Source organism: Nonomuraea deserti, assembly GCF_004348685.1.
Taxonomy (GTDB): Bacteria; Actinomycetota; Actinomycetes; order Streptosporangiales; family Streptosporangiaceae; genus Nonomuraea; species Nonomuraea deserti.
Genome location: NZ_SMKO01000069.1, coordinates 1 through 43922, shown reverse-complemented (window position 1 = coordinate 43922; position 43922 = coordinate 1). Strand labels below are relative to the sequence as shown.

30 protein-coding genes and 4 pseudogenes are annotated in these 43922 nt (G+C 70.2%); 21 read left to right on the top strand and 13 right to left on the bottom strand.

Annotation, left to right across the window (positions count from 1 at the left end; all coding sequences use genetic code 11):
- Together E1292_RS24530 and E1292_RS24525 are read left to right on the top strand one after the other, a co-directional pair.
- Nucleotides 1-260: pseudogene (locus E1292_RS24530) on the top strand (cyclase family protein); the annotation flags it as partial.
- A gap of 5 nt (nt 261-265) precedes the next feature.
- Nucleotides 266-664, top strand: a complete 399-nt coding sequence (locus E1292_RS24525; protein WP_246090302.1) for a recombinase family protein — start codon at nt 266-268, stop codon at nt 662-664.
- A 6-nt stretch (nt 665-670) separates the two neighbouring features.
- On the opposite strand, the gene E1292_RS24520 is transcribed toward E1292_RS24525, so the two are convergent.
- Nucleotides 671-1072 carry a hypothetical protein gene (locus E1292_RS24520; protein ID WP_132597555.1) on the bottom strand — a complete coding sequence of 134 codons (402 nt, stop codon included), beginning with the start codon at nt 1070-1072 and terminating at the stop codon, nt 671-673.
- A gap of 57 nt (nt 1073-1129) precedes the next feature.
- On the opposite strand from E1292_RS24520, the gene E1292_RS24515 reads away from it, so the two are divergent.
- The 5 genes from E1292_RS24515 to E1292_RS24495 all read left to right on the top strand — a co-directional run bounded on the left by E1292_RS24515 (nt 1130) and on the right by E1292_RS24495 (nt 6250).
- The gene (locus E1292_RS24515; protein ID WP_220447045.1) at nt 1130-1330 is read left to right on the top strand and encodes a hypothetical protein; all 201 of its coding nucleotides are present in this window, start codon (nt 1130-1132) and stop codon (nt 1328-1330) included.
- A gap of 106 nt (nt 1331-1436) precedes the next feature.
- Complete coding sequence (locus E1292_RS54005) at nt 1437-2237, top strand: maleylpyruvate isomerase family mycothiol-dependent enzyme (RefSeq protein ID WP_132597554.1); 801 nt, start codon at nt 1437-1439, stop codon at nt 2235-2237.
- Nucleotides 2204-2881 (top strand): bifunctional DNA primase/polymerase, encoded by a 678-nt coding sequence (locus E1292_RS55860; RefSeq protein ID WP_132597561.1) that lies wholly within the window; start codon nt 2204-2206, stop codon nt 2879-2881. The genes E1292_RS54005 and E1292_RS55860 overlap by 34 nt, the downstream gene beginning before the upstream one ends.
- A 9-nt stretch (nt 2882-2890) precedes the next feature.
- Nucleotides 2891-3364, top strand: coding sequence for a hypothetical protein (locus E1292_RS24500; RefSeq protein ID WP_342775688.1), 474 nt, complete (start codon nt 2891-2893; stop codon nt 3362-3364).
- Nucleotides 3365-3541: 177 nt separating this feature from the next.
- Nucleotides 3542-6250: an ATP-binding protein gene (locus E1292_RS24495; RefSeq protein WP_132597553.1), complete on the top strand. Its 2709-nt coding sequence runs from the start codon at nt 3542-3544 to the stop codon at nt 6248-6250.
- 105 nt (nt 6251-6355) lie between these two features.
- On the opposite strand, the gene E1292_RS24490 is transcribed toward E1292_RS24495, so the two are convergent.
- Entirely contained in the window at nt 6356-7147 is a 792-nt protein-coding gene (locus E1292_RS24490) for a S1 family peptidase (RefSeq protein ID WP_132597552.1), read from the bottom strand.
- 600 nt (nt 7148-7747) lie between these two features.
- Here E1292_RS24490 and E1292_RS24485 point away from each other — a divergent pair.
- Nucleotides 7748-8524: an SDR family NAD(P)-dependent oxidoreductase gene (locus E1292_RS24485; RefSeq protein ID WP_220447043.1), complete on the top strand. Its 777-nt coding sequence runs from the start codon at nt 7748-7750 to the stop codon at nt 8522-8524.
- A 261-nt stretch (nt 8525-8785) separates the two neighbouring features.
- On the opposite strand, the gene E1292_RS24480 is transcribed toward E1292_RS24485, so the two are convergent.
- Both E1292_RS24480 and E1292_RS24475 read right to left on the bottom strand, forming a co-directional pair.
- Nucleotides 8786-9232, bottom strand: coding sequence for an ester cyclase (locus E1292_RS24480; protein WP_132597551.1), 447 nt, complete (start codon nt 9230-9232; stop codon nt 8786-8788).
- Between the two features lie 433 nt (nt 9233-9665).
- Nucleotides 9666-10097, bottom strand: a complete 432-nt coding sequence (locus E1292_RS24475; RefSeq protein ID WP_165974713.1) for a MarR family winged helix-turn-helix transcriptional regulator — start codon at nt 10095-10097, stop codon at nt 9666-9668.
- 75 nt (nt 10098-10172) lie between these two features.
- On the opposite strand from E1292_RS24475, the pseudogene E1292_RS55025 reads away from it, so the two are divergent.
- The 4 genes and pseudogenes from E1292_RS55025 to E1292_RS24465 all read left to right on the top strand — a co-directional run.
- Nucleotides 10173-12419 (top strand): annotated as a pseudogene (locus E1292_RS55025) (DHA2 family efflux MFS transporter permease subunit); the annotation flags it as partial.
- Between the two features lie 280 nt (nt 12420-12699).
- A pseudogene (locus E1292_RS55020) lies at nt 12700-13050 on the top strand (ATP-binding cassette domain-containing protein); the annotation flags it as partial.
- Between the two features lie 147 nt (nt 13051-13197).
- On the top strand, nt 13198-13344 hold the full coding sequence (locus E1292_RS55015) for a hypothetical protein (protein ID WP_281284054.1): 147 nt from the start codon (nt 13198-13200) through the stop codon (nt 13342-13344).
- Between the two features lie 83 nt (nt 13345-13427).
- The gene (locus E1292_RS24465; protein WP_132597549.1) at nt 13428-14003 is read left to right on the top strand and encodes an NADPH-dependent FMN reductase; all 576 of its coding nucleotides are present in this window, start codon (nt 13428-13430) and stop codon (nt 14001-14003) included.
- A 154-nt stretch (nt 14004-14157) separates the two neighbouring features.
- Here the strand turns inward: E1292_RS24465 and E1292_RS24460 are convergent, their stop codons facing one another.
- Nucleotides 14158-15678, bottom strand: a complete 1521-nt coding sequence (locus E1292_RS24460) for a M28 family metallopeptidase (protein ID WP_220447042.1) — start codon at nt 15676-15678, stop codon at nt 14158-14160.
- A 452-nt stretch (nt 15679-16130) separates the two neighbouring features.
- On the opposite strand from E1292_RS24460, the gene E1292_RS24455 reads away from it, so the two are divergent.
- Nucleotides 16131-16499: a hypothetical protein gene (locus E1292_RS24455; protein ID WP_132597548.1), complete on the top strand. Its 369-nt coding sequence runs from the start codon at nt 16131-16133 to the stop codon at nt 16497-16499.
- A gap of 145 nt (nt 16500-16644) precedes the next feature.
- Nucleotides 16645-17034, top strand: coding sequence for a hypothetical protein (locus E1292_RS24450; RefSeq protein ID WP_132597547.1), 390 nt, complete (start codon nt 16645-16647; stop codon nt 17032-17034).
- Between the two features lie 729 nt (nt 17035-17763).
- On the opposite strand, the gene E1292_RS24445 is transcribed toward E1292_RS24450, so the two are convergent.
- The 4 genes from E1292_RS24445 to E1292_RS24430 form a co-directional block, all read right to left on the bottom strand.
- The gene (locus tag E1292_RS24445) at nt 17764-18069 is read right to left on the bottom strand and encodes a hypothetical protein (protein ID WP_132597546.1); all 306 of its coding nucleotides are present in this window, start codon (nt 18067-18069) and stop codon (nt 17764-17766) included.
- Nucleotides 18070-18348: 279 nt separating this feature from the next.
- A complete protein-coding gene (locus tag E1292_RS24440; RefSeq protein WP_132597545.1) occupies nt 18349-19242 on the bottom strand; it encodes an NAD(P)H-binding protein in 894 nt (297 codons plus the stop codon).
- A gap of 98 nt (nt 19243-19340) precedes the next feature.
- The gene (locus E1292_RS24435; protein ID WP_132597544.1) at nt 19341-20783 is read right to left on the bottom strand and encodes an MFS transporter; all 1443 of its coding nucleotides are present in this window, start codon (nt 20781-20783) and stop codon (nt 19341-19343) included.
- Nucleotides 20784-20834: 51 nt separating this feature from the next.
- Complete coding sequence (locus tag E1292_RS24430) at nt 20835-22160, bottom strand: cytochrome P450 (RefSeq protein WP_165974712.1); 1326 nt, start codon at nt 22158-22160, stop codon at nt 20835-20837.
- Between the two features lie 1202 nt (nt 22161-23362).
- Here E1292_RS24430 and E1292_RS24425 point away from each other — a divergent pair.
- From E1292_RS24425 to E1292_RS24410, 4 genes are all read left to right on the top strand, one after another.
- The gene (locus E1292_RS24425; protein ID WP_132597542.1) at nt 23363-25780 is read left to right on the top strand and encodes an AfsR/SARP family transcriptional regulator; all 2418 of its coding nucleotides are present in this window, start codon (nt 23363-23365) and stop codon (nt 25778-25780) included.
- Nucleotides 25781-26201: 421 nt separating this feature from the next.
- Nucleotides 26202-26669, top strand: coding sequence for a DUF4279 domain-containing protein (locus E1292_RS24420; protein WP_132597541.1), 468 nt, complete (start codon nt 26202-26204; stop codon nt 26667-26669).
- Nucleotides 26650-26961 (top strand): hypothetical protein, encoded by a 312-nt coding sequence (locus E1292_RS24415; RefSeq protein WP_132597540.1) that lies wholly within the window; start codon nt 26650-26652, stop codon nt 26959-26961. Before E1292_RS24420 ends, E1292_RS24415 begins: the two co-directional genes overlap by 20 nt.
- Before the next feature lie 65 nt (nt 26962-27026).
- Nucleotides 27027-27542 (top strand): hypothetical protein, encoded by a 516-nt coding sequence (locus E1292_RS24410; RefSeq protein ID WP_220447041.1) that lies wholly within the window; start codon nt 27027-27029, stop codon nt 27540-27542.
- Between the two features lie 278 nt (nt 27543-27820).
- Here E1292_RS24410 and E1292_RS24405 read toward each other — a convergent pair whose 3' ends face one another.
- The gene (locus E1292_RS24405; RefSeq protein WP_132597539.1) at nt 27821-28312 is read right to left on the bottom strand and encodes a hypothetical protein; all 492 of its coding nucleotides are present in this window, start codon (nt 28310-28312) and stop codon (nt 27821-27823) included.
- Nucleotides 28313-28738: 426 nt separating this feature from the next.
- On the opposite strand from E1292_RS24405, the gene E1292_RS24395 reads away from it, so the two are divergent.
- The gene (locus E1292_RS24395) at nt 28739-29665 is read left to right on the top strand and encodes an MBL fold metallo-hydrolase (protein ID WP_220447040.1); all 927 of its coding nucleotides are present in this window, start codon (nt 28739-28741) and stop codon (nt 29663-29665) included.
- 125 nt (nt 29666-29790) lie between these two features.
- Nucleotides 29791-33099, top strand: a complete 3309-nt coding sequence (locus E1292_RS24390) for an AfsR/SARP family transcriptional regulator (RefSeq protein ID WP_165974711.1) — start codon at nt 29791-29793, stop codon at nt 33097-33099.
- A 242-nt stretch (nt 33100-33341) separates the two neighbouring features.
- Here the strand turns inward: E1292_RS24390 and E1292_RS56140 are convergent.
- The 3 genes and pseudogenes from E1292_RS56140 to E1292_RS24380 form a co-directional block, all read right to left on the bottom strand.
- Nucleotides 33342-33448 (bottom strand): annotated as a pseudogene (locus E1292_RS56140) (ISAzo13-like element transposase-related protein); the annotation flags it as partial.
- A 37-nt stretch (nt 33449-33485) separates the two neighbouring features.
- Entirely contained in the window at nt 33486-34643 is a 1158-nt protein-coding gene (locus tag E1292_RS24385; RefSeq protein ID WP_132597537.1) for a beta propeller repeat protein, read from the bottom strand.
- A gap of 300 nt (nt 34644-34943) precedes the next feature.
- A complete protein-coding gene (locus E1292_RS24380; protein ID WP_132597536.1) occupies nt 34944-35627 on the bottom strand; it encodes a hypothetical protein in 684 nt (227 codons plus the stop codon).
- 492 nt (nt 35628-36119) lie between these two features.
- On the opposite strand from E1292_RS24380, the gene E1292_RS55010 reads away from it, so the two are divergent.
- Nucleotides 36120-43922: LamG-like jellyroll fold domain-containing protein (locus E1292_RS55010; protein WP_132597535.1), on the top strand; the 7803-nt coding region annotated here is incomplete at its 3' end.

Below are 43922 nucleotides of genomic sequence, written 5' to 3'. Positions count from 1 at the left end.
GGCTGCACGAACGCGGGGTCGCGCTGATCGGCGCCGACACCCCTCAGGACGTTCAGCCGTCGGGGTACGAAGGCGTGTTGATGCCGGTGCACGCCGTGAGCCTCGTCGCGATGGGTCTGTGGATGCTCGACAACTGCGACCTGGAGGCGTGCGCGGCGACGGCCGCCGAACTCGGCCAGTGGGACTTCCACCTCGCCGTCGCGCCGGTCCGCTTCGCCGGTACGTCCGGCAGCCCGGTCAACCCGATCGCGACCTTCTGACCGCGGTGCACGCCGCCCTGGCCGAGCAGCTGCGCACCGCCGGCATCGGGCTGGAGTTCCTCACCGGCGAGCTGCAGGGCTCCCACGACCCGGCCGGCGTCGTGTTCACCGTGCTGGCTGCGTTGCCCGGGATGGAACGCGAGTACATCCGCGAGCGCACCCTGGAAGGCCACGAATCGGCCCGCAGCCGAGGCAAGGCCATCGGCGGCGCCGCCGTCACCGACGACGCCATGCTTTCCATGGCCCTGCACCTGCGCGAGCAGAACCTCAGCCTGCGCGACATCGCCGCCCGGCTCGTCATCACCAAAGGCAAGAAGAAGGGCCGGCACCCGTCCCCGGCCACAGTCCTACGGATGCTGCGCGAACACGACACCAACGCGGCAGCGGCGCCTGCCATGGGCTGACTCGCCTCACCTGCTGCCCTTCCGCCGATGTGGAGCCGGTTGCAGCGCTGAGCCGAGCGTGCCGCCGGGAATGATCCTCCCGTTCGCGGCCAGTTGCACCGCGGTGGCCGCCGCCTGCAGCATCGCTTCCTGACGCGATGGGCTCAGCCGCTCGTACGGCCGCCAGAAGGACATGCCAGCCCGGAACGGCAGATCCGCGGCGTCCCAGATCTGGTGCAGGAGGGCGGCCGAGTCGGGGCCAGCCCGGGAGTCCACCATGCTGACCTCCACCAACAGCGTACGCAGCAGCCGCAGCCATTCCCCGACGTGCACCGTGCGCGAGGGCAGCATGACGCTCCCAGTGGCGATGCCCTCGACGGTGAGCCGGTCCAGCGCGGCGACGGCGTCCGGGACAGGGCGAGGGGTCATCGACTCGCCGTAGCGGTGGGCCCGGCGAACGTCGTGAAGGTTCTCCAGGCGGCAGCCGTGCTCCGCGCAGCTGGCCATGAGGGGGAGCGCGGGAGCGAGCGCCTGTACTGGCAGGTGCGGGACGGGCTGGCCTACTCGGAGGACGTGCGGTTGGTGGCGCGGCCATGGCGGGAGGCAGGGAGGGCAGAGCTGACGACGCGAGCCGTGGAGGAGCAGCTGGATGCCTATGTCACCGCCCTGATGGACGGGCCGGGCTGAGTCGAGGCACACCGCCGCTGCCTCGATCGCCGCCACGGGAAGTGCCCGGTAATTAGCCGGTAAGTGGCCTGGCCACGCACATGTCCGTAGGCGAGAATCAGGCCGCATGACCCGCATCTTGGAGGTGCAGATGGACGCGTCCGCGTACCTGAACGCTGTTGTCGAGCAGACGAGGACGTTCGCCGATTGGGTGGACGGCAGGGATGCGACGACCCCGGTGCCGACATGCCCGAAATGGACGCTGGCCGATCTGGTCGACCATGTCGGCGCGACGCAACGTATGGTGGCCATGCTCGTGGGTGAGCAGATGACCGAACCGAGCAAGGCATATGCCGGCTACGTTCCGGGTCCGACCGATTCGGCCCAATGGCGCGCCTGGCTCACCGACGCCGCAGCCCAAGCGAAGCGAGCGTTCGACTCGGCCACCGACGACACACACGTGTGGGACCCATCCGGCGCCGCCGCAGGCGTCCCGTTCTGGTCACGCCGCCTGTTCGGCGAAGCTTGCGTCCACCGCGCGGACGCTGCCGCAGCACTCGGCAAACGATACGAACTAGCACCGGAACTCGCCGTTGCAGCCACCGAAGACTGGCTGGACACCATGACCTCCCCCGGCTACTGGGAGAACAGGCCAGGCTTCGCCGAAGCCATGCGTGGCAACGGCCAAACCCTGCACTTCCACGCCACTGACGCCCCCGGGGAATGGCTGGCACGCCGAGAGCCGGACAAGATCGCCCTGGAGCACACGCATACCAAGGCGGACGTCACGGTAGACGGCCCAGCCACCGAACTCCTGCTCGTACTCAGCAGACGCCGCCCGCTGAATGCGGCTACCGAACTGGAAGTGCACGGCGATCGGGCACTGTTCGACCACTGGATCGGACACATGGACTGGGTCACCGACTGACCCGCGCTCGGACGACCTTCCGGTGCTCCACCGGCTCCGGTCCCTCGCGTGCCCTGGTCCGGCAGGTCGACGTGCGTGCCCACGGCGGATTCATCGTGGCGCCGGGTACCCGCACCTCCGACGTCAGCTACACCGCCGTGGGGGAGTGCCGTGAGCCGGCGCTCCTGCCTGGCTGGGTGCCTGCCTGCCTGGCTGCCTGCCTGGCTGGCTGGCTGACGCAGGACCTCACCCGCGCCGGCCACGCGCCCTCGCCGGTCGGCGCAGGCGTCACGCGTCCCACCGCGCCGGTACCGCCCCGCGCCGGTCAAGCCGTCATCCGGGTCGGCGGCGGCCACAGTTCCGCCGAACGGCTGGCTGGCCGAAGCCGGAACGTGCGCCAGCGTCCCGCAGGGCGGCGGCTTCACCGCGAAACTCAACCGAGCGGCTTACACGCCCGGAGGCCTGGTCGCAGGAGGATACCTGTCCGTGCACGACGCCGAGACCCTGCTGGCCACCGCCGCCCACCACGCGCGTACTGGACAAGCCGCCGCGCCGCCGTCCCCAGTCACCAACGACGGACTGCTGCCGGAGTCGGCCGACCTGCGCCGCCACAAGCCGCCACAAGCCGCCACAAGCCGTCACAAGCCGTCACAAGCCGCCACTAGAAGAGAGCACTGTCGACCGCTGGTATCCATGCCATGCCCGTGCAAGCCGAAGCGGCGCCCGGCATGGCACTCGACGCCGCCATGGTCGACGCCGACCCCTACGTCCTGTGCACGCCGGCCGGAGTGGCCGACCTGCGCACCGGTGCCCGCCCCGGACCGGAGCCGGCAAGAACGGCAGATCCGTTCTGCTGGAGGTCATGCTCCAACTACTCGGTGATCATGCCGATGCGGCCCCGCCCCGGTTTCTTGATGGCCAAGGCCTGCAACGAGCACCCCACTGACCTGTCCGAGCTCCACGGTCGCCGTGTCATCGCCTGCTCCGAGCTCAAGCCGGGCGACCGCTTCGACGAGGCGCCCGTCAAGCTACTCACCGGCGGAGACAAGATCAAGGCAAGGCGGATGCGCCACGACTGCTTCGGCTCCGACCCGAGCCACCCACCGCCGGAGCAGTCTGTCCCGAAGGGCGCCGCGTGCACGCCGTAGAGGTGGATTGCAGCAAGTCTTCCCGTCCGTCCCGTCGGCTGGCAGTCTGTTCGCCATGACGGCGGCCCCACCAGGACGATCACTGGTCTGCCTGATCGGGGGAGCGGGAGAAGGACGTCTGTGTCACTGCAAGCACGCGCCAATGGACAGAACGACCCTCCGGCGCAGAAAGCGGCGTTGGGTACGTTGCTGCGCGTCTGGCGCGAGCGGGCGCTGCTGACCCAGCGCCAGCTGGCCGATCTGGCGGGCCTTCACGAGCGGACCGTGCGGCGGCTGGAGGCGGGCACGCTACGACGGCCGCACCTGTCGTCGTTGCGCTTGCTGGCCGGGGCGCTCGACCTGGACGCCGCGGAACTGTCGGCTCTGATCAGAGAGGCGGGTCCTGATCCGCAGCGTCCGCGTGAGACGCCCGTGTGGGTGGTGCCGCGGCAGTTGCCTCCCGACGTGGCGGCGTTCGTGGGCCGCACCCGGGAACTGGCATCCCTGGACGAGGTCCGCAACGAGGGCACGGCGCTGATCACCGCGATCGACGGGATGGGGGGCGTCGGGAAAACCGCCCTGGCGGTGCGCTGGGCGCATCGGGTGGCCGATCGGTTCCCCGATGGGCAGTTGTACATCAACCTCCAGGGGTACGCGCCAGGCCCGCCGCTCCCCGCGACGCAGGCGCTGGCCAGGCTGCTGCGCGGTCTGGGCATCCCGGCCGACCAGGTCCCGGCGGAGGTGGAGGAGGCCACGGGCCTGTACCGCTCCCTGCTGGCCGACAAGCGGGTGCTGGTGCTGCTGGACAACGCCCACAGCGCCGAGCAGATCCGCCCGCTGCTGCCCGGCGGGTCCGAGTGCATGGCGGTGGTGACCAGCCGCGACCGGCTGACCGGGCTGGCCGCCACCCACGGCGTCCACCGGCTGACGCTCGGACTGCTCGACCCCGACGAGGCGGCGGCGCTGCTGAGGCACACCATCGGGCACGAGCGAGGGGCGGCCGAACCCGAGCCGGTGACCGCGCTGGCGCGCATGTGTGGCTACCTGCCACTGGCCATGCGCATCGCCGCGGCCAACCTGGCGGGACGTCCGGACAGGTCCATCGCGCAGTACCTGGCCGAGCTGCAGGACGAGGACCCGTTGGACGCTCTGACGGTCGCTCATGATCCCCACGTCGCAGTCCGGGTCGCCTTCGACCACTCCTACCACCGCCTGGCCCCCGACCGCCAACGGTTGTACCGGCTGCTGGGGCTGGTCCCAGGCCCGGACGTCGGCGTCGCGGGCGCCGCGGCCCTGGCCGGTATCGAGGTCGCCGACGCGCGAGGGGCGCTGGCCGAACTGGTCGAGGCCCACCTGGCGCAGCCGCAGGCCCGCGACCGGTACGGCATGCACGACCTGCTGAAGGCGTACGCACGCGGGCGCGCGTACCTGCACGACGGCGAGGAGGCGTGCGAAGCGGCCCTGGAACGGCTCCTCGACTGGTATGTGGCCGGCGCCGACGCGGCCGCTGCGCTGTTGTTCCCGGAGGCGATGCGGCTGCCCCTCCCGCCAGGGGCCGCCACCCCCGCATCGACGGCGTTCGCCGGCCTGCCGGAGGCCGCGGCGTGGCTGGTGGACGAGCTGCCCAACCTGGTCGCCGCCAGCCGGTACGCCGCCGGCCACGGCCCCCACCCGGCCGCCTGGCGCATGGCCGACGCGCTGCGCGAGTACTTCTGGCAGCGGCGTCCGATGGTGGAATGGCAGCTGATCGCCCAGGCCGGCCTCGACGCCGCCACGACGGCCGGCGACGCGCGCGCCCAGGTCACCGGTCACCTCAGCCTCGGCCAGGCCGAACGGGCCGCCGGTCGCCCTCGCTCGGCCCGGCTGCATCTGGCCGAGGCCCTGACCCTGGCCCGGCAGGTCGGCTGGACCGAGGGCCAGGCCGCCGCCCTGAGCTGCCAGGGGACCGTGGCCCTGCTGTCGGGCGACCTCCGGCAGGCCGCGGACGACCTGACCCAGGCGGTGAGGTTGTACCGCCATAGTGGATGGCTGGGCGGGCAGGCCGACAGCCTGCTGGACCTCAGCCTGGTCGAACGGGAGCTCGGCGAGTTGTACGAGGCCGTCGTCCATCTCCATCAGGCGCTCGACCTGTACCGGCAGACCGGCTCACGTGTCGCGGAGACGATCGTGCTGGGCGCGCTGGGCGAGGTCGACCACGATCGGGGCCGGCTGGAGTCCGCCCACCGGCACCTCACCGACGCGGCGCGGCTCTACCAGGAGCTGGGCGCGCGATTCGGCGAGGCCTACTTCCTGCGCTCCCTCGCCGCGATCAAGTGCGACACCGGCGACATCCAGGAGGCGCTGACCACGGCGCGAGAGGCGCTGCGGCTGGCCGGCGAGATCCGCGACCCCTACACCGAGGCCAGGACCCGCATCGTCCTGGCCAGGGTGCACCTGCGTCTCGGCCATACCCGGGACGCCGCTGACCAGTACGGGCGGGCCCTGGCGCTGGCCCAGCAGACCTGCAGCCCCACGACCGAGGCCGGCGCGCGGCTGGGGCTGGCCGACGTCAGTCTCGCGCTCGACCAGCCCGACCGCGCTCTCGGCAGCGCCCGGGACGCGCTGGGCATCGCCGCCGCGGCCGGCATGCGCATCCTGCAGGGTTACGCCCACATCACGCTGGCCGCCGCCCACCACCGGCTCGGCCACCTCGACCCGGCGCTCAGCCACGCCCAGCAGGCGCTGGACCTGCACCGGCAGAGCGGGTGCAGCCTGGGCGCCGCCCGTGCCCTGCGGGTGCTGGGCTGCGCGCTGCGCGACACCGGCGACCTTCCGGCGGCCGAGCGCCGCTGGCAGGAAGCCCTGGACCGGTTGGCCGACATCGGCAGCCCAGAAGCCGACGAGATCCGCGCACTGCTGAACACCTGAGCCCGCCGCCGTCCTCGCAGCCAGGCGGGCAGGGACTCCGGCGGACATCCCGTCGTCCCTGCCCGCCTCCTCGCACAGGCGGCAACAGAATCCGCAAGGCCGGGATCAGGTGCCCATGGTGACCTTGACCCACGACCAGTAGTGCGCCGCGCTGGTGTAGACCTCGGGCGTGTTCAGGCATCCGGTCTCGCCGCCGCTGCGGCTGGTCACGCCGACCACCTTCCAGCCGGTCGACGTCCGATACAGCAGCGGGCTGCCGGAATCACCGCTGCAGGCGCCGGCGGTGTCGTTCTTGCCCCGCGCCGCGCACAGGTCACCGGGCGTGGCCTGGAACTCGTCGCCCCACCTGCAGTCGGAATACGGCAACAACTTCGTGTCGAGCTGGCGCAGCTCCCGCGGTATCGATGTGGCGTCCCCGTCGACCGTGAAGCCCCAGCCGATCATCCGTACGGGCGCGCCCTCCGGTGCGCGAGCGGGCTGGATCGTCGGCGCATCCACCGACCTCATGAGCCGGATCAGGGCGATGTCGCCCATGCTCTGGGCACCCGTGCCCCAGAGCGGGTGGACGATGAATTCGGCGATGTCGACCGAAGTGCCGCCCAGGTAGTCGTTCGAGCCGATGCTGACCTTGAAGTCGGCCGGCAGCCGGCCCGCGACACAGTGCGCCGCGGTCAGCACCCAGTCCGAGTGGATCAGTGCGCCACCGCATCGGTGCGGCGAGGGCCGCGTACCCTGATCCCGGTACTGAAGCGAGACCGCGAACCGGTATTGCTCGGTGGCCGGATCGCCGCCGATGATCCTTGGATCACGGTCCGCTGACGCGGTCCCCGCCGCCATCAGCGTCAGCGCGATGGTCGCGGCGAGCGCGAGGGCCATGCGCACAAGCCTGCTCGTCATCAGTCTCCCTGTGTCTCGTCCGGCTCGCCCGTCCGGCGCGCCCGGCGACGAAGCTACGCACGACCGGCTTCATCTCGACTTCTGAGAAAAGGTGACCTACACCGCGCGGGCCCCACCCCGCCCCGACGAAAAGGCTGACATATGAAGGCGCCGGGAAATGTGCGCCTGCTCGCCCTTGGTTTTGGGTATTTCGGAACGAAGAAGTCTCGCTACGGTTCTGGTGGCCGTCGAGTTCGGCTCGAATTCAGCGGGACCGCGTATGCGTCGCCGCAGGCCGATGCCGACGAGTTTCCCGGGAAGGCCTGCATTCCTTCCTGCGACCCTGGGCGGTGAGCGGCCCGGCATCGCCTACCGTGCCGCGTGCGGACACCGGCTCGCGCTCGACATCATGAGCGGCGTCGGCCCTCTACGCGCCTGAAGCACCCGACCTGCACCGCATGGAGGCGGATGAGTATGGTTCCCGGATGACGGAAGATGATTTCCGGAGATCGTTGAGTCGTGCCGGGCAGCGAGCGGCGGGGACTTCGAGGAGCAGGCGAGCCGGGCACGGGCGACGCCCATTCGAATGAGCGCCTTCCACGTTGACGAAAGTGAGCAAGGGTGAACGGGTACACAAACGTACTGGACGGCAAGAAGGCGCTGGTCATCGGCGGCGGAGGCGGAGGCATCGGCCGCGAGATCACGCGCGCCTTCGCGGCGGCCGGAGCCGGCCTCGCCATCGCCGATATCGATGCCGGACGTGCGCGGGAGGCGGCGGCAGAGGTCGCGGACAGGGTCAAGGCCGTGGGGCTGACCGTCGACGTGCGGTCCCGGGAGGGCGTGGCGAACCTGGTGTCCTCGGCGGCCGAGCAACTCGGTGGCCTGGACGTGCTGGTGACGGTCGTGGGCGGGCAGGCGGCCTTCGTCCCGGCGGTGCCCTTGCACGAGGCGGCCGACGAGGACTGGGACACCATGTTCGAGCTCAACCTCCGCTACGTGGCCAGAGCGGTCCAGGCCGCCCTGAGGATCTTCCGCACCAACGGGGGCGGGACGATCGTCAGCATCGGCTCGATCACGGGATACCTGGGCAGCCCGCTCCAGGGCGCCTACGGGGCGGCCAAGGCCGGCCTGGCCAGCATCGCCAGAACGGTCGCCGCCGAATACGGCCCTCAGGGGATTCGCATGAACGTCGTGGCATGCGGAGCGATCGCCACACCTGTGGTGGCCGCGCTCGCTGATCCCGACGACGACTACACGATGATTCCCCTCGGGCGGCCGGGGCGTACGGCCGAGGTGGCGGACGCGGTCGTGTTCCTCGCCTCTCCTCTTTCCTCCTACATCACCGGCCAGAGTCTCATCCTCGACGGCGGTCTCGCGGCACGCGGACCGTTCTCCTAGCGCGGCTCACCTCCGCGACCGCAGGGCTCTGCGGTACGGTGAGGCGCCGGCGCATCCAGGCCAGGGTGTCGTCGAGGCGGTCGCCGCCAGAGGGCGGCGACCGCCTCGACGAACTGGACCTGGGAGCCGTGGGCGCGAGGACCATCCGGCGCGCGACGGCGGCGCGGACCGCGTCCAGATCATGGGCGGGACGAGCCGGAAGGCGCCCTTCCCAGCGGCCGTGGCCGCCGGCGGCGGCGGCGACCGGCGCGGCGCGACCACTTACCCTGCCGGGTTCGGGCTGATGCCGAGCTGACCGGTGATGGTGGCGGCGTCGAAGTAGATCCGCTCACAGATGATCTTGTCGCCCTCAGGCCCGTCGAAGAAGAAGAACGCCACCACCGGGCAGCGGAAGCTCCGGCCGGTGGGCGGGATGCCGTACAGCTCGCCCAGGTGGGTGCCGAGCAGGTCGAACTCCGCGATCACCGCGGTGTCGGAATGGTGCAGGCGGACATTGTCGTGACGCTGGTTCGGAAAGGCGGTCCTCGTCCTGTGGTAATAACCCCGCACCTGCTCCTCGCCCTCGAAGACCTCGCCGGTGGGGATGAGCTCGTAACGAGGGTGGGCCATCGTCGTCATGGTGACGTCGAATTCCTGAGCGGCCTCGGACTCGAAATGGGTGCGGACGAGCGTCTCACGCGCTTCGCGCACGGTTGACGACGTGGTCACGATGGGCCTCCCGGCGAACTCGGTGCGGACGCGTCATGATTACGAGGGAGTATTGATTTCGGGGTGGCGCCTGTCAACTCGCTGAAGAAGAGCGGACATGCTGAATGCAATATGTCCGGCAAAAGCCCGGCTGATGCCCCGCATCGTCGCCATTCGGTGGCCGACGACCGCCGGCCCAGCAAACCGTGCGTACGTGTCCACGAGCTTCTCCTCTTCCACCTGGCGTACTCGATGAATTTCGGGTCTGCGGCGACGGCGTGAATTCGGCGCGGTCGCCGGGGTCCTCGCGCAGCCGCCGAACGAGGGGCGTCGATCCGCTGGGCGCGGTCGGCCGCGTCGCCGGGACGACGGTGAGGTCGTCCCGGTTTTGGACCGCTCGGGCGCGGGGTGGCCCGACAGGTGCGGGAGCGAGGGGTGAGCTCTCCCGGCATGGCTATCGCTGGTCGTCGTACGGCGTGTCGAGGGCTTGGGTGCAGTGCTCGAGTAGTTCTACGAGCCGGCGGCGTTGCGGTTCGTCGAGCCCCGCGACCATGCGATCTTCGATGGCCCGGGCCTTGACGTCCGCTTCCTTGAGGAGTTGCCGCCCTTTGCCGGTCAGGTGGGCGTCCAGGATGCGGCCGTGACCGGGCCTCGGGCGCAGTTCCAGCAGGTCTCGCTGCTGTAGCTCGGCGATGAGCTTGTGCATGGTCTGGGCAGCGACGTGCGTGTAGCGCGCCAGCTCGGCCGAGGAACTGCCGGGGGTGCCGGCGATCCGGTGCAGCACCGTGTTCTGCACGGGAGTGAGGTCCAGGTCGGCGAGGCTGTGCCGGAGCGCGGCCCGAAGAGCGTTGGAGGCGCGGAGCAGGTGACTGAGCGGTTGGTCCACCCTTGACACTGTATCAGCTTTACTGATACTGCTCTATATCAGTAAAGCTGATAACTCAGCGGAAAGGAGGATCTCATGTCTTCATCCACCGCTTCCCGGCCAGAGCCGGCACGCAGGCGCTGGTGGGCCCTGACGGTGATCGCGTCAGGACAACTGATGGTGGTCTTCGACGTCACGATCGTGAACGTCGCGCTGCCTTCGATCAGCCGGACGCTCACCCTGCGTGCCGCCGATCAACACTGGGTGATCACTGCCTACACGCTGGCCTTCGCCGGGCTGCTCCTGGTCGGCGGCCGTGTCGCCGACCGCATCGGTCGCAAACGGGCGTTTCTCATTGCCCTGGCGGGCTTCGCCCTCGCTTCGGCCGTCGGCGGCTTGGCCGAGAACCTGGCCGTGCTGGTGACGGCCCGCGCCGGTCAGGGCGCGTTCGGCGCGCTGCTGGCACCCTCCGCATTGTCGCTGGTCGCCGCCACATTCCCTGACCCGCGCGAACGGGGCCGGGCGTTCTCGGTGTTCGGCATGGTGATGGGCGGCGGCTCCGGCCTCGGGCTGGTGCTCGGCGGGCTGCTGACGGAGTATCTGAGCTGGCACTGGGTGATGTACATCAACGTCCCCCTCGCCTTGCTCGCCGCGGTCGGTGCCGCCCGGGTCCTGACCGACAGCCGCGGCAGCGAGCGTCCGCGGCTGAACCCGCTCGGCGCGGTACTGGCCACGACCGCGCTCGCGATGCTGGCATACGGGCTCAGCGCGGTCGCCACCAACGGCTGGTCCGCCCCGCTGACCATTGCCACTCTCGCCGCCGGTCTCGTCCTCGGGGTGGCCTTCGTGGCGGTCGAAGCACGCTCCCCGGACCCCCTGCTGCCCCCGCGCATCGTGGCCCACCGCATCCGTGGCGGTGCCTACCTGGCGTTCGTCGTGGTCATGATCGGCATGTTCGGGATGTTCCTGCTCGTGTCGTTCTACCTGCAATCCATCGCCGGCTACAGCGCGCTGCAGACCGGCCTGGCGTTCCTGCCCTTCGCGGGCACCGTGCTGATCGCTTCCACGCTGGCCGGGCGGCTGACGATCCTGCTACGGCCCGCCCTGCTCCTGGGCGCCGGGCTGGCTCTCGCCGCGGCGGGCATGGCCTGGCTCGCCCGGCTCGACGTCGCCGGCGGCTACGCCGTCCACGTGCTCCCCGCGCTGGTGTTGTTCGGGGCCGGGCTCGGCCTGATCTCACCGGTGGCCGCGAACCTCTCCACCTTCCAGGTCGCCGATCGCGAGACCGGTGTCGCCAGCGCGCTCTTCAACGCCTCCGAACAGGTCGGCGCCTCGATCGGTCTCGCGCTGATGAGCACCATCGCCGCCACCGCCACCGCCGCTCACCCGTACGGCGGGCGTCTGGCGGCGACGGTGCACGGCTACGCCACCGCCACCGCCTGGGCGTCGGGCATCCTGGCGGTCGGCGCACTGGGCGTGCTGATCCTCCTCAGCACCCGGCCGGACAGCCGCACGTCTCGTCCCGCAGTGCCCCTGAGCCGCGTCCTGCGGCTGTTTCGCCCGCACCGGGCCACACTCAGCGTGGTCGCGCTGCTGGTCGGACTGTCCTCCCTGGTGTCGGTGGCCTCGCCGTTCCTGCTGCGGGAAATACTGGACGTGGCCATCCCGCAGCAGCGCCTCGGCTTGCTCAGCCTTCTGGCCGCCGGCATGGTTGCCGTGTCCGTCTCCACCAGCGTCTTCAACGTCGCGCAAACGTACCTGTCCACCCGCGTCGGCCAGAGTGTCATGCACGGGCTGCGCTCAGCCGTCTACGCCCGGCTGCAGCGCATGTCGCCGGCCTTCTACACCCGCACCCGCACAGGGGAGATCCAGTCCCGCATCGCCGGCGACATCGGCGGCATGCAGGCCACCGTCACCTCGACCGCGACCTCGTTGGTGTCCAACCTCACCGCCGTCGTGGCCACCATGATCGCGATGATCGCCCTGGACTGGCGACTGACCATCGTCTCGCTGCTCCTGCTGCCTGTCTTCGTCCTGATCAGCAGGCGGGTGGGCGCCGAACGCAAGGACATCACCACGCGCCGCCAGAACCAGCTCGCCACCATGTCCGCCGACGTACAGGAAGCCCTGTCCATCAGCGGCATCCTGCTCGGCCGCACCATGGGTCAGGCCCATGCGCTCACCGACACCTTCACCGCCCAATCGGCCGTCCTGGCCAAGCTCGAAGTCAGCTCCAGCATGACCGGCCGCTGGCGCATGGCGGGCATCCAGATCGTGATGACCGCGCTGCCTGCTCTGATCTACTTCTACGCCGGCGCCACCAGCGCGCTCGGCATCCCGGCCACCACCCTGGGCACGCTGGTCGCCTTCGCCACCCTGCAACAGGCCCTGTTCCGGCCCATGCTGTCGCTCCTGACCACCGGAGTCAGCATGCAAAGCTCGCTGGCCCTGTTCGGCCGCGTCTTCGACTACCTCGACCTGCCCATCGACATCGCCGAACCCGTCCGCCCGGCATCCCTGCCCCGCGTCCGCGGCGAGATCACCTTCACCGGCGTCACCTTCGCCTACGACCCCGGCCGGCCCACGCTCACCGGCATCGACCTGACCGTCCCCAGGCAGCAGCCTGGCTGTCGTCGGCGAGAGCGGCTCCGGCAAGACCACCCTCGGCTACCTCGTGCCACGCCTGTACGACGTCACCGGGGGCAGCGTGCGCATCGACGGTGTCGACGTCCGCGACCTCGGCTTCGACACCTTGGCAGCCGCGGTCGGCGTCGTCTCCCAAGAGCCCTGCCTGCTGCACGCGTCCGTGGCCGACAACCTGCGCTTCGCCAGACCGGACGCCACCGACGACGAACTCGTCAGGGCCGCCGAGCTCGCCCAGATCCACGACCACATCACCGCCCTCCCCAACGGCTACGACACCCTCGTCGGCGAACGCGGCCACCGCTTCTCCGGCGGCGAGAAACAACGCCTGGCCATCGCCCGCGCCGTCCTGCGTAACCCGCCCATCCTCGTCCTGGACGAGGCCACCAGCGCCCTGGACACCGAAACCGAACACGCCATTCAGCAAGCTCTCACGGCGTTGTCGGCCGGACGGACCACCATCACCATCGCCCACCGGATGTCGACCGTCGCAAGCGCCGACCAGATCGTGGTCCTCGCCGGCGGCCGCATCGCCGAGCGCGGCACCCACGACGAACTGCTCGCCCTGGACGGCCGGTACGCGGCCCTTACACGCAGGGGCGCGCACCCGGCACTCGCCGCCTGACCTCGCCCGTCCCACCCGCATCAGCACCATGCGCGGCTTTCGGCCGCGAAGTCCAGCCATCCACCCTGAAAAGGAGAGTGATCATGATCAAAGTAGCGATCATCATCGGCAGCACCCGCCCCGGACGCAATGGGGAGGCCGTGGCTCGTTGGGTCCGCGACCTGGCGATCAAACGCGGTGACGCCGAGTTCGAGCTGGTGGACCTCAAGGACTTCGACCTGCCGCTGCTGGATGAGGTGCTGCCGGCGTCGATGGGTCGATACGACCTGCCCCACACCCGCGCCTGGGCCGCGAAGATCGCCTCCTTCGACGCGTACGTGTTCGTGACGCCGGAGTACAACCACTCGACCTCCGGCGCGTTGAAGAACGCCATCGACTTCCTCTACGGCGAGTGGCACAACAAGGCGGCCGGATTCGTCGGCTACGGCGTCAACGGAGGTGCCCGCGCGGTGGAGCACCTGCGGCTGATCATGGGCGAACTCCAGGTCGCCGATGTGCGCGCCCAGGTCGGGCTGTCGCTGTTCAGCGACTTCGAGAACTTCAGTGTCTTCGAACCGGCGGCCCACCACGAGGATGCGGTCGGCACCATGCTCGACCAGGTGATCGCCTGGGGCGGCGCGCTGCGTACGCTGCGCGAACGCCAGGCCCCGGTCGAGTGATCTCCCGGCAGGGAGATGACGGAGCGTGGGGCGGCGCGCAGGTCCCGTTGACGAGTCGTGCGGGCCTGTCCGAGAAGGCGCCGCTCCGGACGAAGTGGAGCGAGGCGGGTGCGGGGCCGGCAGCCCGCCTCGCTCCGGCTCTATCCGGCCACCCTCACCCCTCGGCCGGACGGAGGGGCCTGGCGACCTTGCGCGGGACGGCCCGGTCGGCCTGCGCGGGTGCCAGGTTCTGGGAGAGGGCGCTGGTCAGGACGGCGTGCGCGGCGCCGTGCGTGAGCTCCAGGATCACCGTGTTGTTGACATTGGTGATCGTGTCGCACGCCTTGTGGTAGCACGGGTCGTACGGCTGCCCCGCGACACCGCCGAACAGCGCCGCCTCGGCCGCGGTCTTGATGCCCTCCGAGCCGCTGAACAGGCCGCCCGTCGGGATGCCCGCGTCGAAGAAGGGCACGTAGTCGGAGCGGAAGTCGAAGACGGTCGGCGCCAGCGGAAGGCCGCGCCCCTCGAAGTAGGAGGTGAAGACGCGCTCCAGCTCGCCCGACCCCTCCGGGCCCGGCACGCCGAACTCGGAGCCGTCCCCGTCGTAGACGAACCGGGCGAAGTTCGGCGAGCCGATCATGTCGAAGTTCAGGTTGGCCGCGATCGCGCCGAGCTGGGCGTCGGTCAGGTTGTCCACGTAGTGCTGCGAGCCCAGGCTGCCGAACTCCTCGGCCCCCCAGAACGTGAACCGCACCTTCTGCCGCGGCGTGATCTTCAGGGCCGCCATCTGCCGCGCGATCTCGACGAGCGCCGCGACCCCGGAGCCGTTGTCGTTGACGCCGGGCCCGCCGGTGACCGAGTCCAGGTGCGCGCCGACGACGAGCACGTTGCCGGGGTCGCCGCCCGGCGAGTCGGCGATGATGTTCGACGTCACCGCGTCGGGCCGGATCTCCGTCCTGGTGATTACGCTCAGCTCGGTCGGCCCGGCCTGCGCCGAGGCGTGCAGCGCCGCCCCGTCGGCGTAGCTGAGCAGCACGACGGGGACGTGCGCCGGGGTGAACAGGCTGCCCGGCACGAGCGCCTGGCGGCCCTCCTGGCCCTCGTTGAAGATGACCACCGCGTCGTAGCCGGCCGCCTCGGCGTTGGCGACCTTCACGGCGTAGGAGCAGGTGCCGCGCTGGATCAGCACGATCCGCGGCTCGGCGCCGGCCGGCGTGAAGTCCCCGGGCTCGCAGCCCGAGGTCGAGGAGTTCGGCTGGGCGCCGGGCGGCACCTGGACGTCGTTGGTGGGGACGACCTGGCCGGTGACGTCGCCGCTGTCGGAGAAGTCCATCGCCAGCGTCTCGTAGGTGACCTGGTTCGGCGACGTCTGGGCCAGCGTGGCGGGCGCGAGCTCGCGGTAGAACGGGAAGGTGAAGCTCTGCTCGGTCACCTGGTAGCCGGCGTCCGCCAGGGCCTTCTTGACGTAGGCCGCCGACGCGTCGTAGCCCGGCGTGCCGGAGGCCCGGGTGTTGCCGTTGGCGCTCGCGATCCGCTGCAGGGCGCGCGCGTGCCGGGTGACCCCGTCGAGGGTGATGGCGCTGCGGAGTGCGCCGGTGTCGACGTCCGCGGCGGCGTCGGCGGCGGCCGAGGCAGGTGGCGGTGCGGCGCCCATGGCCGCCGCGGCCGCCAGCATCGGCGTCAGAAAGGCCGCCACAAACCTAGAGAATCGGGGCAACTGTCCCTCCTGAGGGATCATCGGTTTCTCGAACGAGAGGACGCGGCGGTCGCGGCCTCGCCCGGGAGTGATGGGTTTTGACGGAGGCCGGAAACCTAGTCAGTGCCGGTTTCACTCCCGCTTCACTCCGCGCAGGGTCGAAGCTCTCAAAAGTCCTTCAAGGTGGAACGGGTTGGTCATGCCACCTGCGGTGATCTTGGCGGAATGAGGCGCAGCGTCACTTACCCCGTTCTGAGCGGGTCGGCTGCGAATCATGAGGATGTCGAAAAGAACGAAGCGACTGAAGCGATCGAGGTTCGCGAGCCGGCCGTCCGGCGGCGCCGCCTCGCCACCGGTGCGCCGACGACTTAAGTCCGCTATATGTCCCCTTGTCGTCCTGTTTATCCCGTGTGCCCGTCCTGATAATCGGTACTCAATCACAAGGAGGCGACATGGTCTTTCCCCGGACGGGATGGAAGAGAGCAAGCGTCCTGCTGGGCACGGCCGCCATGCTGGGCGCGGCCGTCTCGGTGCTGACGAGCGGGGCCGCGAGCGCCGGAGCCGGTCAGGCTCGCGTGGCCGCGGCTCTCGCGGTCGCCTGCGGAGACGGTCCCTACAGCGGTGGATACTATTTCGACTCCTCCTATTACAACCCGGATGCGTGCGGCAAGTGCCAGACGGCGGGCGCCCGGCTGGAGGCCACCGGCCACTGGCGCGCCTACTGCAAGAAGCGGTATAACCCGGCCGGCACGATCACCCGGGTGGATCTGTTGCGCTACTGCGTGGCCTGCCGCGGCGACGAAGCGGCCCGCGTCATGTGACCGGCGGGGGCACGCCGCTGCCCGGCATGCCCCGCCCGCGGTGAGAGCACAGGATGCAGTTCTGAGCACGGCCGGGTCCTGACTGATCAGCGATCCGCCCCCTGACGGATCCGTCCGTCATCCACCCTCGCGAGGAGCCATCGACATGAGAGCACGAAACCCGCGACGAAGCAGAGCCATAGCGATCGCCTCCGGGGTGCTGGCCTTCCTTGCCGCGACGGTGTCCGGCGGCGGCACCGCGGCCGCCGGCGCCGCCTGCGCTTCCGGTACGTTCTGCATCTACCGGCAGGCCGACTACTGCTGCACCGCGTTTCAGATCACCCCCGCGCCGAGCGGCACCTGCCAGACGTTGAGCACCTCCTACTGGTCGTACATCAACAAGCGCAGTATCGAGGGCTACTTCTACTCGACCACGAACTGCACGGCCGGGTCGGTCAGGGCCGTCAATCACGGCAGCCAGGCCAACATCGGGTTCGGCGCGAGGAGTTTCAAGCACGCCTGCGTGTCCTGCCGTACCGCGCACGGTTCCGGCTGACGCGCCCCGCGGGCCCACCCGCGGGCCCGGCGGCGTGCTCGCGGCGAGCGAGACGGCGGGCCGCTCCACGAGCAGGTCGGCGACGGAGCGGGCAGAGGCGATGTCCTCGAACGGCGCGCCCCTTGACAGCGCCGGCCCTCGTCGAGCAGTTCGCGCCAGCTCGGGGTCCTGGGCGCGCGGCCCGGTCGAGGATGCATCCGAAGCGCAGGACGTCCACGTCGTCGGCGCCCACCCGCAGCAGGTATCCGCCGGGCCTCGTCTCTATCCATCGGCTGCCGAGGGCGCCGCGCAGCCGCGCGGCGCAGTTCTGCAGGCTCCTGCGGCTGTCGGCGGACCACACATCTCGGCCCGCCGATCCATGGACACCGTCCTGCCCGCGGACGTGGCCGGAGCGCCCGGCAACGTCCTCAGTCGGTCGGCGGTCAGCCGGATCGGCCGCCCCCGACCGATCAGACGGCATTCGGGGCACTTCACCTGGTCATCATCCCGGATCCGCGGCGTCCGGGCCCGGTCGGAAGGCGTTCCCGGACAGCAGAGGTTCGGACGGCAGAGCCGGCATCCACGGCAGACCGTCGCGAGTTCGCGGCTTCCGCGAATCGCGACGGTCTGGAAGGCGGCACAGCGACCTCCGTGTGATCGGCCGGACACTGATCTCACGATCGCGCGGGGACCGTCACCGGGCCGTCCGGAATCGAGGCCGGCTCACCGAGCCGGCAGGACCGGTGACGGTCAGGACGGCACCTTCACGCTGTGACGGGCCCCGACCGAGGCACTGCTGCCCGGTGCGACCACCAGCCCGGAGCCGGCGCATCCGGGGTCGTTGTAGACGATGACGGGCACGTTGGTGTCGTTGGCGACCTGGGAGATGGCGAAGGCGGTGTTGATGCACCCGGCCTTCGGGTTCAGGACCACCAGACTTTGTCCCGACCCGCGGAGACTGAGCTGGCCGGTCGCCGCCATGGCCGGCGTGGCCGCGATCGCCAGCGCTGACGCGGCCGCCGCCGTCGCGATGGCATAACGAGCGATGATGCGCATGAGAAAACCTCCTGTTTGGGGCACATGCCGGCGCTGACACATCCGCCTCCCGACGTCGGTCGACGGGCGCGACATGCCATCCATGGTCGCGGCGCCCGACTTCAATCAGGTGTCAGCTCCGCTCAGGGGCCGAACTGCACGCTGTAGGCGGCCCCGGTGTGCTCGCCACGGCAGGAACATGGTCACGACCAGCTCCGCGGGGTGCTGTTCGGGGTGCTCGCGTCGGACGCGGCGGCGGGCACGTCCGGGAAATGACCGGTTCACTGTGGACCACGTCGGTCAGCGCGAGGGCGGCGACGCCGGAGGGGTGTCGAAAGCAGCACGATGATCCAGGGCCCAGCTCTCGAACGTGCCCGGCGGGCGCCCGAGAATCCTTCTCACCTCTTCCGTGATGCGGGCGTTGCCTCCTTCCCGCGCCCAGGTCGCCCCGGCGACGACCGTCTCGATGGCAGGGCCGGCCATCCCGGATGACCGCATCCGCTCGCGCGCCTGGTCGGGTGGCACGTCAACGGTGGTGATCTGCCGTCCGAGCACGCGCGCCAGGCGAGCGACCTGGTCGGGGACGCTCAACAGCTCCGGGCCCGTCAAGGTGATGGTCTGCCCCGCTCCGACACCGGAAAGCAGGCATTCGGCCGAGACGGCGGCCACATCCCGCGGATCGATGACGCCCTGGAGACCGGAACCCGTCATGTTGGGGATCGGATGGCCTTGGTTGATCGCATCCGCCCATCGCAAAAAGTTCGAGGCGAAGCTGGACGGGCGCAGGATCGTCCAGGACAGCCCGCTGGCGGTCACGGCGTCCTCGGCCGCGCGGTGCCAAGTTCCCACGATCCTGTTGTTCGGCCCCCGGGCGCCGGCACTGGTGGCGGAGAGCTTGACGATTCTGCTGACGCCTGCCGATCGGGCCGCACGGAGAATCGCCCGGTCGTGACGCGGTACGGGCGACTCGGGCGTCGTCAGCAAGAAGACCACCTCCACGCCGGCGGTGGCGGCGTCGAGGGAACGCTGATCGTCGTAGTCGCCCTTGACGACGTCGACGAGCGGGTTCTCGGGGAGCATGCCGGGGTTGCGCGCGAGGGCACGGACGGGCACACCACGGGAGGTCATGACCGCGAGGATCGCGCTACCGACAGTGCCCGTCGCGCCGGTGACAAGGACGTGAACGTCGGACATCGAGCCAACACCTCACTGTGGCGGCAGCCAGGGCGCCATGACTGTGCATGCAGGCGCCGCGGCAATTCTGGTCGTGGCGGACGCCGAGCTCGAAGACATCACGATCTCAGGTCCGGCTGGGGGCGGTAGGCCGGGAAGAGAAAACCGGCCAGGAACATGAGGGCGGCCATCCCTCCCGCCACCGCGAACGCGGCGAACGCGGCGACCGGAACGGAGAATCCATGGTTGGCCGTCTCGAAGAAGACGGTGCCGAGCAGAGCGGCGCCGACAGAGCTTCCCCCTTGCTGAAGTGCCGACAGCGCGCCCGTTGCCGTGCCCATCTCATGAGGTTCGACGTCGGCGAGCGACAGCGCGAAGAACGGCCCCATCATCAGGCTGGATCCCAGCCCCGCCACCAGCAGAGAGGGCACGAGCCGCCACGGCGTCACGTCCATCCACATGACCCACGACAAAGACACCAGGCCGGCGACGGTTATCGCGGCGCCGCCGTGGAACACCCTTCGGCCGTACTTGCTCAGCTTCGGCATCACGAGCGAGCCGACGATGATTCCCGCTGTCATCGCCGTCCCTGTCACGCTCGTCTTCGCCGGCGAATAGCCCAGCCCGAGCTGTAGGTACAGGGTGAAAGCCAGCCCGAAGCCGGAGAGCGCGGCGAAGTACATCAGGCCCACGGTCATCCCGGCGACATAGGAACGTTTCCGGAAAAGGCCCGGCACGACAAGAGTGTCGGCGCCCCGGCGACTCCTGCGCGCTTCGTGCCGGCCGAAGACGATGAACGCGGCCAGCGACCCGCCCATCATCGCATACGTCCAGATCGGCCAGTCATACTCGCGGCCCTGGACGATCGGGAAGACCATCAGGAGCGATCCCACGGAAGCCAGGGCCACGCCTGGCCAATCCAGTTTGACCGCCTGTGAGGGTGGATCGGGTGGCAAGGTGAGCAGCGCGGCCAGCCCGCCGACCACACCTATCGGCACATTCACCAGGAAGATCATCCGCCAGCCGGCGCCCAGCAGGTCGGCCTCCAACAACCAGCCGCCGAAAACCGGCCCGCCCAAGGAAAAGACGGCCATGAACGGCCCCATGGCGTTGAACGCCAGCGACAGACTGCTCGGCGGGAACATTTCCTTGATGATGCCCAGGCCCTGCGGAATCATCGCCGCGCCGAACAGTCCCTGGACGGCCCGCACGATGATGAGCATTTCCGATGTGACGGCGGCCGCGCACAGCGCGGAACCGAGCGTGAAGCCGGCCATGCCGATGAGGAACATCCTCCTGCGGCCGACGATGTCACCGAGCCGGCCGCCCGTGATCAGGCCGCAGGCCAGGGCCAGGGTGTAGGTGGCGCTGTACCACTGAAGATCCGACGTACCGCCCTGGAGGCTCGACCGGATCGTCGGTCCGGCGAGCACCGTGACGGAGACATCGAGCATCTCCATGGCGGAGCCGATCATGATGACGACCAGAGCGGGCCAGCGCCACCGATAACCGGGGTCCGTCTCGTGCTCCCCCCGTTCCACATCATCTTCGGCGACGCTCATCTCTCTCCTGTTCGCTCCCCGGCGGGCCGCATTCTCATGGCGAGCCGCGGCCTACACCCGGGGGTGGAAGACGGCGCGCAGCCCACGGGGGACGAGCAGTGCCTGCGGCGCCGGCACAGCGCTCTCGAGGTTGGTGACTTCGATGTCGAACCTTGTCGCGAGCCAGGCGGTGGCCAGAATCAACTGCAACATGCCGAGCTGGTTACCGAGACAGATGCGCGGTCCCGCGCCGAAGGGGAAATACGCGTATCGGCTATGAGGTGTCTCGCCGTCGAGCCATCGTTCCGGAAGGAATTCTTCCGGGTCCTTCCACCATCGGGGATCCCGGTGCACCAGATAGGTACAGAACATCAAATGTTGTCCGGGCTGCAGATTCCACTCCCCCACGCGTGCCTCACGGACGATGTCGCGCCCCATCAGCCACGTGGGCGGATACATCCGCAGCACTTCCTTGATCACGGCTTCGGTGTAGGGGAAGTCGGCTGTCCCGAGGGGATCGCCTGACGTGGCGAGGTCCACCTCGTCGGCTTCGGCTCGCACGCGAGCCGCGAGGTCCGGATCCATCGCGAACTGGCGCACGATCCAGCTGAGGGACGCGCCGGGCACACCATGAGAGGCGCGGAGCACCACGTTGAGTACGTCATAGATGGCTTCGTCGGTCAGCTCCGCTCCCGCACCATGAAGCAGTTCATCCAGCAGGTCCTGGGTGTGCGGCCGGACGCCCGCCGCCCGTCGGCGTGCCACCTGATCGAGGAGCACCGACCTGACGTCCTGCGCGGTACGGCGGAACCTGCGGATGCGGGGAGTGGGCAGCCAGTGCGGCAATGTCAGCGAGCTGGACATCAGCGCGGCTGCCGCTGTCGCCGCCCTGTCCACGGCCTCCGCGACCGCCCGCACCGATTCCCGGTGCGCCGGATGCCCGCCCAGGCAGAAGTCGGCGATGGCCTGGCCGGAGAAGGACTTCATGAGCGAGAGGACATCGATCTCCCGGCCGGCCTGCTCATCCATGATGGCGGCGAGTTGTCCCACCAACCGGGAACTGTGGGCCGCCGATCCGGACGGGTTCATGCCACGCCAGCCCTTACGCCGTGTCGACATCCAGACGGGCAGCCGGCGGTCGATGATGTCCTGAAACCTGGACGTCGCACCCGACACGAGCGGGCTCTCGGCACGGAATTCCGCGTTCGTCCGGACCAGAACGTCGTGGATCAATTCCGGATCCTGGACGACGACCGTTGAGGCGCTGAAACGGAATACGTCCCCATATTCGCGTTGGGTTCGCGCCAGGAAACCCAGGCGGTCGCGGTCGTACTCGTAGGTGTTGCCGATCAGGAATTGGCCGGGCGGGCCGGGGACTGGCTGATATCGGTCGGACATCGATTCCATTCCAGGAGAGAGGTGGGTCCGGCCTCCTGGCCGGACCCACCGGCATTCATCCGGTAGGCGTTGCCCAGTGGTAACGTCCACCCATCTTGCCCCTGTTGAGGCGCAGAACCGTGAGCGTCATGATCTTCGTCATGTGAGATCCATCTCCCTCCGGCAGCCGAAATACCTTTACAAAAGACCACGTGTGCCCAAATCGCGCGGTACGTGCCTCTTTTGCGCGGTCAGAGTAACCAAGGGCAGCTTCATACCTGCTCCACATCTGTTTCTGCGATCGCAGTGGCTGCCGTTCGGCGGCGACTGAGGCCCTGGTAACTTTCCCGGGGACGGCAGTCTCGACGCCCGCCGCGGCCGCGGGATGAATCCTCGACGGCGACGAGAGGATCGGCGGCACACACCCGCTCACGGTGGCACTCGATCGCATCGCTCACGGTTCGCACCTGATCCGCCGTGGCGCCATCTCACCGGACTTCCTTCAGGCCACACGGTCGGCCGCGGCTTACTCGGGCGTTCTCGCTGCCGCCGGGTTTCACCTTGAGGACGCCTCCTGTCACCGTCCCAGAGCCGGCCGCCATGCATACGGGGCCAAGAGGGTAGCTACCGGACTTTTTGCGGGCATTTCAGTGGCAATCGGTGGCCCGGCTCTGCCGGGTGGTGGACCCGCGTAGGCCAGGCGAGACAGGGGCGTGCTCCGGCTCCGGGCGAACCGTCACGACATCTCGGTGGCCCCCGCAGCACGAACCGCAGCACGAACCGCCTCATGAGCGGCCGCGGGGCTGAAGTACATGTGAAACAGCAGCATGGTGACCTCGTGTCGCCGGCTCCGGAGGGCATGTCCGGCGAAATGGTGCCGCCGGTTCTCAGGAAGGCCGTGACCCCGGATGCGGACGACGTGTTGCGGGGCCACGGGCACGCGCACGTGGCCCGGCGCTCGCCGGCCGCGGCCGGGAAAGCGCACGGAGCATCGTCACCTATGCAGCTGAGCCACTGATGAGAACGATGAGAACGATGAGGAAGCACACGATTCACAGCCACCGGCCCGCGGCCGCGCCACGAACGGCCGGTCCGCGCGTTCGCCCACCTGCCCGGCCCGCCCGGGGTCTCCGCCCGGACGCGGTGAGCCGCCGCGTCGATCGCGGTGGCCGGCGCAGCGGCGGTGACCGTCGTGCCGGGGCGGGTGCGGGAGGTGAGGTGTCATGACCGCGCTCCGGTTCTCGGTGCTCGGCCCCCTGACGATGACGCGGGGCGGCACGAGATGCCCCATCCCAGGGGGTAAGGTCCGGGTCCTGCTCGCCGCGCTCCTGCTGCGGCCCAACCAGTTCGTCACTTTCGACCAGCTCTCCGAACGCCTGTGGGCCCAGCAGCGGCCGCGTAATCCGCGCAGGGTCCTGCAGACCAACATCGTGCGCCTGCGGCAGTCCCTGGAGCTGAGCGAGGTGATCCGGACGGAGGCGGGTGGCTACATGGTCCGTCTGGAGCCCGACCAGCTGGACCTGCTCGAGTTCCAGCAGCTGATGCGGCGGGCGGCCGCGACGGCGAACCCGCTGCTGGAGAAGCACTTCCTGCACGACGCGCTCGACCTGTGGGCGGGACCGGCGTGCGCCGACGTCGAATCGGACACCCTGCACCATATCGACGTCCCCCCTCTCACCGAGCAGCGCCTGCGTGGCCTCGAACGCCGCATCGCCCTCGACCTCGAGCTGGGAGCCGACGCCGCGCTGGTCGCGGAGTTGCGGGCGCTGACAGGAGAACACCCGCTTCGGGAGCGCCTGTGGGCCCAGCTCATGACCACCCTTTACCGGACCGGCCGGCAGGCCGAGGCGCTCGGCGCCTACCGGGCCGTCACTCGCCTGCTCAAGGAGGAACTCGGCATCGGCCCCAGCGCCGACCTGCATCGGCTGCACCAGGCCATCCTCAACCAGGAGCATCTGCCTGCGACGCGTTCCCTCACGCACGCTCCGGCGATCGAGGACGGACCCGTCCAGGCGCAGGTCCCGCGCGAGGAGGAACCCGCGCTGGGGGCGTTGGTGCGGACCTGGCGCAGGCGGGCTCTGCTGACGCAGGAGCGGCTGGCGGGGCGGGCATGGCTCGCCGTCCGGACCATCCGCAGGCTGGAGGCCGGTGAGCTGCGCCGGCCGCGGATCGCCTCGGTCCGGCGGCTGGCCGAGGCGCTGGGCCTGGACGACGCGGAGTCGGCAATTCTGGTGCGGGCCGCGCGGGGGAGCGGCGACGGCCCTTGCCTGGTGGAAGTGGCGCCCCCGCGGGTGCCCACGACGCTCTCGCCCGACGGCCGCTCACGCCCGCCGCACCTGCGCTCTTCGCCGGCCGGCGCGGGTTCTCCCGCCGGTCGGCTGCCCGAGCCCGCGGCGCGGTGGAACGCCAACGGCGCCGGCCTGATGACGGTGACGCCGCGGCAGCTGCCCGCCGACGTGGGCTCTTTCACCGGCCGGCAGCCGGAGCTGGCCGCGCTGCTCCAGGTCGATGACGCGACCGCGGGAATGGTCACGACCATCGAGGGGATGGCCGGGGTGGGGAAGACCGCGCTGGCGGTACATGCCGCTCACGAGCTGGCCGGGCGTTTCCCCGACGGCAATCTCTTCGTCGATCTGCACGGTCACGCCTACGGCGTGGCTCCGGCCGATCCGGCCGACGTTCTCGTCCGGATGCTGGAGGTGCTGGGGGTCGCGGGCCAGCCGATCCCCGAGCATCTCGACGACCGGGCGGCCCTGTACCGCAGCGTGCTGGCCGGCAGGAGGATGCTGATCCTGCTGGACAACGCCGCCGATGAGGCGCAGGTGCGGCCGCTGCTGCCCGGTGAGGGCGGCTGTCTCGTCCTGATCACCAGCCGGCGGCGGCTGGTCGGCCTGGACGGGGCCGCCACGGTGTCGGTGGACGTCCTGCCGCAGGCCGACGCGGTCGCGTTGTTCGCCGCCCTGGCCGGACCACGGCGCCTGGCGGGCACAACGGCGGAGGATCTGGCTCAGGTGGTGCGGCGGTGCGGGCTGCTGCCGCTGGCCATCCGCCTGGCCGCTGCCCGGCTGGCGGCCCATCCCTCCTGGAGCGTGCGTGACCTGCTGGAACGGCTCGGCCGGCAGCGGCGTGGGCTGAGCGGGTTGCACGCCGGACAGCGCAGCGTCAGCGCGGCCCTGGAGTCGTCCTACCGCGCCCTTCCCACCGTCGAACGGCGCGCCTATCGCCTGCTGGGCCTGCACGCCGGTGTGGACGTCACCCCGGAGGCGGCCGCCGCCCTCCTGGGCACGACCGCCGCACGTGCCTCGGTGCTGCTGGAGCGGCTGATGGAGGTCCACCTGCTGCAGGAGCCCGCGCCCGGACGCTACCGCTTCCACGGCCTGATCCGCGCGCACGCCGCCGACGAGGCCTCCGCGCGGGAATCCGAGGCCGGCCGTCATGCGGCGCTGTCACGGCTGCTGGATCACTACAGCCTCGGGGCGTCGGCGGCGATGGACCGCCTCCACCCCTACGAAGCCGCCATCCGGCCGGCCCCGCCCCAAGGACAGGAGCCGGCCCCCGCGATCCGCGACGCGGGCCAATGGCTGGAGGACGAGCTGCCCAACCTGCTCGTCCTCGCCCGGTACGCGGCCGAGCACGGCTAACCCGGCCACATCCGGCACCTGTCGTCCACCTCGCACCGATGCCTGCCCACCCCGGGCCGCTACGGTGAGGTCGTCACCCTCCTCCAGCGCCCGCGGCGCCGCCGACAGCGCCGGTGAGATGGAGGCGCTCCTGAGGGCACCGCACCAGCGAAGTGCGCGCGCTGCCTGGGCGGGGACGGCTCGAACCCGCCGCCCGCCACCTGGAACAGGCCATGTAGCGGCGGAAGCCGGAGGCGAAATACCGGCTGGAGGAGCACCCGATCACCGCGACGCTGCCGTCCTCCTCGGCCGGCGTGCGTTCCGCCGCGCCATCTTCGCCCGCGGCACGTCGCCGTCCGTCCGCAGGATCAGCGCCCGCTGCAAGGCCACCTGACGCTCCTGCGCCGAGCGTGATCAGCCTGTGGATCGTTAGGGTCGTCGTGTGCGCGTCCGTCAGTACGTCTACTTCGTCATGAGAAGCGACATCCTCTCGGCTGCGGAGATGTCGGCGCGGATCGGCTTGGACCCGGACGAAGTCATGATCCAAGGGAGCAGGAGCCTGCGGCCGCTCCGTCCGGCCGTGCATGCCTGGAAGATCACGTGCCGTGATCCGGGGCTGACCGTCGATGAAATGATCTCTCGTGTGGTCGACCGGCTGGAGCCGTTCGGCGAGGCCATCGGCGGGCTGGTGGAGGAGCTGCACCTCGGCCGCACCGGTTCATGTGCCGTATTGCAGGTCGTTCGCTACTTCGACGACGAGGAGGGCGAGGTGGAGGACCTGCGCTCGCCGGACCCGGCCCTAGAGAAGATACCGGGACAACATCAACTGCTGGGCTGGCACGTGGACGGCCGAGTGGTGCGGTTCTTGGCTTCGACCGGAGCCGAGCTCGATGTGGATGAATACGGTTAGGAGGCCCGCCGATCTCTCCCAGGAGCTCGGCGGCGGTCACCGCGTTCACGCCGACGATCGCCATCAGGCCTGGAAGGCGGGCCTGAACCAGCGGCTCGAGCTCCTTTCCGATCGTGTCGATCTCGATGCTGAGCGGGTCGATGAGGGCGATCTGCGCCACGGCGACGCGGCGGGCGGTGATGGCAGGCAAAGGATCTTGCGGGTGGTGAGGAGGTCACGTAGCACCGGGTTCTTCATGGCCTGCTCGAAGTGCATTCATGCTTCGATGCCCGTCGAGATGTCTGAAGCCTAGGTTGCGTTCCGGAGCCGTTGTCGGCCTCCGCCGGGTTGGGGTCAGTGAGTGTGCCCTGCCCGGTCGTGAACGCACTGAGCCGGAGGCCGAGCATGCCCGATGAGATTCCGACCACTGATGATCGCGAACCGGCGCTGGTCGTGACGTTGATGATCGACCACGTACTCGACCTGGCGGCGACCTGGACAGCATGGGACGGTCGCCCGGTGCGCGCCGATGAGCGGATCTACACCCCGCACAAGGCGATCCGCCGAGTCACCGATCACCTCATCGATCACCTCGCCGAGGTGGAGGCACGGCTGGCCGGCAACCCCACGATCCCTGATCGCTGGCACGCGTCGGCGAGCACAACACCTGCCGATCTGGCGCCCTTCACTGACCAGGACCTGGCCGAGGCCAGGAGCCGACTCACCCGGCTCAGCCAGATCTGGGCCAGCCGACTGACCAAACTCACTCCGGACCAGCTCGACCGATCGCCCGGTGCGGGCTGGACATTCCGGCAGATCGTGTTCCACCTGGCCGGCTCGACCTACTACGCCGACGCCGTTGGGGACCTCTCGGCGGTTGGATCCGATCGTTGACCTCTCATCAGCTGCTCGCGAGCCCTGTCCCACACCCCGGCCTGTGCCAGTCCCGCCACCTGCGCCAGCAGGTCATCCGCGATGGGTGTGCGCCGGTCTTCGAGGAGCGGGTCGCCGCGACGCCGGAGCTGCAGGGGCCGACGGGGTGCATCCGTCGCTCGACGGGCAGGTGGAGATCCCACGGTCGCTGGTGGAGCGGCCGGCGGGATAGGGCTGCGCGCCCAAGTGGTCGAGGTCGAGAGCACCTGGGCGCCACGGAGTCCCCGGGAGGCTCGGCCCTAGGAGGGGAAGTACCCGAGGACGAACTCCTTGTTCACCTTCGAGGTGGGCGGGTTCGACTCACAGTCGGACTTCAGCGAGACGAAGTGGCTCTGCGTGTGCGGGACGTAGCAGCGGTACAGCGCTCTTCTGTTGGGGCCGGGGCTGGTGAAGAGATAACCCTCGGTGCGCAGCTTGATGTGCCGCTTGGCCGAGGGGTTGACGCTGTTCTCGCAGTCGGCCGCGCCGGTCAGGAATTGGTCGCGCGTCGCGTTTCCGGCGAGGCAGCCGTAGATGGCCCTGGTGCCCGGCTCTTTCCTGCTGAGAATGGGCACCCGCCCTTCTTCACGATATTTCGGGCCGGGCCGGGCGCCGCTGGTGACATAGTGCTTGAGCCCGTCGAAGTAACGCACCAGCGGAACGGCCTTGGCCTCCGCCTGAGCGGCGGGCGCGCCGACTCCGACGATGGCGGCCGCGGCGGCCAGCGTGCTCGCTATCAGCAAATTCCTCATGGTTCGTCTTTCCTTGTCGGATAGAGCGATATACGGCAGGGAACTCTAGCGACGTTTCTCTTCTTGGACCGAAATATGCGCCCGATCTTGAGGAAAGACCGGAGAATGTCCGGTCAAAGTCCGGTCCCCGCGGCGGTCCCGACAGCGGTGGCCCGGGCTCGGGTGGCGGGGCCGCGATCGCGTCGGCGGCCTGCCACAGGCGCACGACATCCGCAGCGGCTTGTCGCCGGGGCCCGTCGCCCTGGGACCGCGGCCGGGATGGGCATGCCGTCGGCGGTGGTGACGTAGTCGGCCTCGGTCACGGCGGTGTGCTCGTGCACGGTGATGCTGAGCCTGCCGAAGGCCTTCCACACGTGCGCGCGCCCTTGGGCCGAGCCAGTCCGGAAAACCGCGGGGGTTCGGAGCCGGACGAGTATCTTCGTCGCCGTGATCGACTTTCCCGAGCGGCTGGAGCGCGGGCACCCGTTCCGGCAGTGGAAGACGTGGCGGCTGCCGGGCGACCGGCTGAGCCTGATCGGCTACTCGCGGGCCAACGACAAGACGTTCTTCCACGTCCCGGAGTTGAAGCTGGCCCTCGACGCCGGGCTGGCCGAGGGCCGTCAGGTGGACACGGTGCTGCTGACGCACACGCATCTGGACCACGCGAAGGACCTCGACTTCCTCGCCACGCGCGAGAGCGGGATCGACATCTACGTGCCCGAGCCGTCGTTGCCGTACGTGCGTGCCTACCTGCGCGCCACCACCGAGCTGAACCAGGTCGCCGCTTTCGACCCGGCTCTGGCGGCGGGGGCCCGGGTGCACGGCGTGCGGCCGGGCGAGGAGTTCGCGTTCGGCAAGCGCGGCTCCCACGTGGTGCGGGTGGTGCGGACCGAGCACAAGGTGGCCAGCGTCGGCTACGCGGTCGCGGAGAACCGGCGGGCCCTCGTCCCGAAACTTCAGGAGCTGAAGGCCACCCTCGCCCCGGACGCGTTCGGCCGCCTCGTCGCGGACAGGCGCCGGCAGGGCGGCGCGGTGGACCGGCAGGTGCGGCGTCCGCTGTTCGCCTACCTCGGCGACACCCACGCCGACGCCCTGGGACGCAGCCCCTGGTTGTTCGACTACCCAGTGATCATCACCGAGTGCACGTACCTGGACGACGCCGAACTCGACCGCGCCCGGCGGGTCGGCCACACCGTGTGGAGCCGGTTACGGCCGTTCGTGGTGGCGCATCCGGACACCCTGTTCGTCCTGACCCATTTCAGCCTGCGCCACTCGGACCGGGAGGTGATCGCCTTCTTCGAGCGGGAGGGCCTGGCCAACGTGCTGGTCTGGGCGCACGCCGACAGCTACCTGCCGGAGCAGCACCAGCACTGAGGGGGTGCGTCACCCGCTTGCCCGGCGCCATGTGCACGGATCGCGAGCAGGGCGACAGGACATTTGCCGGACATCTGCGCTGTCCCCTGCCCGCGCGGCCGGTGAAGGCGAAAGGATCGCCTCATATGCGACGCAACGACCGAGCCGTAGTGAAGCCCGTACGGTTCTCGGTGCTCGGCCCCCTGTCGATGGCCCGCGACGGGGCGAAGGTGCCGGTACCGGGCGGCAAGATCCGGATCCTGCTGGCGGCGCTTCTGCTCCGCCCCAACCAGGCCGTCCCACCCGACCAGCTCGCCGGACGGCTGTGGGGCCCGAACCCGCCGCGCAACCCCCGCCGGGTCCTGCAGACCAACATCGTGCGCCTGCGGCAGTCCCTGGGCCTGAGCGAGGTGATTCGCACCGAGCCCGGCGGCTACCTCGCCCGGCTGGAGCCCGGCCAGCTCGACCTGCTGGAGTTCCAGCGGCTGGTCCAGCAGGCCGCCGACGCGCGGACCCCCGAGCTGGAAAGACGCCTCCTCCACGAAGCGCTCGCCCTGTGGAACGGCCCCCTGTGTGCCGACGTCGAATCGGACGCGCTGCACCAGATCGACGTCCCGCCCCTGGTCGAGCAGCGTCTGCACACCATCGAACGCCGCCTGGACCTGGACCTCCGCCTGGGCGCGAGCGCCGCGCTCGTGCCCGAGCTGCGGGCCCTGACCAGCGACCACCCCCTGCGGGAACGGTTCTGGGCCCAGCTCATGACCGCCCTGCACCGCATCGGACGCCACTCGGAAGCGCTCGACACCTACCGCACCGTCTCCCGCCTGCTGAAGGAGGAACTGGGCATCGACCCCAACCACGAACTGCGCGAGCTTCACCAGCGCATCCTCACCCAGCAGCGCCCGATCGACGAGCCGCGCGACGACCCCGCCGACGCGGAGCCCGGGTTGAGCACGTTGCTCCGCGCCTGGCGGGAGCGGGCGCTGCTGACGCAGGCGCAACTGGCGGAGCGGACCGGCCTCAACGTACGCACCATCCGCCGGCTGGAGACCGGCGAGCTGCACCGCCCGCGCAACGCCTCGATGGAGCTCCTGGCGCAGGCGCTGGACCTGAGCCCCGCGGAGCTGTCGGTCTGGGCGCAGGCCACGGGCACGAGCCCGCAAGCTCCGCCGCCGATGCGGGTGACGCCGCGGCAGTTGCCGGCCGACGTGGGCACGTTCGTCGGCCGGACCCGCGAACTCGCCGGCCTCGGAGAGGTGGAGGACACGGCGGACGCAGCGGACAGGGATGGCAGGGAGGGCGCCACCACGGTGGTCATCTCCGCCATCGACGGCATGGCGGGCGTCGGCAAGACCGCGCTGGCCGTCCATGCCGCCCATCGGATCGCTCCCCGCTTCCCCGACGGGAACCTCTTCGTCGACCTGCACGGCTTCACCCGCGGGATGGCCCCGGCCGACCCGGCGGACACCCTCGCCCGCCTGCTGGCCGCGCTGGGCGTGCCGGGGGAGTCGATCCCGCAGCGCCTGGACGACCGGGCCGCGCTGTACCGCAGCGTGCTGGCCGAGCGGCGGATGCTGATCGTGCTGGACAACGCCGCCGACGAGGCGCAGGTGCGCCCGCTGCTGCCGGGCGCGGGCGGCTGCCTGGTGCTGGTCACCAGCCGGCGGCGGCTGGTCGGCCTGGACGGCGCGTCCGTCGTGTCGCTGGACGTGCTCGCGATCGAGGACGCGATCGCGCTGTTCACCGCGACCGCCGGGCAGGAGCGGGTGGCGGGCGAGTCGCGCGACGCCCTGGAGGAACTGGTGCGGCGGTGCGGCCTGCTGCCGCTGGCGATCCGCCTGGCCGCGGCCCGGCTGAAGGCCCATCCGTCGTGGACCGCCCAGCACCTGATGGAGCGGTTCGAGCAGCACCGGCACCGGCTGGAGGAACTGCAGACGGGCGAGCGCAGCGTCGCCGCGGCGCTGGACCTGTCGTATCGCGAACTCGACCTCGACGAGCGGCGCGCCTACCGGCTCTTGGGGCTGAACCCGGGCGGCGACCTCGCGCCCGACGCGGCGGCGGCGCTGCTGGACACCAGCCTCGCGCAGGCGACGGACCTGCTGGACCGGCTGCTTGAGGTGCATCTCCAGCAGGAGCCGGTGCCGGGACGGTACCGCTTCCACGACCTGATCCGGGCCCACGCCGCCGAGAGGGCCGGCGCCGAGGAGCCGGAGCCCGACCGGCACGCCGCGCTGACCCGGCTGCTCGACCACTACAGCCACGCCGCCTCGGAGGCGATGGACCGCCTCTACCCCTACGAAGCGGACATGCGCCCGCGCCTCGATCGGGGCAGGGCGCCGGCGATGCCGGACGCCGCCGACTGGCTGGAGTCGGAGCTGGCCAACCTGCTGTCGCTCGCGCGGTTCGCTGCAGAGCACGGCTTCCGCGACCACGTCCGGCATCTGTCGGCCACCCTGCACCGGTGCCTGCGTACCCGGGGCCGCTACGCCGAGGCCGAGACTCTGCACGAGCGGGCCCTGGCCGCCGCCCGCGCCACCGGCGACCGCGCGGGCGCGATGGAGGCGCTGATCGGGCTGGCCGAGATCCGCTACATGCTGAGCCGGAACGACGCGGCGCTCGCCGACCATTCGGCCGCCCTCGTCCTGGCCCGCGCCATCGGCGACCGTGCCGGGGAACTGCGCGCGCTGAACGGCATCGGGCTCGTCCATCTCTCACGCGACGACTACGGGCCCGCCGCCGACCACCTGACACAGGCGCTGGGCATCGCCCGCGAGATCGGCCACCGCACCGGCGAACTGGACGCGCTGATCGCCTCCGGCCACGTCGACCGGGTGATGGGCGAGCATCAGCAGAGCATCGACCACCTGAGGCAGGCACTCGGCATCGCCAGGTCGATCGGCCACCACACCACCGAGGCGCGGGCCCTGACCGGCCTCGGCTACATCCACCTCGCCCGGGACGAGCTGGAGCCGGCCGCCGACTACTTCGTCCGGGCGCGCGACCTCGCCGGGCGCACGGGATACCGGGTCGGCGAGCTCAGCAGCCTGACCGCGCTCGGCGAACTGCACCAGCTCCAAGGCCGGCACGAGCAGGCCCGCGACTGCTACCAGCAGGTTGCCGATCTCGCCCGCGAGATCGGCAGCCGCAACTGGCAGTTCGAGGCCATCCACGGCATGGGCCGCCTCCACCACGAGCACGGTGACCACGAGCAGGCGCTCGACGACCACCGCCAGGCGCTCGACCTGGCCGCCGAGCTCGACCATCCCAGCGACCAGGCCCGCGCCCACGACGGCCTCGCCCACGCCTGCGCCGCGCTCGGCCGGCCCGACGAGGCCCGCGGCCACTGGACCGAGGCCCTGACCATCCTGGCCAAGCTCGGCATCGACCATACCGACGAGCGCGGGGTCGATGCCGCGAGCATCAGTGCCCACCTCGCCGGCCTCGCGCACCCCTAGATCGCCGACGCCGGTCGCCCGCGCACGTCCTGGAGCGGATCGGCTCTCGCGCAGTGCGGTACCGGCCAGTCCTGGGTTCGGGACGGCCGGTACCACCATGAGGCCCCGACCGCACCCGCCCGGCCCGGTGCGCCCCTGGGCCAGGCGGCGCACTCGACCGCGACCTCCTCCCAGTAGGGGAGGCCGCGCGGACCCGGGGCGCGAGGAAGATCCAGCCGATCTCGTTGCGCTCGGCGCGGGGCTCGAATGGACTCCACCGCGGACGTGGCGGTGTCGTGGTTGGTGCCACGTTCACCCAGCCCGCGTTGGCGGTCAGGTCGTAGACGCCGTACGGCACCGCCTTGCCCAGACTCAGGTGCGAAAGTCGGCCCGTCCGCCGGGCCCGGTCAGCCCAGCATCGGTGACCACTCGGAGTACGTCCTCCTGACCTCTCCCACCTGCTGGTAGCCGACGCACCAGACGCGGTCGACGATCCAGATGTAGGTGTGGCCGTAGTTGGGACCCGAATTGGCGCCCTGCAGCAGCTGCCAGGTGTTGTCGCTGGGATGGAACTGCGCGAAGGACTCCCCGCGCGGGTTGTGCCCGACGACCCAGATCTCGCCCTTGCGGCTGATGGCGACGCTGTTGATCGAGGCGTCCGCGGAGACGTACGACGCGGGCACGGGGACGATCTGCCACGCCGTGCCGCTGTACCGGAGCACCGCTGACCTGCGGGTGATGCTGCCGTCCGCAGCGCGCCAGCGCTTCTCACCGGTGGCCATCACCGTACCGGCCTGGCCGACGGCGACGGCGGACAGCGTCAGGCCGATGTCGCCGTCGTTGGGCGTGGGGACGCGGCTCCAGGTGGACCCGTTCCATCGCAAGACGTACGGCTCCACCGCGGGCCCGGCGACCGCGCTGGAGGTGTGCCCGACGGCCCAGGCCTCGGTGGCCGACCGCACCGCCACGGCGGACAGCACGGTGTCGCCCGCCGACGGCTCGGGAACCGGTACCACCGTCCACGCCGTGCCGTCCCAATGCAGGACCACGGGCCTGGTTCGGCCCAGCCGGCGTGCCTCACCGATCGCCCACACGTCGTTCGTCCCGGAGGCGGCCACCGCCTTCAGACGGTGCGGCGTGTCGGGGTCGCCCACAGCAGGGCTCGGCACGGTCTGCCACCCACCGGTCCGCCAGCGCAGGATCAGCGCCGTCTCGTCGTCGCCGGCCATCGTGCCGGCGTGTCCCACCGCCCAGGCGTCACCGTGCGCGATCGACATGACGCCGGTCAGCTCCACCCGGTCCTTCCCGGCCGGCACCGGCACGGGCAACGTGTGCCACCCGGAACCGTGCCAGTGCAGGGAGAGGGGTTTGACGGGGCCTCCGGGACTGGTCTCGTACCTGCCGACCGCCCAGAAGTCGTCTTCTGCGCTGCCCGACACGGATAGTAACTCGTTGTCGCCTGTGCCGGGGCTCGGCGTGGGCAGGACCGCCCATTCGCCGGTGTCGGAGGCGGCGGGTGTGGCCGCGATCAGGCTCTGACCGCCCATGGCAGCGAGCGCCGCCATGGTGATGAATGAACGTCTGTTCCGGTGCACGTACCCGACCTCATTTCTCCTGGCATGAGGCAAGGCGGCTGATGAGTGAGCGCGATGGCCGCCCGGCCCAGCAAGTATTGAGGCGACGCCGATACGGGGCCAGGGCAACCACCGGACTCTCGTCGGCTACTTACCGGACAAGAAACATGCCGCTGATCGCGACCCCGGCAACGTCCTCATCGAAGCTGGCGTGGTCATCGCCGACACGGTGGCATCTGGCTACTGGAGAAGCGAGGCGGCCTGCGGCGCGTCCCGCCCAGTCGACGCTGGTCAGTCGTTCTGGTGCTCGGCGACCCGTCGCTGCAGCTCCTCAATGTCCGCGAGTACCAATTGCGCCATTTCTACGTCTTCGTCATCCGCCCAACCGCCACCGCTCTGGCGCGCCGATGCACGTTCAGCCCACTTGACTCCGGCGAGGTCGTCGGAGTGGTGCTGGTGCAAGGCCGCCAGCAGGGAATCGCCACATCGCACGATCTCATCCGGCGCGGCGCCGGGGCGGGGGTCGACGTTTGAATAACTGGAGTGGGTACGGTATGTGGTCGTCCGTCCCGCCTCGAGTTCGCTCAGCCGGTAGCAGAGGCACGAGCCGGCGAACCCCCAGACGAAATGACTGACGGAGCTCCTGCAGAGGACGAGGGGAATCAGGTCCGGATCCCGACCGTGAATCTCCCGCTCGATATCGTGGATCCGGCCGGCCCCGAGTGGGCGGCGGCGGGCCAGCGGAATGGCCAACTTCCATGGTAGAAGGGTCAACCAGCCGAGTAGCCAGTCACGTTGGTCGGGGTCAGCCTCGGCGATCACGAGAAACTCGTCGGGAAATTGGACCCCATAACATTGGTGCAGGACCTCGTGAGGCCCGGCCCCGTTCCCGTATAGCGCCTGTGCCAGCCGGACCATCGAGGTGTAGTTGTCGCGCGACGCTTCCATGCGCAGGCGTTCGAGCGGATCCGCCATGTTCAGTTCCGATGCGTTCAGGTTCGCCGAGTGGTCGACCGGAACTCGATCTGTCGCACTCCCGTCTCCCGGTCACGACGTTCCGATACATCGTCCATGTATGTCCTGGTAAGCAGGTCTAGGGCATCGATGGTTCGGTGTCCACCAAATTACCGACGAATGGCGAAAGCAATCAGGCAGCGGTGCGGATGGACGCTCCGGTGAAGCCGAACAGAAGCCACCCGCCGGTCATCATGCTCACGTACAGCAGCGGTCATCAGCCACACCGCTGGTACGCGAGGTTTTGGTCACTCGAGATGTGGGGCTGTCGCCATGCGGGTGCGGTGTGCTGTAACTGCGGTTGTCTGCCTGTTCACGTTGACGCCCGCCGTCCAGGCGGCGGAGCTACCCGTTACCCGGAACACAGAGGAGGGGCCGCCGCCCGGCGCGGCGAGTGAGGCGCCGGAGCAATTATCCGGCTCCGCGGAGGACCTGCGCCCGGGCGGCTCCACGGTGACGAGCCTGCGAAGCCCCGAGCGTGAGCCGAAGCGTCCCAAGCATGCGGTCGCGGACCGGCTGCCCGTGCAGGCCCTCGATCCGCCCGCATCGCAGCCGCCGCAGCGGTTGACGAACGTGAGGATGCTCGCGGCCGAGCGGACGCAGGGCGAGGACGTGGTCGAGGTCGGCAAGGAGCTGGTCGAGCAGCGCTCCGCGACCTCCCGCGTCTACCAGAACGAGGACGGGACGCACACTCGCCGCCTGTACAGCGAGCCGGTACAGGCTCGACGGACGGACGGGAGCTGGGCACCGATCGACCTCGACCTGGCCCATGACGCCGGTGGGCGCATCGCGCCCCGGCTCGTCCCCTCCCCGGTCAGCTTCGCGGCCACCGCCGCCGCCGGGAACCTCGCCACTTTGACGCTGGACGACGCGCACGAGGTGGCCTTCGGGCTGCGCGGGGCGGCCGCCGCGCCCGGCCGGATCTCCGGCGAGCGGGTCGGCTATACCGGTGTACGGCCGGACACCGACCTCCGACTCGGCGCCACCGCGACCGGGCTCAAGGGCAACATCGTGGTGCACTCCGCCGACGCGCCGACCTCGTACGACTTCGATCTCCGATTACGCGGCCTGACCCCCGTCCTGGACGAGGCCACCGGCGACCTCGCGTTGTCCGATGCCGGAGGCGTTGTCAAGGTGCTGGTCCCCGCCGGGTCGATGCGCGACGAGAAGGCCACGACCTCCCAGGGCGTGCGTTACCGGCTGCAGCAGTCCGGCCCGTCCTGGGTGCTGCGGGTGGAGCTGGCTGAGGACTGGCTGCGCGACAGCAGCCGGGTGTTCCCGGCCATGGCGAACCTGAGCTTCAAGACGCAGATCAACGGTGACGGCGATGACACCTACGTTACCACCGGCGCGCCGGGCGATCACTCCGGGGAGGAGTTCCTCAAGATCGGTAAGGAGAGCTCAGGGCGGGTTCACGCGGCCTACCTGCACTTCTCCGAGCTCGGCAGGAGCCTGCCCAACCAGTACGTCGTCGGTGCGGCGCTGAACCTGTACAACGTGCAGAGCGCCACGTGTACCCCGAAGCCGGTGGACGTGTACGCGGTCGGCGCGTCCTGGTCCGGATCCCGGATGACCACCTGGCCGGGTGCCCCCCTCGCGCAGCATCTGAGCCAGCGGTCGTTCGCGTACGGGCGGGCTGAATGCCCGGCGGCGAGGGCTGCCCTCCCGCTGGAGCTGGATCGGGACGTGCTCACCGATTGGACGCACGGCGCGCCGTTCCACGGCCTGTCGGTGCGTGCGACCGACGAGGGGGACGCCGGGGCGTACAAGAGGTTCGGCTCGGCGCAGGCCACCGCCGAGAACGGCGCGGGCGTGCCGTACCTGGACGTCGAGTACTCCCCGCAGGGCGCCGAGTACCGGGTGGACGAGGTGACGTTGCCGACGGCGAATCGGGCGGGCCAGCTGAAGGCGACGGTGCGTAACCGTGGTGCGGTGACGTGGACGCCGAGCGGCCCGCACAAGTTCGGCTTCATCGTCAAGCAGGGCAGCAAGGTCGTGCACGCCTCGCCGAAGTTCAACGTCCCGGGGAACGCCGGCCCGAACGCGTCGGTGGCGATGAGCGTGCCCATCGTGCCGCTGCCGCCGGGCGAGTATCAGGTGGCCATGACGATGTACAACGGCAGCGTCGACTACCGAGAGTACGGCGTGCCGCATGGGGCGTTCAGCCTGCGGGTGGTCAATGTCCCGCCGACCACCCGCTTCCAGCAGCCGGGCAGCGGCGCGGCGGTCGACTCGATCAGGCCGACGCTGTATGCGGAGGGTCACGACGACGACAACTGGCCGGGGACCGGGTTCAAGTACAAGTTCCGGATCTGCGCGGGCAACCCCGAGGCGCCGGTCGACTGCACGCAGACGCAGGACTGGACGAACGCGACGTGGGTGCCGCCGGCGGGCGAACTGCGCTGGAGCCAGACGTACTACTGGTGGGTCCAGGTGCACGACAATGTGACGGCCGGTGAGTGGCGCGGCCCGCTGCAGCTGAACACACGGGTGCCGCAGCCGGAGATCACCTCCCATCTGGGCGGGACCCCGCAGGGGGCACCGGCGCCGGGGCTCGATCCGCAGGTCGGCAACTACGGGATGACCAGCACTGACGCGTCGGTGGCCACCGTCGGCCCGGATCTGACCATCACCCGCGCGTACAACAGCCTCGACCCGCGTGACACCAACGCCTTCGGCGAGGGCTGGGCGTCGCGGCTGGACACCGAGCTGTCGGAGGACGACGACGGGTCCGGCAACGTGACGGTGACGCTCCCGACGGGCCGCCAGGTGCGCTTCGGCCGCAACCACGACGGCACGTACGCGCCGCCGATGGGGCAGAACCTCACCCTGGCCCATGACACGAGCACCGCGAAGTTCACGCTGCGCGACACCAGCGGCAGCCAGTGGCGCTTCTACGCGTGCGGCAAGCTGGACCGGATCACCGATCCGAGCGGCCTGGTCCAGGAGCTGGAGTACGAGGCCGCCTGCCCGGACGGCAGGCCGGTCAGCGTGCGCAACCTGACCAGCGGTCGGCGGCTGGACCTGACCTGGACCGGCGGGCACGTCACCCGGGTGAGCACGGACCAGCCGTCGCTTGCCTGGACCTACACCTACGAAGGTGACCGGCTGACCAGCGCGTGCAACCCGGCTGCGGCGCCGAACTGCACCCGGTACGCGTATCAGGCGGGTTCGCACTACCGGTCGGTGGCCGTGGACGACAGCCCGCGGGCGTACTGGCGGCTCGGCGAGACGACCACGGGCGGCGCGGCCAACGTCACCGCCCGTACGCCGGGCGCGGACGCGGGCACCTACCGCTCGGTGACGCTCGGCGTCACGGGTGCGCTGGCCGGCACCACCGACGGCGCCGCGGCGTTCAACGGGACGAGCAGCCGGATCGACCTACCGGCCAAGCTGGCCAGCAGCACGATGACCCTCGCGGTCGAGCTGTGGTTCAGGACCACCGCGGATGGCGTGCTGATGAGCTACGCCGACCAGCCCTTCGGCTCGGCCACACCGAGCAAGCAGTGGACGCCGGTGTTGTACGTCGGACGGGACGGCTACCTGCGTGGCGGATTCTGGGTGCCCGAACCCGAGGGCCAGCGGCAGATCATCTCCGACGGCCATGTCAACGACGGCCGCTGGCACCACGTGGTGCTGTCCGGGTCGATCGACACCCAGAAGCTGTACATCGACGGCGTGGCGCAGAAGGACGACGCCGACCCGGAGCGGGACGACACGATCAAGGGTCTCATCGATCACGATGAGATGCCGTACCTGGTGGCCGGCGCGGGCAAGACCACCGGGTGGCCGTCGGGCAACGGCGGCGACTCGTTCTTCGCCGGGAGCATCGACGAGATCGCGCTCTACCAGCATCCGCTCGGCTCGACCGCGGTCGCCCAGCACGCCGCGGCGGCGCGGCAGGTCCAGCAGCTGACCACGGTGACGCTGCCGCAGGACGACCGGATCGCCGCCCGGCTGAGCTACGACACCGGCACGGACCGGGTGACGAGCTACACCGATCACTCGGGGCGGAGCTGGACCCTCGACGCGCCCAGCCGTAACGAGGCGGTGCGCCGGGTGGTGTTGCACGGGCCGTACCCGGACTATGTCTACGAGTTCGACGCCGATCACGGCGGCCGGCTGACCAAGCGCACCCATGGCGGCAGGACCCGCAGCTACGGGTACAACACCGCGGGGTTCCGGTCGGCCGAGGTCGATGAGCTCGATCACCGGATCACGTTCACCACCGACGACCGCGGCAACGTGTTGTCGCGCACGACCTGCCGGGCCGCCGACTCGTGCCAGACGTCGTACGCGACGTATTTCGTGGACAAGAGCAACCCCCTCGACCCGCGCAACGACCGCAAGCTCACTGACTCCGACGCCCGGTCGTCCGGGCCCGATGACGCCACCTACCGGACGGTGTACCGGTACGACACCGTCGGGCGGCTCCTGTCGGTCACCTATCCGAAGCCGAATGGCACCACTACCAACCCGGTCGAGACCTGGAAATACTCCCTCGGCAGCGAGTCGGCCGACGGCGGCGGCACGGTTCCGCCGGGGCTGCTGATCGAGCACACCGGGCGCAGAGCCCAGCAGACCACCCGTTACCTCTACCGGAGCAACGGGGACCTGGCCGAGGAGGTCTCACCGGTCGGGCTGCGCACCCGCTACGCCCATGACGGCATTGGCCGGCGGATCAGCCAGACGCGGCTCAAGGCGTCCGGGCAGGAGTTGGGCACGACCACCTACACCTACACGCCGCGCTCGGAGGTCGAGACGGTGACCTCGCCCTCGGTGACGAACACGGTGTCAGGGGTGAAGCACACCCTGAGGACCCGCTACGTCTATGACGCCAACGGCAACCGCACCCAGATCACCGAAAGCGACACGACCGGCGGAGACCCGGCGCGCACCACGAGCTTCACCTATGACGCGCACGACAGGCTGGTCGCCACCACCTTCCCCGACGGCAGGCAGGAGAAGCGCGAGCTGCGCAACGCCGGGTTGGAGGAGCGGTTCATCGACCGGGCCGGCACCACCTGGATCACCCACTACGACACCCAAGGCCGGCTGCTGCGCCGCACGGCCGTGGGCGCGAACGTCGACCCCGAGGACTCCACTTCCCAGGCGCTGGTCCTGGAGGTCCGGACGTACGACGCCGCCGGACGGCTGGCGGGCAAGGCGGACGCGATGGGCCGGGAGACCCGCTACACCTACTACGACGACGACCTCCCGGCGACCGCCACGCGCAAGAACGTGCTGCAGGCCGACGGCAGCCGCAAGGACGTGCTGCTCGACCAGCGCGAGTACGACCCGGCCGGCAACGTCACGAAGATCATCGCCGCGGGCGGACGGGTCACCACGATGGCCTACGACACCGCCGGCTATCTCGCCGCCCAGACCCTCGACCCGGCCGGGCTGAACCGCAGCACCGCCTACACCCGCGCCGCCGACGGCCTGCCGGTCGCCGTCGATCGCACCGGCACCGTCCTGTCCGGCCGGGTCGAGACCACCAAGTACCGCTACGACGCGGCCGGAATGGTCGTCGCCACGGACGTCCAGGCGGTCGAGGGCGACGGGGGCAGCGTGGTGTCCACCACGTACGACCGCGACGAGCGCGGCCTCGTGATCGAGCACGTGGACCGCAAGCGGCTCCCGACGACGTTCACCTACGACGCGCTCGGCCGGCTGGTCACCGAGACCGGCCCGCAGGTGGAGACCTGGGTGGCCGGGCAGCGGCAGGCCGGCGTGAAGCCGCAGACGACCGTCGGCTACGACACCTTCGGCGACCCCACACACCTGAAGGATCCGAACGGAGCGGTCACCACGGTCGGCTACAACCTGCTCGGGCAGGCGGCGTCGGTCCGGCGGCCCGACTACACGCCGCCCGGCGGGCAGGTGATCCGGGCCGAGACGCTCATCGGATACGACGCTCTCGGTAACGAGACCTCGGTGATCGACCCGCTGAAGCGGACCACCACCCGTACCTTCGACCCGCACGGCCGGCCACTGACCGAGACGCTGCCGGCGGTCGACGGTCGGCCCAGCGTCACCAGAGTCCGGTACGACCGCAACGGCGAGCCGCGCTCGGTCGTCGACCCGAACGGCGCCACCGTCGAGTACACCTATGACGAGCTGGGCCGGCGCATCACCCAGACCGCCGTCGAACGCGCGCCGCAGGCGTACTTCGTCACCAGGTACGGCTACGACGACGCGGGCAACCCGACCGCGGTGACCGACCCGACGGGTCGCACCGCCACCAGCACCTTCAACGCCGCCGGCGAGCGGCTCACCAGCAAGGACCCGACCGGCCGGACCACCACCTACGCCTACGACAACGTGGGCCGCCTGCGCGCCTCCACCGATCCGGCCGGGGCCACGACCCGCGTCGGCTACAACCTGCTCGGCCAGGCCATCGTGGCCGGGCAGGTGACGGAACCGTGGGGAGTCGAACAGCGTCGCCGGCAGATGACGTACGACCCCAACGGCAACCTGACCTCGAGCACCTCGCCCGAGGGCCGGACCACCACGCTCGCCTACGACGCGATGAACCGCCTGGTGAGCCAGGAGGAGGAGGTCAGCGACGCCAAGACGATCCGTACCACGTTCGGCTACGACGCGGCCGGCAACCGGACCCGGTTCGTCGACGGCAACGGGCACGCCACCGACTACACGTTCACGTCCTGGGGACTGCCGGAGTCGACGATCGAGCCGGTCACCGCCACCACCCCGAACGCGCCTGACCGGACCTGGACCACCTCCTACGACGCGGCCGGCAACCCGGTACGGCACGTCGTCCCCGGCGGGGTGACCCTCACCGCGGAGTACGACGCCCAGAGCCGGCTCAGGGTCCAGCGCGGCACCGGTGCGGAGGCGCCGACCGCCGACAAGACGTACGGCTACGACCCGGGCGGGCGGCTCACCTCCTTCGGCGGGCCGGGCGGGCCGACCCAGCTGACCTACGACGACCGCGGCAACCTGCTGACCACCCGCGGCCCGGCCGGCGACGCCACCTTCACCTACACCGCCGACAGCCGGCTCGCCACGCGCGGCGACGCGGCGGGGAACTCGACGTACACCTACGACGGCGCGGGCCGCACGAATTCCGTCACCGACGGCCTGTCCGGCAGCACCGTCGACTTCGCGTACGACTCGGCGGGCCGGCTTCTCTCCACCACCCAGCGCGGCACGGCGGGCCTGGTCAAGCGAGTCAAGACCTACGACTCGTTGAGCCGCCTGCTCGGCGACAAGATCACGGAATACACCGCCGGTGGTGCGGTGTCGCGCATCATCCAGGGCACCGAATACCGCTACGACCGCGACGACAACGTCACCTCGAAGAAGACCATCACGAACGGGGTGGAATCTCCCAATACCTATCAATACGACGGCGCCAATCGGCTCACCTCCTGGACCCCGCCCAGCGGCACCGCCACGACGTACGAATGGGACGACGCCGGCAACCGCACCAAGGCCGGCTCCACCACCTTCACCTACGACGCACGCAACCAGCTCCTGTCCGGCGACGGGATCGACTACACCTACAGGCCACGCGGCACCACCGCCACCGCCGGAAACCGCAACCTCACCTTCGACGCCTTCGACCAGCTCACCTCGGACGGGGCCCAGTACACCTACGACAGCCTCGGACGCATCGCCCAGCGCAACGGCACCGCCTACAAGTACAGCGGCCTGGGCAACGACGTCGTCTCCGACGGCACGAGGCTGACCAGCCGCGGCGTCAGCGCCGAACCGGTCGCCGACAAGGCCGTCAATTCCACCGCCACCGGCAAGCTGCTGTACGCCGACCTGCACGGCGACGTCACCGCCCGCTACGGCGGCGCAGAGACGTCCGGCACCCGCACGTTCGACCCTTTCGGCGCCCAACTCGGCGGGTCGGGGGAGACGCCCGGTGTCGGCTTCCAGGGCGAGTGGACCGACCCCACCACAGGCGCGGTCAACATGCACGCCCGGTGGTACGACCCCGGCACCGGCGCGTTCACCAGCCGCGACACCTGGACCATCCCGCAGATCCCCTCCACCGCCGGCAACCGCCACGCCTACGGCCTGGCCAACCCCCTCGGCACCGTTGATCCCTCCGGGCACCTTCCCTGCTGGGTCTACGCCTTCGGTCCCGAATGCCACGACCCGGACTTGACGCCGCCTACGTTCGACTACCCCTCCCTCGGCTCTGGCGGTGGCGTCATCAACGGCCCGCCCGGAGGCGGCTTCGGAGGCAACGGCTCCGGAGGCGGCGGTCTGTCTCTTATA

Bases quoted from the DNA above. Each gene is read 5' to 3' on its own strand.
- E1292_RS24520 (WP_132597555.1), bottom strand. From the start codon at position 1,072: ATGACCCCTCGCCCTGTCCCGGACGCCGTCGCCGCGCTGGACCGGCTC.
- E1292_RS54005 (WP_132597554.1), top strand. From the start codon at position 1,437: ATGACCCGCATCTTGGAGGTGCAGATGGACGCGTCCGCGTACCTGAAC.
- E1292_RS24490 (WP_132597552.1), bottom strand. From the start codon at position 7,147: ATGACGAGCAGGCTTGTGCGCATGGCCCTCGCGCTCGCCGCGACCATC.
- E1292_RS55015 (WP_281284054.1), top strand. From the start codon at position 13,198: ATGTCGACCGTCGCAAGCGCCGACCAGATCGTGGTCCTCGCCGGCGGC.
- E1292_RS24465 (WP_132597549.1), top strand. From the start codon at position 13,428: ATGATCAAAGTAGCGATCATCATCGGCAGCACCCGCCCCGGACGCAAT.
- E1292_RS24455 (WP_132597548.1), top strand. From the start codon at position 16,131: ATGGTCTTTCCCCGGACGGGATGGAAGAGAGCAAGCGTCCTGCTGGGC.
- E1292_RS24450 (WP_132597547.1), top strand. From the start codon at position 16,645: ATGAGAGCACGAAACCCGCGACGAAGCAGAGCCATAGCGATCGCCTCC.
- E1292_RS24445 (WP_132597546.1), bottom strand. From the start codon at position 18,069: ATGCGCATCATCGCTCGTTATGCCATCGCGACGGCGGCGGCCGCGTCA.
- E1292_RS24440 (WP_132597545.1), bottom strand. From the start codon at position 19,242: ATGTCCGACGTTCACGTCCTTGTCACCGGCGCGACGGGCACTGTCGGT.
- E1292_RS24435 (WP_132597544.1), bottom strand. From the start codon at position 20,783: ATGAGCGTCGCCGAAGATGATGTGGAACGGGGGGAGCACGAGACGGAC.
- E1292_RS24430 (WP_165974712.1), bottom strand. From the start codon at position 22,160: ATGTCCGACCGATATCAGCCAGTCCCCGGCCCGCCCGGCCAATTCCTG.
- E1292_RS24425 (WP_132597542.1), top strand. From the start codon at position 23,363: ATGACCGCGCTCCGGTTCTCGGTGCTCGGCCCCCTGACGATGACGCGG.
- E1292_RS24415 (WP_132597540.1), top strand. From the start codon at position 26,650: ATGTGGATGAATACGGTTAGGAGGCCCGCCGATCTCTCCCAGGAGCTC.
- E1292_RS24405 (WP_132597539.1), bottom strand. From the start codon at position 28,312: ATGAGGAATTTGCTGATAGCGAGCACGCTGGCCGCCGCGGCCGCCATC.
- E1292_RS24390 (WP_165974711.1), top strand. From the start codon at position 29,791: ATGCGACGCAACGACCGAGCCGTAGTGAAGCCCGTACGGTTCTCGGTG.
- E1292_RS24385 (WP_132597537.1), bottom strand. From the start codon at position 34,643: ATGGCGGCGCTCGCTGCCATGGGCGGTCAGAGCCTGATCGCGGCCACA.
- E1292_RS24380 (WP_132597536.1), bottom strand. From the start codon at position 35,627: ATGGCGGATCCGCTCGAACGCCTGCGCATGGAAGCGTCGCGCGACAAC.